This window comes from Nocardia sp. NPDC055029 (assembly GCF_053608525.1).
In genome coordinates, this window is sequence record NZ_JBSGVQ010000045.1 from 1 (window position 1) to 57,671 (window position 57,671).

Below are 57,671 nucleotides of genomic sequence, written 5' to 3' on the forward strand. Positions count from 1 at the left end.
GGGGTGGTCCGATCTGATCGGACCACCCCGTCGTCGTCGTTCAGGCCGCGAAGCCGCCGAACCCGCCCCGATAGAACAGCAGCGGCCTGCCGTCCTCGGCCGCCCGCAGGTCACCGATCCGGGCCAGCACCACCGTGTGATCGCCCGCGTCGTGCTCGAGCTCCACGCTCACCTCGATATGGGCCAGCGCCCCGGCGAGCGCGGGCGCGCCGTTGCCCGCGCGATCCCACTCGACACCGGCGAACTTGTCGGCGCCGCTCACCGCGAACTGACGGCACAGCGCGCTCTGCTCCTCGGCCAGGATGTTGATGCACAGGGCGCCCGCCTCGCGCAGCAGCGGCCAGCTGGTGGAACTCTTGGCCGGGCAGAACGACACATACGGCGGGTCCAGCGACACCGACACCACCGACTGACAGGTGAAACCGAGCGGTCGCGTCCCGTCGTGGGCGGCGATCACCGCGACGCCGGTCGCGAAGTGACCGAGCACTCTGCGCAGCTCTGCGGGTGCTGGGATACCTGCGTCGAGGGCGACGTTGTCTGCATTCATAGGGGTCCTCCCGAACGGAACTCGATGCCCCCACGATCCGGGGTCAGCGGTGCGCGGCTCAAGACGTTCTCCCGGTCAGCGGTTGTCGGCGGGTAAATGGTGGTACGCGCGGTTGCTAACATTCAGCGATGGCTACCCCCGACCCCGATCCCGGCGTGCCCAATCTGCCGCCGACCAGCTGGGCGGTGCTCGCCATGCTCTCCTACGAGGAGGAAGTCTCCGGCTACGACCTGAAGAAGTGGGCCGACTGGAGTCTGCGCTACTTCTACTGGACCCCGTCCTACAGCCAGATCTACGCCGAACTGAAGAAGCTCGAGAACCACGGGTTCGCGAGCTCGCGGCTCGACCACGACAACGCCATGCGGGGCAAACGGCTGTACCAGATCACCGATTCCGGGCGCGCGGCCGTCACCGCGTGGTGGAACAAGGCGCCGGTCGACGCCTCGGTGCTCAAACACCATGTGCTGCTGCGCGTCATGTTCGGCCATCTCGGCTCCCCGGACCGGATCAAGCAGATCCTGCGCGACCACATCGCCGACGTCGAGGAACTCGAGCAGCGGGCCGCGATCGACGCCGAGGCGGCGAAGTCCGAACCGGGCTGGGCCTATTCGCAGCTCGTGCTGCAGTGGGCGCAGCGCCACTACACGGCCGAACGTGAACTCGCCCAGCAGTTGATCGACGACATCGACAACGCGGCCACCGTCCTGGCAGGCGCCGAACACGACGACCGCGCCGACTACCCCCATCCGACGCCGGGGCGCTGGCGCGAGATCGAACAGCGCGTGCGCGAAGAAGAGGGCATGCAGCACGACCCGGCCGACCACTGAGCCGGCCGGGCCGTCGCGGCGATCACGCCATGACGCGCCCGCTGACGCCCATGCCTCCGTCCGGGCGGCGTAGCGGGTCGCGACCATAGCCCTCGGCTACGCGAAGTTGTCGTTCGAGGAACGTCCGCTACGCCGGACCGAGCACGTCGCGCACCATCGCCCAGACCTCGGTGCGGGCGGTCTGGGTGGCGGCCAGGGACGGAATGGTGAGGAAGCCGTGGAACAGCCCGTTGTAGCGGCGATGTCGCACCGCGACGCCGTCACCGGCCAGCCGTTGCGCGTAGGCGTCCCCGGCCGAGCAGGGCGGGTCGAGTTCGGCGGTGACCACCACCGCGGGCGGTAGGCCGGCCAGCGAGGATGCCTTGGTCGGCACGAGGCGCACGTCGTCGGTGCCGTGCGGTGCGTAGTTCTGCCAGTACCACCGCATGGCGCTGGTCGTGTTGTAGTGCCCGGTGCCGAACCGCTGATAGGACTCGGTCTCGAAATCGTCGTCGATCACCGGATAGATCAGAATCTGCGCCGCGATCTCGGGACCACCACCGTCCCTGATCGCGATGGCCACGGTGGCCGCGAGATTGCCGCCCGCACTGTCGCCGGCCAGCGCGATCCTGGCCGGATCACCGCCGTACGCGCCCGCGTTCTCAGCGGCCCAGCGCAGCGCGGCAAGCATGTCGTCGTGAGCGGCAGGGGCAGGATGCTCCGGTGCGAGCCGGTAATCGACCGAGATCACCACCGCACCGACTCCCACCGCCATCGAACGGCAGAACTCGTCATGACTGTCGAGATCACAGAACACGAATCCGCCACCATGCGCGAACACGATCACCGGCAGCGCGGCGCCCTCGTGATGCGGCCGGAACACGCGCAGCGGCAAGGGCCCGCCGGGCCCGTCGATGGTGAGGTCGCGCGCCTCCCGCATATCGGGAAGACGTTGCAGCGGAGCACGTCTGGCGCGGATCGCGGCCCGCACCTCGGCGGCCTCCATCGTGGCGACATCAGGGAACCCGGCGTCGAGCGCGGCAAGCATCGCCGCAACTTCCGGATCGCGAACGGCGCCGGGGCCTGTGGTCGGGAAAACTCGTGCAGTCATGCAGGTCACGGTAAGTTCGGGCCGCGTGGCCGGAACCGCGTTCTCCCGCTGGGCGGAAACACCTGGCTGGTGTCAACCGCAGCAACTCGCGCCGGAGGCGACGGCTTTCTGCTTGGCGTCGGTGCCGCAGCAGGCGCCCTCGGCCTCGGCTTCGGCACTGGTGCCGCAGCACACGTCGACCGCTTCGGCGTCGGTGGGGCCGAGTTCGGCTGCGGTGCCGAAGGTTTCGCTGTCGGCCAGCACCGTGTAGACCTCCCACCGTTCGGCGCCGGGGCCGGTCACCCACACCTTGTCCTGGGTGGCGAAGCAACACGTGGTCGCGATCTGCTCCTCGGTGAACAGGCCCGCTTCGGAGAGCCGGGCGATCTCGCCGTGGACCTGTTCGGAGGTTTCGACCTCGACGCCGAGGTGGTTGATGGATCCGCCCTGGCCCGCGTTCTCGATCAGGACGAGCTTGAGCGGGGGCTCGGTGATCGCGAAGTTGGCGTAGCCGGGCTTGCGCTTGGCGGGTTCGGCGTTGAACAGGGTCGAGTAGAACCGCACGGCGGTGTCGAGGTCGTCGACGTTGAGGGCGAGCTGGATGCGAGACATGATCGAACCTCCACTTGTGTGACATATATCGAAGAACTTCTGATGCTGAGTCTGCTCACCTTTTCGACATATGTCAATACCGCGGGTAGTCTCGATTTCATGCCCAAGGCGCTACCTGTGATCGATATGTCCGCCCCGGTCTGTTGCGCGCCCGTCGCGGCGGGACCGGTCGACGACGCCGCTGCCCTCGAGGTGGCGTTGCGGCTCAAGGCGATCGCCGACCCGGTCCGGGTCAAGCTGCTGTCGCTGCTGCTGACCACCCCGCTCGGCGAACGCAACGGCGGCGACCTGGCCGCCGCGGTAGGCCTCGGCGAGTCCACGGTGTCGCATCACCTCGGCCAGCTCCGCAAGGCCGGGCTCGTCGAGTCCGAGCGGCGCGGGATGAACACCTTCCACCGCGCCCGCCGCGACGCTCTGTCCGCGTTGTGCACTGTCCTCGATCCCAACTGCTGCAGCTGACCATGATTTCCCCAGCTCAGGGCGATTGGGTGCCGGACGCGTGCACCCTGCCGACCGTGGAACAACCGATCCGGGTCGCCGAGTTCGACCGATTCTTCGCCGAGTCGGTGCACGGGATGGGCCGGGCGGGCTGATGGCCGAACTGGCACATCGGGTCGTGGGCACCCCACCCAGAACCGCGTTCTCCCGCTAGGCGGAAATACCAGGTCGAGACCCGTCGATGGGTGCCTACCGTCGGCGCATGAACACTGCGAAGGTCTTTGTGATCGATACCGTGGTGACGAAACCTGGTCGGGCCAGGGATTTCGTCGACGCCTATCTGCGGGAGTACGCGCCGGGGGCGCGTGAGCGGGGGATGACACTCGAGCGGATTGTGGTGAGTCCGCCGGTGTGGTTTCCCGACGAGTCGAACACCGTCATCGCGACGTGGGTGCTCGACGGGGCCGCGGGGTGGTGGGAGATGACGTGGCGGGGGCGGTCGGATCCGGCGGTGCGGCAGTGGTGGGCTGGGGTGGACGAGCTGGTCGTTCATCGCACGCGGTCGACCGGGGCCGAGGCCACCGATATCGAGAGGCTCGGCAATGTTTGATGTTGTTCGGCTGGTGCATCTTTCAGCTGCGGGCGGTTCGGACACCGAGCAGCTGATGATCGAACTGCGCGCGGCGGCGGCCGGGGTGGCGCGGCGGGTGCTGGTCCAGCCCACTCTGCCGGGGGTGCGCAATGGCGGAGACGTGTTGGTGCACCTGCGATTCGACGAGGCGGCCGACTGGTCCGGCTGTGCGCCGCGGGTGGACGCGGTGCTCGCGGACCCGCTCGTGACCCACGTCGACGGTGCCGAATATGAGGGCGGTGTCGGTGGTTTCGCCGAGCCGCGCGCACCGGGATCGGTGTATCGGGTCCTGCTGCTGAGGGTCGCGCCGGGGACCGCGCCCGCGACGGTCGACCGCTTCGAGGCCGACCTGTTGCGGATGCCCGGCTACATCCCGACGATGCGGTCCTGGCAGCTGAGCCGGGTGATCCGCGGGATCGGGTCCGCGCCGTGGACGCATGTCTGGGAGCAGGAGTTCACCGATCTCGACGGGCTCGACGGGCCCTATCTGATGCACCCGGTGCACTGGGCGCACGTCGACCGGTGGTTCGATCCCGAATGCCCGGACGTGATCGTGCACGACCGCATCTGCCACAGCTTCTGCGCGAACAAGCTCGCCTGATGCCGGTCGCCGCCCGCTTCCCGCCGGGCGGCGTACCGAGGTCACGCGTAGCGGGGCGCGCGGTGGTCGGTGGCGACCCGGGGGCCGACGCCCAGCGGGCGCGGATGCTGCTGCAGGGTCGGGCGGACCCGCACCCGGCCGTCGTCGACGTGGCGCCAGATATTGAGCGCTGTCGTGCGGATCGGTGCCGAGAGGCGGTGGTCGAACACCATGCGATCCACCGGCCCGCACACCGACACCGCGGCCACGGCGGACTCGCCGAGATCGCCGATCGGGGCGGCGATGCAGCCGAAGCCGGCCAGCGATTCCTCCCGCTCGACCGCGATGCCGTGCGCTCGCACCTTGTTCAGCTCGGCGTCGAGCTGGGCCCGGCTGGTCAGCGAGTACTTGGTGCGGGCAGCGGCCTGGCCGGTGACGACCTCGGCGAGGCGGCGCTCGTCGGAGTAGGCCAGGATCGCCTTGCCGACCGCCGTACAGTGCGCGGGCCGCCTGCCGCCGACCCGGGTCGGGACCGCGGCGGACAGATCGCCGCCGACCTTGTCCAGGTACACGACGTCGGGACCGTCGAGGACGGCCAGGTGCACGACGAACCCGGTCACCCGGTGCAGCTCGTGCAGGAACGGCATCGCCGCGCGATGCAGCCGGTCCTGGTGCACGGCCAGCGACCCGAGCTCCATCAGCCGGATGCCCAGCTCGTAGTCGCGGCCCTCGCGGCGCAGCCAGCGCAGCTGCACGAGCCGCTCCAGCATGCGATGCGCCGAGGACCGGGGTAGGCCGGTCCGGCGCACGATCTGGGCGAGGGTGAGCCTGCCCGGGCCGTCGAAGGCGTCGAGCAGCAGGGACGCGCGATCGAGGATCGCGCTGGGGGTGGTGGCTTCGGTCTGGATGACCATGGAGCGCTCCATTTCGGATCTACGAGCTGATGCCCACTCGCATATTTCGATTAGGCATATACCTATTGATACCATCCCGTGTGTTGGTTGTCACATGAATCTTGAATATGCGTGCAACGACGACGGCCCCCGTGCCGAGCGGAGTGCTCGGCACGGGGGCCGTCGAAGGGCTGTGCGCGGTTACATGGCAGCCAGCGGCTCGCTGCCGGACCAGTCGTGGCCCCAGTAGCTGTCGGCGGTGATTTCCTCAGCGGTGTAGTAGGTCTCGTCGACCTTCATGCCTTCGGTGCCGAACTCGATGTCCCAGCCGCCGGGCGCGCGGACGTAGAACGACACCATCTTGTCGTTGGTGTGCCTGCCCAGCGTCGAGGACACCGAGAAACCGTCCTTGGTGACGCGGTCCAGCGCCTGGCCGACGGCGTCGAGGGTGTCGACCTCCACCATGATGTGCACCAGACCCGGCGCGCCACCGTGCGGCGCGGGGCACAGCGCGAGGCTGTGGTGGCGCTCGTTGACGCCGAGGAATCGCACCCGCATCGGCCCGAACTCCGGCGGCGCCGGGATACGGAACGCGCCACGCGGCAGGAACCCGAGCACGTCGGTGTAGAAGCCGAACGCGCCGTTGGGGTCCATGGTCGGCAGGACCACATGGCCGAGGCCCTGGGCGCCGGTGACGAACTTCGCGCCGAACGGCGTCACGACCGGGCTGTGGTCGAGCACCGCGCCGTGGAAGATCTCGAGCGTCGCGCCGGTCGGGTCCTGGAAGGTGATGACCTCCTCGACCCGGCGCGCGTCGGCCTCCTCGACCGAGAGCGGCTTGACGGCGATGCCGGCGGCCGTCACGGCCTCCTGCACGCGGACCAGGGCCGCGTGGTCGCGCACCTCCCAGCCGATGGTCACGACGGCGTCGGTGTCACCGGGCACGACCGTGATGCGTGCCGCGCGCTCGTCCATCCGCAGGTACAGCGCGTTCTCGTCCGGCCCGCTGCCCTCGGCGAAGCCGAGCACGTCGAACGCGAAGGTGCGCCACCGGTCCATGTCGGCGGTCTGGATCTTGACGTAGCCGAGGCCTTTGATGTCTGTCATTTCCGTTGTCCTTCTTGGTATTCGGGTCAGATCATCGAGCGGAGGTTGTCCGCGGGCTCGAGACCGAGGGAGCTGATGGCCGAGGCGTGGTAGACCGTGCTCGGCACGTGGATGGCGTGGGCGAGGCCGACGTGCGCGTCGCGCCAGTAGCGCTGCAGCGGCTTGTCGGTCCGCATGGCATTGCCGCCGGAGCGGGCGAAGATCTGGTCGACGGCCGACACCGCGCGCCAGGCCGCGCGGACCTGGGTGCGCCGGACCGCGGCCCGCTCGGCGAAGGTGATCTCCTTGCCCGCGTCGACCGCGTCGAAGATCTTGTCGGCGTTGGCCAGCAGTTCCTGGCGGGCGGCATTGATGTCGGCGGCGGCCTCGCCGATGGCGAACAGCACGTACGGGTCGTCCTTGACCGCGGTGCCCTGGGCGCCGACCCGGTCGCGCTGGTAGTCCAGGTGCGCGGCCAGCGCGCCCTCGGCGATGCCGACCACCGCGGAGCTGATGCCCAGCGGGAACATCGTCGACCACGGCATCTTGTAGAGCGTCTCGGTGACGCCGTACTCCTTCTGCGCGGTGCCGTCGATGACGTGGTCGCCGTTCATCACCCGGTAGTCGGGCACGAAGGCGTCCTTGACGATGATGTCCTTGGACCCGGTGCCCTTGAGGCCCACCACATTCCAGGAGTCCTCGACGATGGTGTAGTCCTGGCGCGGCAGGATCATGTGCAGCATGGTCGGCGGCAGCGCCATCGAGCCGTCGGGGTTGCCGAGCATGGCGCCGAGGAAGATCCAGTCGCAGTGGTCGGTGCCGGAGCTGAACTGCCAGCGGCCGTTGAAGATGTAGCCGCCGTCGACCGGGCGGGCGATGCCGGTCGGCGCGTAGGGCGAGGCCATCCAGGTGTCGTGGTCGTCGGCCCACACCTCGTCCTGCACCTTCGGATCGGCGAAGGCCAGCTGCCACGGGTGCACGCCGACGATGCCGGCGATCCAGCCACTGGCCGGATCCAGCGCCGCGGTGGCCATCACCGTCTCGGCGAACTCGCGCGGATGCGCCTCGTACCCGCTGTACTTCTTGGGCTGCAGCAGGCGGATCGGGCCCGCCGACTTCAGCAGCTGCGCCGTGGCGTCGGGCAGCTGCCCGAGCCGCTCGGCCTCCGGGGCCTGATCGCGCAGCTGGTCCGCGATCGCGGCGATGTTGTCGAGAACCTTGGTCATCGCAGGTGGTGCTTTCTGTTCGGGGTGGTGTCGGTCAGGACATGGTGTTGATGACGGCGCCGCGGGCGATGTTGTCGGCCACCTCGGCCTCCCAGCTGGTCACCGCGCGCTCGGTGTCGATCTCGAACTCGAACCGCGTGGTCATGTCGTCGGTGACGTCCTCGACGTCGACGTAGAACTGCTTGTACCAGCGTCGCAGCTGATAGACCGGTCCGTCTTCCTCCGAGAGCAGCGGGTTGTCGATCGGCGCCTTGTTCTTCCAGATCGCGACGTCCTGCTCGAAGCCGTACTCGACGCCCTGCGCGAACTGGGCGGCCATCGCGTTTGCGTCCTCGTCGGACATGCCCTGCGGCTTCTTGACCATCGCGCCGTACTGCAACACGAACGAGTTCTCGCTGACGGGGTAGTGGCAGTTGATCAGCACCGTCTCGATCGTCATGCCGTTGGCCTCGCTCCAGAGCCAGTCGATCATGTACGACGGGCCGAAATACGAGGCGTCCGACCGCAGGGTGGAGTTCGGGTCGTCGTAGCTGGTGCCGACCTCGATGTCGTGACGCGGCGTCGAGCGCATGTACTGGGTGGCGACCTGACCCTCGAAGACGTTCTTGAAGTAGCGCGGGAAGGCGTAGTGCACGTAGAAGAAGTGCGCCATGTCCACGACGTTGTCGACGATCTCGCGGCAGTGCGAGCCCTCGATCAGCATCGAGTTCCAGGTCCAGTCGGTCCACTCGTCGGTGCCGTAGCCCTCGATCTCGGGGATGGTCACCTCGTCGGTGGGCTTGCTGCCCTGCGGGTCGTGCCAGACATAGAGCTGGCCGTTGCGCTCGAGGGTCGGCCACGAGCGGGTCTTGGCCAGCGGGGGCACCCGGCGGGCGTAGGGGATGGCGGTGCACTTGCCGTTGCCACCCCAGCGCCAGTCGTGGAACGGGCAGGCGATCGAGTCGCCCTTGATGGTGCCCTGCGCCAGGTTGCCGCCCATATGGCGGCAGAATCCGTCGAGCACGTGCAACGCGCCGTCGGATTCGGACTGGAACACCACCAGGGTGGTGCCGAAGGCCTTCACCTCGTGCGGCTTGCCATCGCGGAACGACGAGAGCAGGCCGAGGCAGTGCCAGCCGCGCGCGAAGCGGGTCGGCGCGGCAGCGGCCTCGATCTGACGGTAGTCGGCGGTGGCGTCCAGTGATCGGCCGTTCGGCGAGTTCTCCGGCATCGAAACCTCCATGTATCGGACGGAGTGGGGATGAGCTGTGCTGATGGTCACGCCGCGAGGGGGTCGCCGGGCTGACGTGTTCCCGGTCAGCGGACATGTTTTCGGCGCGGGCGGCCGGTCTCCCGATCAGCGGGAGAGGAACCGATCACAGCCCGCGGGCCGCCATAGCGTGGCGGCACCTGCAGGACGAGAGGAATGATGATGGGTAACGTCGCGGTGGTTCTGGAGACCGATGCCATCCGGTTGTTCGCCGAGGCGGCGCGCTCCCACAATCCGGCCTACCGGCTCGCCGACCGGCCGGTGGTCCCGCCGACCTTCCTGCCCGCCGACGGATTCGGCGCCGCGGCCGGCGAACGGGCGGAGACCGATCACCGGTTCTTCGGCCCGCCGCCGCGGGCGGGAGACCAGCTGACCGCGATCCGCTCGATCGCGGGCGACCCGGTGGACAAGCCCGCTGTCACGGCCGCGGAGTCGCTGACCCGCTACTTCGACCGCACCGGCGGCCTGGTCGCCGAATCCTGGGCCGCCGCCGGGCCCGTGGCAGGCGAACCGGCCTCGCCGCAGGCGGCCGCGCTGCTGGCCACCTATGCCACCGACTGGCTCGGCGCGGAGAACATCCGCCGTTTTCGCACCAGGGTGGTGCGGCCGCTGCCGCCCGGCGACGTCATGACCTGCTCGGGGCATGTCACGCAAAGCTATGTGCAGGACGGTGAATCGCGCGTCGACGTCACCCTGTCCGGGGCCGACGCCGCGGGCGAGGTCGTCGTCCGGGCGTGGGCGACCTTCGCCGGCGACTGACCTACCCGCTCCTCCGGTAAATCCGCTGATTCCGCACCGCGAGCCGCCCGGCAATGGTGTGGTGTTCATAGTGCACATCGACGTTCGGAGGTAGTAGGACATGACGCGACGCTACGAGGGCAAGGTCGCCTTCATCACCGGCGCGGCCCGCGGTCAGGGCAGGGCCGAGGCGGTTCGCTTCGCGGAGGAAGGCGCCGACATCATCGCGATCGACGCCTGCGCGGACTTCGCCAGCACCAGCTACGCGGGCGCCACGGAAGCGGACCTGGCCGAGACCGTTCGCCTCGTCGAGGCGGCCGGGGGCAAGATCGCCGCGAGCAAGGTCGACGTCCGTGATTTCGCCGCGCTCTCGGCGGCGCTGGCGGCCGGGATCGAGCAGTTCGGCAGGCTCGACGTCGTCGTCGCGAACGCCGGTATCTGTTCGGCCGCGATGTCCTGGGAGATCACCGCCGAGCAGTGGCAGGAGACGATCGATGTCAATCTGACCGGCGTCTTCCACACCGCGAAAGCCGCGATTCCGCACCTGATCGAGCAGGGTGAGGGTGGCGCGATGGTGTTCATCAGCTCGGTGGCCGGGCTCAAGGGCATTCCGTTCACTGGCCACTACGTCGCCACCAAGCACGCCATCACCGGCCTGGCCAAGACGATGGCCAACGAACTCGGCGAGCACAAGATCCGGGTCAACACCCTGCACCCGGCCGGAGTGGCCACCGGCATGCAGATGGCGGAGATGGGCCCGCTGTTCGAGAAGCACGCGGCCACCCTGTCGCCGATCTTCATGAACGCGCTGCCCACCTACCTCACCGAGCCCGAGGAGATCGCCGCCGCGGTGGCGTGGCTGTGCTCGGACGAGGCCGGGCAGGTCACCGGCGCGCAGATCCCGGTGGACATGGGCAACCTGAACCGCTGACCCCGCCTGGATTGGTATTTTTATACCGGCTCAACTAGGCTGGTATGAAAATACCAACTGGAGGCGTGATGGTGGAGCTGAAGTCACCCGCGGAGATCGAGCGGATGCGGGTGACCGGCCGGTTCGTGGCCGATGTGCTGGCAGGCGTGCACGCGAATGCCGTCGTCGGCGTGAACCTGCTCGAGCTGGAAATGTATGTGCGGGAACGGATCCGCGAGCGCGGCGCGGTGTCGTGCTACTGGGACTATGCGCCCTCGTTCGGTCGCGGGCCGTTCCGCAACACCGTGTGCCTTGCGGTCAACGACGCTGTGCTGCACGGCCTTCCGCACGACTATGCCCTGCGTGACGGCGATGTGCTCACCGCCGACCTGGCTGTCACCATCGACGGCTGGGCCGCCGACTCCGCGGTGACCACCATCGTCGGCACGCCGGACCCGGCCGATGAGCGGCTGGTCCAGGCGACCGAAGAGGCGCTGGCGGCCGGGATCGCGGCCGCCCAGCCCGGCGGCCACATCGGTGACATCTCCGCCGCTATCGCGGCGGTCGCGCACGGCTACGGCTATCCGGTCAACACCGAGTTCGGTGGACACGGCATCGGCCGGACCATGCATGAGGATCCGCACGTCGCCAACGCGGGCAGGGCTGGTCGCGGCTTCCGCTTGCGTCCCGGTCTCACCGTGGCGATCGAGCCCTGGTTCGCGGCGAGCACCGCGAAGGTCGTGACCGATGCCGACGGGTGGACGATTCGCTCCGCCGACGGATCGCGGTGCGCGCACAGCGAGCACACGATCGCGATCACCGCCGACGGGCCGAGCGTTCTCACCCTCCGCGACTGAGCCGAAAACCCCTGCGGGTCAGGCGGATTCGGCGACCTGCTCGGCGCGATAGACCTCGGCGAGCTCGGTCAGCGGGAGCGACAGCGCCTCTGCGAGGCCGACGACGGTGCCGAAGGCGGGGGAGGGCAGGCGGCCGGATTCGATCTTGCGCAGCGTCTCCGGGGAGATACCCGCCGCGTGGGCGACCTCGGTGAGGTCACGCTCGCCGCGCGCGGAACGCAGGCAGCGCCCGAGGCGACGGCCTGCTTCGACCTGGGCCGGGCTGAGAGGGAGGCGCACCATGGATCCGAGCGTAGGTGGGGTATTTAAATACCGCAACCCGCGGACGGGCCGGTGATCACCGACCCGTCCATGGGGTTCAGTGCGCGGTGCCGCCGGTGGCGGGTGTGCGGCCGTGTCGCATGATCACGGCCAGGACCAGGGCCACCGCTGCCGCGGCGCCGCAGACCCAGAAGCCCAGCTCGTAGCCGCGATCGGCGAAGACGTCCGGAATCGGCGCCGGTGGTTGTGCTTGCCCGCCGACGCTGACCAGCGCGGTCATGCCGTTGGCGTGCAGGAACGCCGTGACGATAGCCAGGCCGACGGCCACACCCATCGACTGCATGACGCCGAGCATGCCCAGGCTGACGCCCTGCTGCTCCTGCGGGACGGCCTCCACCATGAGAATCGGCATGGCCGCGTAGTAGAAGCCGAAACCGATGCTGAACACGGCGTTCACGAGCAGGAACACCGTGCTGGTGTGCGGGAGCACGGCGAAGGCCACGGCCGAGCCGACGAAGATCGCCAGGGCGATGACGAGGGGGATCCTGGCGCCGACGCGGCGCGCGATCGCACCGGCGAGGGCGCCGCAGACCATGGTGACCACGGCGCCGAGCAGGGCGATGCGCAGCGCGAACTCCAGCAGGGTGTAGCCGCTGCCGTAGGTGTAGCCGGGGTCGAGGGTCACCTGGACGGCTTCGGCGGGCAGTGGCTGACCGGTCGCGGCCTGCACCTTGGCGAGAATGCCCTGTTGCGCGCCCGCGGTGACGGTCGCCTCGTCGGGAGTCTGTGACATGTAGGCGATGGCGTAGGAGACGACGCCGATCTGCAACGAGGCGAACAGCGCGCCGGCCAGCACCAGCGCGACGCGCGGGTGGAACAGCAGTTTCATGTCCATGATCGGTTGCGCGACACGGGTTTCCACCAGGACGAACAGGATCAGCAGGACGACGCCGGTGATCACCCAGGCCAGGGTCGTCGGCTCGGCCCATCCCCAATCGTGGCCCTTGTCGACGTAGATCAGGATCAGCGCGGCGCCGCCGGAGAGCAGCAGGGCACCGACGATGTCGATCCGCTCGCGCACCCGCAGCTTGGACTCCGGCACCACGAAGTACACCAGCGGCAGCATCACCAGGGTGAACGCGGCCAGGCACCAGAAGATCGCGCGCCAGCTGTAGTTGTCGACGAGGAAGCCGCCGAGCAGCGGGCCCGCGATGGCGGACACGCCGAGGCCGGTCGCGGTGACGCCGAGGCCGAGTGGGACGTACTTGCGCGGCATCAGGTCCCGGATCAGGCCGTAGGCGATGACCGCGGTCGCGATGGCCGTGGCCTGCAGGCAGCGGCCGAGCAGGAAGATGCCCCAGTTCGAGGTGGTCGCGTCGAGGACGCAGCCGATCACGAACAGCACGCCGCAGATGAGGAACATCCGCTTCTTGCCCCAGACATCGCTCATCTTGCCGATGAGTGGGGACGCGGCCGCGCCGATCAGGCCGAAAACGATGATGGCCCAGTTGATGTTCGCGCCGACGCCGGGGAAGGTCGGGGAGATCTTCTGTAGTGCCGCCGAGACGATCGTGTACTGCATCGGGGCGATCTCGGTGAACAGCACGATGACCGCCAGGACGGTGAAGATTCGGGCGCGGGATGCGCCGTCGAGTCGTCCGGTGTCGTTGGCCTTGTCGAGTTCGGGGCCCTCTGACGTGGGTGGATCTTGGGGAATGGTGGACATTGCCACGCTCCGTTGGTCGGGAACTTCGTTCGAAATGGAGTGGAATGCGTGCGCTCCGGTGTGATGTAGATCGCACACCTTCCGCCACGGAGTATGTGACCTAGCGAGCGTTAGGTTGGTGTTATTTCGCGTTTGTCCCGCTCAGTGGGTCGTCAATTCGGCGGGGTGGGTGTGGTGGCGAAACGGGGGAAGACCGATCGGTTTGCCCGGCGGTTGCGAATCCGGCTGTGCTGCAGGATGATCCAGATTCGGTCGATCTGGTGTTATGCGACATAGCCATGGCGCATCATGGGTGGGTATCGCGCTGATCCCGGGGCAGGTCGGGTCGGCAAGTCGGAGGGAAGTCCCATGAAGTTCAAGCAGTTGCTGGCTGCCGGTGTACTCACCGTGGCAGCGACCGGCATCGCAGCGGCCACCGCGCACGGCGCCCCCCTCGCAGGCCCCGGGGTGGCCGGTGTCGACGGCGCCGTCGCCTATACCGCGGCGGTCGCCCCGGACGGGTCGGCGGCGACCGTGGCACTGACGGCGGGCACGTTCGAGCTCACGCCCGACGCCGGGGTCGCCGTGCTGGCGCCCGACGGGAGCCGGGTCGGCTTCATCCCGACGACCGTGCAGACCGTGGCCGGGCCCGCGGTGCAGGTGATTCCCGAGGTCGACGCCGCGGCGACGACGCTCACCCTCACCCCGGTCGGCGCGCCCACACCGAATCCGGTGGCGCTGCAGAACATCGACCAGACCGGCAATATCGTCGCGGGCATCGCGATCGGCTGTGTCGTCGGCGCGCTGATCGGGTTGATCTTCCTGTTCGTCAGCGCCATTCCCGGCTGTGTGATCGGGGCGGTGATCGGCGGGATCATCGGCGCGAACCAGTAGTCACCGGCGTGTGACGGGTGGTGGGGATCCACCCGTCGCTCCGTCCTGACCGGCTCGAATGTTGTTGTTCCGCAGAGTCGGTCAGGACGGCTGCTGGGCCGCGAAAGCGCCGTCGACGAGGACCGCGACGGTGGGATCGGCGTCGAGTTCTGTCGCGAGGGCGACATCGTCGGCGAAGCCGATGGCGGTGAGCTCACGGCCGGACGCGCAGGTGGCGATCAGGGCGGGAACGTCCGACAGCGACGTGAAAGTGGTTGCCGCGGACAGTGCTTCAGGGGAAGGGGCGGTGGCGCCGCGGTCGAGGAGCGCAGCGGCGAGCGCGCCCGCACCGAGCCAATCCTCCAGGGCGGGCCGTGCCACCTCGCTACCCGGCCAGTGCTCGCCCGCCGCGATGATCGCGATCGGCTGGGTGGGTGTGCCCCAGTTCCTGGCGATCAGCCACTCCGCGACGGCGCGGTAGTTACGCAGGCACGCCGCGACCACGGTCGCCTCGGAGACACCGGCCGCGATGGCAGAACCGTTGGGGGAGGGCAGAACCAGGCGCTCGGTGAACGGCGCGCGGCGAATCGCGGCGGGCGACAGCGACCAGGGCTGCGCGGCACTGACCTGACGCCTCCCGACAGCAAGCGCCGCATCGTGCCGGTCGGCGAACTCCCGCGCCGACTCGTCCCGCCACCGATACGGAAACACCGCCGTGCCCGCCCCGACCGCCACCGACACCGAGGTGGTGAACGACAACACGTCGACCACCACCACACACACAGCCCCCACCCCGATCGCGGCGGCCCCCGCCCGCCCCCACTCCACTCTGATCCCGAACCCCCGCTGCTGCGACCACTCCGGCGCCGAGCGCACACGAACCTCGCTCACCGCGGGAGGGGTGGGGTCAGGTCGATGGTGGCGGGTGGGCGGAGGCGGCGGAGAGTGCCGTCGATGCTGGTGACGAAAAGGGCCCAGGTGTCACCGTCGGGGGCGATGCGGGCGGACGTGGGGCCGATCGGGGGGCGTTCCGGGACCAGGCCGCGCGGGGTGGTCCAGCCGGTGGCGATGGCGCACCAGTGGCCGGTGGTGGTGTCTACCTGGTAGACGCTGCCGGAGAAGTCGCCTGCGACGAAGGCCAGGCCGGAGGCGGTGGCGTCGAGGTCGTCGAGGCCGGGGAAGAGGCCGTCGGGCACGGTGGTCACGGTGGTGGGGGTGTGTGGTGCGTCGAGGGGTATGCGCTGGATCTGGGAGGTGGCTATGTCATCGGTGAAGATCGCTCGGCGGTCGGGGGTGAGGGCCAGGCCGTTGGGGCGGGGGACCGGGGACCAGGCGAGGGTGAATTCGCCGGTGGCGGGGCGGTATCGGCTGATGCCGACCGGTGGCCACGGGATCGACAGCTGGGAGATGAGCAGGTCGCCGTCGGGGAGCAGGAGCAGGCCGTTGGGCTGGACAAGGTCGGGCAGCAGGACGGTGACTTCGCCGGTCGGGAGGTGGAGTTGACGGAGGGTGCCGCCGCCCTGGGGTGTGGTGCCGTCGCCGGTGATGAAATAGAGGATGTCGCCGGACAATCGGAGCCCGGCGGGGGCGTCGAGGCCGGTGAGGATCGTGGTGACCTTGCCTGCGTCGTCGACGTGCAGGAGTTCGCCTTCGACGATGCCGGTGACATAGAAGCCGCCCGCGCCGTCGTATTCGAGGTTCTCCAGGCCGCCGAGATCGGCGGCGATGACGTCGGCCTGCCAGCCCTGCGCGCACCCAGCCTCGGCCTGTGCCGGGGCGATCGGGCCGAGGCTGGACAGTGCGACAGCGGCGAGAGTGGTTGCGAGACAGCGGATCACCTGCGGGCCGGAGCGTCGGTGCATGGCTGAAGCCTAACCGCCGCCCGGCTCCGGGGCGCGCTAGCCGGGAGTGGTGGCGCTGAGCCAGGTCGCGAGGACCTCGGAGGCGGCAGCGTCGGTGGATAGGTCGGCGTGCTCTTCCGTGGTGAGCTCGACGGACTCGAGTTCGGCCTTCCAGTGGGCGAGCCGATCGGGGTCCGCTGCCGCGACGGCGAGTTCGGCGAGTGCCGCGTAGGCGCGGACCCGGTCGACAGACGACGCGGTGGCACCGAAACGATGCAGACCCGCTTCCAGGGCGCGGGTCGCCGACCGATCGTCGTTCTTGAAATCGCGCAGGATGCGGGCATTGTCGAGCACCCGCGCCAGACCGTCGAGCTCGCGCGAGCCGCCGTACTCGAGCTCCATCGGCTCGTCGCGCTGAATCACGAGCAGGGTGTTGCCGACCGGATCGACCAGGGAGAACCGGGACTGGCCCGGCCGGAACCGGGTGATCCGCGGACAGCCCTTGGCCGGGATCTTCCCGTAGTGCGCGCGCAACGCCGCCGTGTACTCGGCGTGGCGGGCGGCGACGTCGTCGACCATCACCAGCGCCCCCACATGCTCGGCGGGCAGTTCGATCCCGGGCGGCGCGTCCGCGAAATGCAGCGCGCACCCGTGTCCCTCGACCGCGCCGTAGACATAGGGCCGGGTCTGCTCGTAGGTGACGGTGTAGCCGAGCGCCCGGTAGAAGTCGAGAGTGCTCGGCAGGTCGCCGCTCCACAGCATCGGCACTGCGGTGTCTGTCATCGGTAGCCCTTCCGGAGAGTGAGTCGTCCGGATCCGAGGTTAGGAAGACTTTCGCGAGAACGCCCATACCTCGTTCGGCGGCTAGGCTGCGGGCATGACGAACAGTCTCGGCGAACTGCAGACCGCGAACTTCGTGCTGCTCACCACCTTCCGCAAAGACGGCTCACCGGTCGGCACGCCCGTCTGGGCCGTCGCCAACGACGACAAACTGTTCGTCTGGACGGTCACCGACAGCTGGAAGGTGAAGCGGATCCGCCGCAATCCCGAGGTAACGCTGCAACCCTGCGACGCGCGCGGCAAGGCGCACGGTGCCATCACCGGCGGCACCGCGCGGCTGCTCGACGCCACCGAGACCGAGCAGGTGCGTTCCTGGCTGCGCCGCAAGTACTGGCTGACCGGCCCGCTGGTCATCCTCGCCAGCAACCTGCGCCGCGGGAAGGCGGGCACCATCGGCATCGAGATCACACCGGCCTGACCCCGGGTTACCCCGAACCAATATCCAGTACCGACGGTATCGGATACCGTGGGCCCAGCGGACACTTCCGAAGGGACTCACATGGCCGAGAAACGCACCCGCGCCGTCGTCGTCGGGGGCGCGCGCACCCCGTTCGTGCGCGCGTTCACCGACTTCACCCGCCTCGACAGCATCGCCCTCGCCGGTGCGGCGGTCCGGGGTCTGCTCGAGCGCACCGGTATCGCGCCCGGCGAGATCCAGTCCATCATCTGGGGTGGGGTCATCCTGCCGAGCCATGCGCCGAACATCGCGCGGGAGGTGGCGCTCGACCTGAACCTGGACTTCGGGTGCGAGGGCTACACGGTGACCAGGGCGTGCGCGTCGGGCCTGCAGGCTGTCACCTCGGCGGCGGCGGCGATCGAACGCGGCGAATACGACATCATGATCGCCGGTGGCAGCGATTCCACCAGCAATGCCGAGATCAAACTCCCGCAGCATGTCGTGCACGCGGTGGCGCCGGTGGCCCTGGGCAAACCGAAGCCCAAGGACTACCTCGACGTGGTCCGCCAACTCGCGCCGTTCACCGACATCCTGCCGCGCCAGCCGAAGATCTCCGAGCGCACCACCGGTGAGGTGATGGGCGAGTCGGCGGAGAAGATGGCCAGGATCAACGGCATCAGCCGCGCCGACCAGGACGAGTTCGCCGCCCGCTCGCACCATCGTGCCGCGGCCGCCATCGCGTCGGGCCGTTTCGACGACGAGGTCGTGCCGGTGACGACGCCGTCGGGCACGCGGATCGACACCGACGGGCTGGTCCGCGCGAACACCAGCGTCGACAAGCTCGCCACCCTGAATCCGGTGTTCGCGAAGGGCGGCACGGTCACCGCGGGCAATGCCAGCCCGCTCACCGACGGCGCCTCCGCGGTGCTGCTCATGAGCGAGGAGAAGGCGCGAGCTCTGGGGTTCACGCCGCTGGCGGCGATCCGTTCGTGGAGCTTCGTCAGCGTCGACCCGGCCGACCAGGTTCTCCTCGGCCCCGCCATCTCGATGCCGCGTGCTCTCGACAAGGCGGGCCTGACGCTGGCCGATATCGACCTCGTCGACATCCACGAGGCGTTCGCCGCGCAGACCCTGTCGGTGTTGCGCATGCTGGAGAGCCCGGAATGGGCCAAGACCAGGCTCGACCGGGACGAGGCCGTCGGCTCGGTCGACATCGACAAGCTCAACGTGCACGGCGGGTCGATCTCGCTCGGCCACCCCTTCGGTGCGACTGGCGCCCGGATGGTGACGACCATGGCCAACGAGCTGGCGCGCACCGGAAAAGAGACCGCGCTGCTCGGCATCTGCGCCGCGGGCGGGATCGGCGCCTCGGCGGTGCTCGAGCGCGTGTGAAACGGATAGGTCCGGCCACCGTGCTCCGGTGGCCGGACCTACCTGCGCGAAACGTGACGGCTAGAGACAATCACCCGCAGTGAGTTCGGCTTCAGCTACCGCGGTGAGTTCGATGGTCTCGCCGAAACCCTCGTGCAATTCCGCGAGTGTTTCACCGCTCGCATCGGCAGCCAGGGCGCAGCCGATGAGATCCTCGGTCACTTCGATGGAGACGGCGTCGGCGGCCGGGGCTGCCGGGGCGGCCGGGGCAGCGGGAGCGCCCGGAGCAGCCGGGGCGGGAGCGGCCGGAGCGGCCGGTGCAGCCGGGGCGGCCGGAGCAGCCGGGGCGGGAGCGGCTTGTGCCATTCCCACGCCGAAAACCGATACAGCGGCAAAAGCGACAGCGAATGCACTGGTCTTCATGAATCGCATTTGTGCTCCTCAAATTTGTAGTCGTGTACTACATCTCGGAGACCTGCGTACTTGCAGCAAGTACTTTAAACACGATGCCGAATTCGGTCAACTCCCCTACACAAATTAATTTCCGGGAGTAGGCCGATATATTCACCAATCGACTGGGATTTCGGCAGGCATGATCGCCATTCGGTGTGGATGCCAGGGCACCCGCGCCATCGGCACCGTCAGCCGAATGCCGGGCAGACGGTCGAGCAGGACCCGGAACGCTATGTCGGACTGGCGGCGGACCACCTGCGCGCCGGGACAATAGTGCCGACCGTAACCGAAGCGCAGATGCGGGTTGGGTGTGCGGGCAGGGTCGAAGATCTCGGGATCGGCGAACGCGGCCGGGTCGACGTTGACCGCGTCCAGCGACAGCAACACCAGGTCGCCTTCCGCGACGGTCACCGAACCCAGCTCCGCGTCCCGGGTCACGTAGCGCGGGATCGCATTGCCGAGGACGACGCTGCACCGCAGCAACTCCTCGACGCAGTGCGGCATCGTCTCCGGGCGGGCACGCACCGCGCCGATCACCTCGGGCCGCTGGAGGAGGTTGAGTGCCGCGACGCCGAGGAAGCTCGCGAAATCCTCGTAGCCGCTGACGAACAGGACCGCGACGATGTTCGCCAGCTGATGGTCCGTCAGCCCGTGCTGCCGGGCGTTGAGATCGGCGAGGCGGTCCGCCAGGCCGCGCGGCTCGCCGGGGCGGCGGGCGGCCATGTGCTCCTGCATGTAAGTGCGGATCTCCGCCCAGTTGCGGGCGAGCTCCTCCGGGGAATACGTCACCATCGTCAGGTCGATATCGGCTCGTTCGGCGAGCAGGCGGTGGTCGGCGAAGGGCAGGCCGAGCAGGCGGCACAGGCACTGCGCGGCGACCCATTCCGCGAAGTGCCGCTGCAGATCGCCCGCAGGACCCTGCCGGACCATGGCGTCGAGGCCCTCCCCGGTGATCTCGGCGACCCAATCGGCGGGGAGATCGGGCTGGTCGCGGCCGAGGGCATGGAGCACTTCGTCGCGCAGCCCCGCCTGGTGGAGGTGGTTCATCGCGTCCAGCAGCTCGGGTGCCAGGATCGGGGCGTCCTGCGCCGGACTGTCGGCCTCGGCCAGCACGGAGCGGGCGAACGCGCGGTCGCGCAGCACGCGCTTGGTCAGCTCGTAGCCGGTGACCAGCCACGCCTCGCCGCCGGAGTTGGTGCCGACCCTGGCCACGGGGCATCGGCGCTGCAAGTCGGTGAGTTCGGGGGCGAGGCGATCGCCCTTGGTGCTGAACGGATAGCGGTAATCGACGGTCACGGCGTGCGGACCTCTCTCTCGACGTCGTCGGTGGTTCGTTCGGATCGTCACCAGCGCACGGGAAGCTGTGCGGGGGCGCGCAGTGGGGTCGCCTCGTCCCAGGGAATCGCATCGACCGGGACCGCGAGCTCGATGCCGGGCAGCCGTTCCAGCAGCACCTGGATCGCGGTGGCGAGCTGCAGCCGCGTCAGGTGTCCGCCGGTGCACGCGTGCGGGCCGTGCCCGAACGCGACGTGTGCGTTGGGTGACCGGGTCAGGTCGAGGCGGTCGGGGTCGGCGAACGCCGCGGGATCGCGGTTGGCCGACGCCGGTACCGGGACAACCGCGTCACCGGCGCGAATGTGCTTGCCGTGCAGCGTGAAGTCCTCCTTCGCGACGAGGATGTTGATGGCGTTCATCAGCGGCACGTACCGCAGCAATTCCTCTACCGCCGTGCCGATCCCGGACGGCTCGTCGCGCAGCCGCCGCAGCGCGCCGGGGTGGGTGAGCAGGGCGAGCAGGGCATTGCCCGTGTGCTGGATGGTGGTCTTGTAACCGGCCATCAGCATCGTGACGACGAAGCTGACGACATCGTCGCGGGTCAGATCGCTACCGGGCGAACGGCTCTGGGTGAGGAGTAGCCGGATGTAGTCCTCGCCCGCATCCTCCCGCTCCTTGCGGTCGATGAGCGCGGTCGCGTAGTCCTGCAGCGCGGACAGGGCCGCCAGCACCTCCGTCATCGGCACTCCCGACGCGCCGAGGAGGGTGAGCGTGTGCGGTAGATAGATGTCGCGGTCCTCGTGCGGCAGGCCGGTCGTCTCGCACAGCACTCGCAGCGGCAGCGGGTCGACGTAGGAGGCGACGAGATCCGCTGTGCCGTCCACCGACCCCGCCACCATGGTGTCGATCAGGTCCTCCGCCATCGCCCGGATCCGCGGCCCCATGGGCTCCAGCCGCCGTCGGCCGAACAGCGGCAGGACCGCGCGCCGCACGCGCTCGTGGTGCTCGCCGGTCATTTCCAGAAACGTCGGAAGGCACGGCGGCGGCGCGGTATCACCTTCGCGCAGCGGCCAGGCGGACAGCAGCGGACGCTCGAGCCGGGGATCGGCGAACGCGGCACGCACATCGGCGTACCGGCTGAGCAGCCAGCCCGGCTCACCGTTGGGCAATTGCGTTCGGACAACCGGCTTTTCGCTGCGCAGCCGGGCGTAGGCGCACGGCGGTCCCGCGGTGCCCGGCTCGACGGCAGGGACTCCGGCGAGCGTGTCGACGTCGCTCATCGGCTGGTCACCGACGACTCGGCGGCGGGGCGGGCAAGGTAACCGGAGGTGACCAGGTATTCCAGGTAGCGGTCCAGCAGGACGGAATCGACCGGCGGACAGTGCAGTCCGCTGCCGGACAGCGCCGTCTCGGTGTTGACCCGTCCCAGCACCGGGAACGTGTCCTCGAGGTACATCTCCTTGACGGACATGTCGGCGGTGCGGCTGCGGTCGACGCACAGGGACACGAAAGGGGCTGTCGCGCTGGTCGGATGCTCGGCGACATGGCGTACCAGCTCGTCGACCCACTGCGCGTACGGCAGGGTCCGCAGGACGAAGCCGGCGGCACGCATCCGGGCCAGCACGTCCGACAGCATGGCCGGGCGCGGGTTGGTGAGATGGTGGACGCGGCCCTCGGCCGGGTGGTGGGTGGCGATGTAGACAACGGACTCCGCGAGGTGGTCCACCGGCACGAAGTCCATGGGCAGCTCGATATCGGGGGCGAGCCCGGTCTCGGCGATCGTCTTGAACAGCGAGCAGATGGCTGTGTCGGTGTTGCACACACCGTCCGTCCGGTCGCCCATCACCTCGTACGGCCGGTACACCGCGACCGGCAGACCCTGCTGCGCAGCCTGTCGCAGGACGCCCTCGGCGACCCACTTGCTTTCCGCGTAGCCCATGGTGAGCCCGTCCGCGTGCGCGAGTGGGAGATCTTCGGCGACCGCGCGGACCCCGGCCGCGCCGAACCCGGCGACCACGGCGACCGTCGAGAGGAAATGCACCGGCACCCGCCGCGGTGCCGCGATCCGGACTATCTCCCTGGTACCGCCCACGTTCGCTGCGCGCAACTGCTCATACGGATAGAGGAAGTTGACGTGAGCGCCGTTGTGCACCACCAGATCCAGGGTGCGAGCCAGCCCGTCCGCGTGCGCCTGCGACAGGCCGAGCCGGGGTTCGGTCAGGTCGCCGGGGAAGCACTCCACCCGGCGCCACGCGGCCTCGTCCGGTTGCAGTCCGTAGCGGGCGAGCGCCGTGCGGACCCGCTGTTCGGCGCGCGGCCGGTCGGCCGCCCGCACCGGGCAGTGCACGCGCGCCGTCGTCGAGCGCAGCAGCCGGTCCAGCAGGAAGGCGCCGACGAACCCCGAGGCGCCCGTGAGCAGCACCTCCCGCGGGGCGTGCGGGCGTGGGGGCGGGCTCTGCGCGGGCGGGAGGTCGAAGCCGAGCTCGGTCTCCTTCGCGAAGTCGACGACCTGCTGCGTCGCGGCCATGGCGCCCGCGCGCGCCGCGTCGACGGCAGCCGCGAAGCCCACCAGGGTGGGTGTGGCCAGCAGCGCCCTGATCAGGCCGGAGCCGCAGGCGGCATCGAGGTTCAGGACGGCGAGGGTGCGGATGACCGTCTCGGAGGCGAGCAGGGAGTCGCCGCCGAGCAGGAAGAAGTCGTCACGCGGCGCTGGCCGCACGCGCAGCACTCGGTGCCACACCTGGGTGAGGACGCCGAGCAGGCCGTCGGCCGCGGCCTGGTCCGCCGTCCCCGCACCGGCGACAGCCTGCAGGCTCGCGCGATCCACCTTGCCGCCGCTCGTCACCGGCACCTGGTCGAGGGGCACCAGCACCGGGACCGCCTGCGGCGGAAGCCATTGAGCGCAGTACGAGCGCAGCTCCGGCAGGGGCAGCGGGTGGCCCGCTCTGGTGGCGGTGACGTAGGCGGTCAGCGCCCCGTCCGCGGCGTCGACGATGGCCTCGCCGACCGCCGGGTGCGCTCGCAGCCGGGCCTCCACCTCGTCGAGTTCGATGCGCGCGCCGCGCAGCTTCACCTGGCGATCCAGCCGCCCACGAAACTCCAGGAGCCCGCGGTTCCACACGGCCCGATCGCCGGTCCGGTACAGCAGTCCGCCCGGTTCCACTGCGGGCAGCCGCACGAACCGCTCGGCGGTCAGGTGCGGGTCGCCGAGGTAGCCCAGGGCCAGCCCGTCCCCGCCGACGTAGAGTTCGCCCTCTTCGCCGGGAGCCGCGACCGAGCCGTCGGCCCGCACGACGTGGCAGGTGGATGCGCCGAAGGGAAGGCCGAGGGGGACGTGCGTGGCCTCCGCGGGCAGCGGGCTCAGGACGTGGGCGGTGGAGACCACCGAATTCTCGGTCGGACCATAGAAGTTGACCACGGTGGTGCCGGGACAGGCCGCCAGTACGGCATTGGCCAGGAGCGGGTCCATCGCCTCGCCGCCGGCCGAGACGAGCCGCAGCCCGGCCGGCGCTTCAGGGTGGGTGCGGGCGAGGAGATGGAAGACACTCGTTGTCAGGTAGGCGATCGTCACGTCCTGCGCGCGGAACAGCGCCGCCAGGGCGGTGGGCGAGAGCAGTTCCTCCCGGTCCGCGATGACCAGGCACGCGCCGGTGAGCAGTGCGCCCCAGATCTCGATCGTCGAGGCGTCGGAGGACAAGCCGTAGGCGTGCAGGACCCGGTCGCCCGGTCCGGGCGCGGGCAGCCGGTCATCGGACAGGACGAGCCGGACCACTCCCCGGTGCGGGATAGCCACCGGCTTGGGGCGACCGGTCGTGCCGGAGGTGAACACGACGTAGGCGCAGTCGGTGGCGCAGGCGTGGCGCGGCTGCGGGGAGTCCGTCGTGTCGCCGGTCAATCCGATGCGCACGCGCAGCCCACGCACCTGGCGAGTGCTGCCGGGGAGGATGACGGCGGCCCGGAGCCCGGTGTCCTCGGCCATGGCCCGCAACCGCGCCGGCGGCAGGTCCTCGTCGAGCGGTACGTACGCGCAGCCCGCCTCGAGGATGCCGAGCAGCGCGACCAGCGCGTCCAGCGAGCGTCGCCCGCACACGCCGACCAGCTCGCCCGGCTCGACGCCCCTGGCGCGCAACCGTGCCGCCAGGGCCTTGGCCTGGGTGGCGAGCTGCCCGTAGGTCAGGCTGCGCTCGCCGTGCCGGGCAGCGGGCGCGTCCGGCCGGGCGGCGGCCTGCGCCTCGAACAACTCCGGTATGAGTGCGTCGCGGGGATAGACCGTCAGGGCAGGCGCCGTGGATGCGGTGCGCGGGCGTGCCGAACCGTCGAGGTAGGTCACCAAGTCCTTCTCCGTTCCTACGGCTTCGGTTGCTCGGTGCGTGCGGTGTGCGGTGTCAGACGGTGTGGGCGTCGCGACCCACGTCGGCGCCGACTTCGGCGAATCCGGCCGCGAAGGCGGCGAAGTCGGCGGTGCGCCAGCGCTGGGGGCGCATGCGGACGGTGATGTCGTGCGCGAGCTGGTCCGCGGTGGCCGCCAGATACGCGCGCGCCTCGTCGGGGTCCAGGTAGCGCTCGGCCAAACTCGCCCGGACAGCCGGATCGATCGGGTCCTCGACGGCGGTGACGGGTCCCTCGACGCTGACGTACCGGTACGGCCGCCGTTCGTCCTGCACGCACAGGCTGAATCGCCCGGCAGCACGCAGCAACTGGGCCTTGATCGTCTCCCGCCCCGTCTCGACGACGATCTCACCCCCGGGCTCGTAGCCGTACCAGACCGGGACGACCAGTGGGCCACGGTCGCCATTTCTGGGATCGGAGACACTCAGAACGCCGACTCGGGGGGCGGCGAGGAATTGTTCGCGATCGTCACGGGACATTGCGAGCAGCATTCGGCCACGCTCCTGTGATGAGGTGTTCCGGGGCATCATCTGCAATTCCGACACGAAAACGCCGAATTCCTGAACCCGCCAGAATGGTCACATTGCTGAAACTACTGAATTCGCTTCATGTGGCGACGATTACAGTACCAGCGTGGCCGGTCGCATCCAATACATTCCGACCAATCGGGCGAAACCCGAATCAGGATAAATGACCTAGGTAGCGGCCGAGGTGGGCGGCCGCGTCGAGCATGGCGAGGCCCCGGGTGGTGAGGCGTTCGCGCCAGTCGTCCAGTGCTCGGGTCACCGCATCGGTGCCACCCGCGTCGCGGATCTGGGTGACGACGAGGGCGATGCGGTGCAGGGGATAGCCGCCGCGGCGGAGCAGGTGGGCGAGTTCGGCGTCGCGGATGTCGTCGGGGCCGTAGCGGCGGTATCCGGTGGCGGGATCGCGTGGGGGCGTGAGGATTCGAGCGGCTTCCCACTTGCGCAGGGTCGCTGGGGTGACCTCGAGGAGGTGGGCGAGTTCGCCGATGGTTCGGGACTCGCTCGCCTGGGGAGTGATGGTGGTCAGATGGGTGATCGCCTTGCGGACCGTGTCGAGGGTGGCGCGGTCGCGCAGTAGCTGGTGGTGACCGGCGTCGATGACGGCCAGCGCGTCGTCGAGTTCGCCGTGATGGACGGCCTGCATGATGCGGCCGCTCGCGGCATGGCCGTAGGCGGGGATCAGGGCGAGATAGGCGCGCAGTGCCGCCGCGTGTACCTCGGTGTAGATCCGGTAGCCGCTCGGTGTGCGCTCGGCGCCGGGGAGGTACCCCGCCTGCTCGTAGTTGCGGACCGCTTGCGTCGAGAGCCCGTGTTCGCGTGCCAGGTCCGAAGGTCGCATCTCTCCCACGGCTTGGAGACTTTACGCCCCTGATCGACTGGTGACCTGGCAGAAGCCTCAACCGAATGTTCAACGATACGATTGAGACACATGAGCCAGGACATTCGAGACTTCGTTCCGCCCACGTGTGAGCTCCTCGCGTTCGGTGAGCCGACGCATCAGGAACCCGCCTTCCCCCTTCTCCGCAATGCGCTGTTCGCCCGACTCGTCGAGCTCGGCTTCCGGTCCTTCGCCCTCGAATCCGATCGGGTCGCCGCTCTCACCGTCGACGACTACGTCCGGCACGGCATCGGCAGCCTCGACGAGGTGATGCGCACCGGCTTCTCGCACTTCGGCGACCTGGCCGCGAACCGGGAACTGGTCGCCTGGATGCGTGACTACAACGCGAGCAGGCCACCGGCCGAGCGTGTCGCCTTCTACGGCTTCGACGCGCCGCTCGACAACACCAGCGCCCCCAGCCCCCGCCGCTATCTCGAATTCGCCCGCGACTACCTGCGGCTCGAGACGGATATCGCCGATCTGGCAGGCGAGGACGAACGCTGGCATCGCGACGAAGCGATCCTCGACCCGGCGATGTCGCCCGGCGACACCGAGGAAGCGCGGCGATTGCAGGCGCTCGCCGACGACCTGCTCAACACGCTCCATGCCCGCGCACCCGAGCTGATCGCCGCGACCTCGGCGGCCGAATGGCGCAGGGCGGCAGTCCATCTCACCGCAGCACTCGGCCTGCTGCGCTACCACCGCCAGTCCGCGCGCCGCGTCGACGAGACCACCCGGATCTCCGGCCTGCTCGCCACCCGCGACGTCCTGATGACCGAGAACATCCGCGACATCCGTGACATCGAAGCCCAGCGCGGCCCCACCCTGCTCTACGGACACAATGTGCACCTGCAGCGCAACCTCAGCACCATGCCGATGGCAGGCATGATCCTGCGGTGGTACGGCGCCGGCGCCATCCTCAGCGCACTGTTCGGCAACCGCTTCACCTTCCTCGCAGGCAGCCTCGGGGCCGGCCCATCCGGTCTTGCCGGCAACGAGCCGACCGGGGCCGGACTCCAGCACGACTCCATCACGTGGGGCCTGTTCCCTGCCGCCGGCCTGACCGCCACTCCTACCGGACCGACCTCGGACCGGAGCTATTTCCCGCTCGAGCAGGAGACCATCGACGGCGCCGACGCGGTCCTGCACATCGCGCAGAGTGGCGCACTCGTCGTTGGGGACGCGTAAGCGCTGAGCCAAGACCCGAGCGGGCACGTCAGCGGCGTGCCCGCTCGAGCACCTCGTCCTCGGTGAGCGCGCTGTTCGGATGGTGGCTCAGGCACATCGGCACCTGGATCTTCCCGAACCCGGTGCCCTCGGTGGCGGCGTAGAACCGCCCGGCGGGCAGGCGCGAGATATCCTCCACGCGACCACCTTTCGCGCGGGCGAGCTCGGTGGCCGCCTGGATCTGGATCGACGCGTTGAGCAGCCCGATCAGCTGCGTCGCGGCATTGCCGGTGACCAGGTTGTGCAAGGCCTTGGGCGCCTGCGTCGCGTACACCATGCCGAGCCCGTACTTGCGCGCCTGGGTGGCCAGTTTCAGCGTGCTCTCCGACGACGCGGTCGTGCCGCGGGACGGGACGAAGGTCTGCGCTTCGTCGAGGACGAGCAGCCCGCCCAGCGGGCGGTCCCCGGCCGGATTGCGCTTGATCCACGCGAACAGGGCCAGCTGCAGCTGGTTGACGAAAGTCTGGCGCTGCGCGTCGGTGGGCAGGCCGATGCAGCTGATCACCGACACCCTGGCACGTTGTCCGTTCGCCGGGGTGAACAGCAGGCTCGGATCGAGATGTTCACCGGCGCCGCCGAACAGGGGGTCGTTGATCATCGCCGCTTTGAGTTCTTCGGCCATGCTCTGGGCCAGTGTCAGGGCGTTCCTGATGGTGCTCACCCCGTCGGGCAGTGTCGCCAGCAGGGTGACGAATTCGCCGAGGTCGTTGCCGCCGCCGCGGGCGAAGTGGGTCATCGCCTCGGTCAGCACCGCCCGGCCGGTCGCCTCCTTGCGCGGGGTGAGCCCGGTGCGTGGGACGAGACCGGCGACCGAGGCGTCGATGGAGGTACGGAATTCGTCCGGATCCTCGCGCACCACGCTGAAGTCGGGGAGCGGGTTCAAGGCGAGGGGCCTGCCCGCTTCGCGGCGTGGCGTCCAGATCACGACATCGGTGTCGTCGAGGTAGCGCTGTGCCCGGTCGCGATCGCCTGTGCCCCAGGTGCCCGGCGGCGACGGCCAGGCGTCGCCGAGGCGGGCCAGGTCGTTGTTGGTGTCGACCAGGATGGAGGAGACACCGTGCAGGGCGGCTTCCTCGACGAGGCGGCGCAGCAGCACCGTCTTTCCCGACCCGGAGCCGGCGAAGACCGCGGTGTGCTTGCGCAGGAGCAGCAGGGGGACCCGGAAGTCCTTGCCGCTGAGCGTGTCTCGACCCAGATACACCGCGGGAGCCTGGTCGTCCGGGAGTTCGGCCCGATCGCCCGATCCTGACGACTCGTCGCTGTCCGCCGGATCGGCGGGCACCAGGTCGTCGGGGCCTCGATTGCCCGGCGTCAGCTCGCCGGGGGCTGGATCGCCCGGCGTCGGGTCCCCCGCACGGGGATCGCGTGGCACCGGATCGCCTGGGAACGGGCTGCTGGGTGGCCCATCGATAGTGGTGGTCTGCCCGCCGTCGGCAGGGGTCGGCAACACCCGGGTGAGCAGTGGCGAATTGCTCGCCGGCTGTCGGTGCTCCAGCCACGACAGGAATCCCGGACGCCCATCGGCGAACATCGATTCCAGCGCGGAGAAGGTGCGCAGATCGTCCTCGGAGATCGGCACCGCCATTCCGTGTGCCGCCTCGAGTTCCGCCAGCTGCGCGACAGTCACCGGACCACGGGAAAACGGAGTGTTGCGCAACACCACCAGGCGTCGCCGGGAACTGCCCGGGGTGATCCCGGCCTCCAGTACGGCAGAGCGCAGCCGGGTCTGCACCGCGCGCGGGTGGGGATGGGCGATCGCGCGAAAACTCCAGTGTTCCTCGTCCTCGGTGGCCTCGTCGATGGTCCGGCGCAGGCGCGCGTGCAGTGCCGACGTGACGCCGGACGGGGTGTCGACATTCAGGGCGGCGCCCTTGCCGTTCTGCTCGAGCACATAGCTGCGCAGCGCGGCGTACAGCAGCGGGTACATCAGGGTGTCTTCGCGGTCCGGGTCCAGCGGCGCTGCCACATCGGCGTCGGCTCTGGCCCTGGCGAAGCGTTCGTCGAAGGCGGCGAGCTCACTCGATGTGGGAACGACCGGCCGTGCGACCGGATCGGCTGTGGCCGTCACGAACTCGGCCATTTCCGTTGCCGTGTTGGCGTCGAGGCACAGGCGCACATGCTCTTCCACCCGCTGCAACAGCCGACGCGGGGTGAAGCCGGTGACCTCGGCCCGGTCGAAGGCGCTCGGCAGTACGGGCCAGGTGGGATAGGGCGGTGCGAAACCGATCTCGCCATACACTCCACCGAGGTGTCGTTCGACGATCGCTGTGGCAACGGCTGCGCCGGGCATGGCGGTAGACAGTTCGAGCACGGTGAACCGGTCGGCGGTCGAGTTCACCGAGCGGGTCGCCAGCAACTCCCAGGAACGCGGAATGCAGGCCACCACGATCAGGGTGCGGGTGGTCTCCTCACGCATCCGGACCAGCGCGTCGGCGAGCCGGTTGGCCAGCAGATCCGCGTCGGTGTCGGCGGATTGGGCGATCACGGTGTCGATCTGGTCGATCGCCAGCACAACCGGACCGGTGAGGGCGAACAGCCGGGTCAGATCGCCGAACTTCAACTGTGGGTCGCGGTGGCCGCGCCCGAATCCCCACGCGTCCACCTCGGCCGGATCGATGCCATCGTCCAGGACGAGGAACGCGTGCCCGACATCCCGCGATCGGCCGCGACCGCGATAGAGCACCAACGCACGCAGGGTGTCCGCGCAGTCGACCGCGACCTGTTCGTCGATGGCCGCGATCCGCTCGAGGAACGTGTCGAGATCGGCGCGGCTGACCTCGAGCATGCCGCAGAGGCGCATGCGCAACTCCGGGCCGCAACCGGCCCGGTCGGCCAGCGCGCCCAGCATGGGACGCAGCTGTCCACTTTCGGACCCGAGCAGCCGGGTCACGATGCCGTGCACCGCGCCCGCCCAGAACGACATGCCGTCGACCAGCTTCGGCATGAAGAACCAGCCGTCGCGCTCGTGCACGTGCTGACGCAACCAGCCCAGCATGTGCGTCTTGCCGACCCCCTTCTCGCCGCTGAGAACCAGACCGGTCGGTGATCCGGTCGGCCGGCGCACAGCGTTGTCGACCGCCCTGGTGATCGCCTGGATCGCCCGCGGGTGCAGACCGTCGACGTGATGGTTCAGCGGGCCCCAGATCTGGTCGGGGCTCAGGACGCTGCTGAACTGGATCGACGTGAGAGCGTGGTGGCGCTCGTCGTTCACCGAGGCACCTCGATCATGAGCAGATGTCGGGCTGTGCCTGCGAGCACGACAGCGGCGTCCGCGTCTTCGGCGGTGAGTGTCTTCTGGTCGGCTTCGGACCGGACATGCACGCCTTCACGGCGCGCGAGAATCCCCAGCGCTCGGTCGAACTCGTCCGCGGGCACACCATCGAGCCGGTCACGCAGGATCGCCAGCCGGATCGGAGTGCCCTTGCCACGCGACAGCTCGGTGTACGCCGACTCCACCTGCCCGGCGACATTCGGGCGGAAGACATCGGCGAGCGTGTGCCCGGACTCGTCGAGATGGCGGCGGAGGCCCGCGAGCACGGCATAGAGGGTGCCACCCGCTCCACCCGAGCGCGCCGGGCGATCTGCGGCGAGTTCCTCGGTGCACCACACCGCGCCACGATCGGTCAACTCGTGCACGTAGGCCCGGCCGATGCGTGTGCTGTCGACCAGACCGAGGTCGTTGAGCTGCTGGCGCGGCTTGCCGTCGAGCTTGATTCCCGCGACGGCGGAGAGTTCGGCGTTGGTGAGTTCGCGCGCCTCGGCCATCAGCACGAGCAGGACGAAGCGCTGGGTCGCGGTCAATCGGTCGTCGGTCATCGGTGTGCGGCTTCCTTCACAGGGGGTTCGGTGGTTGGTCGAGCACGGTGAATCCCCGTGCCGCGACGGTGATTTCGCGAGTGCGGCCGGTGTCGACGACGACGCCCTCCGCGCGGACATGCTTTCCGCCCCGGTGCGCGGCTAAGGCGACGTGGTACTCCCGTGCGTCGGCCAGACGCACGGTGATCGCTCGAGTGCGGCCGGTCGCGACGCCGTCGACCCGCAGGATGCCGCGGATCCGGACAACCCAGCGGTCGCCGTGCTCGTCGTCGGACAGGCCGATCACGGTGCCTTCGACGGCGCCGACTTCAGTGGGTGGTGGCGCCGCGACCAGTGGGAGCGGGTCGAGCGGGGCGGTGGGAATCGGTTCGCGCTCGGCCGTGTGAGGGCTGTCCCGGAGGGCCGGGCCGATTCCGGTGGGAAAGGTCACCGACTCGTCGAGGCGGGGCGCCGATCGTGACCAGCGAAAGTCCAAGGCGAAGGCTGTGTCGTCGCCGTCGCCCGCCAGGTCCGCGAGTGCGCCGACGGTGGCTTGGCCGAGGTCGTGCCGGAGTGGGCCGGCGACGGCGGAACTGTCCGCAGAGCGTGCCGCGGCCCGGACGACCGTGGCGGTGTCCAACAGGCGGGCCGCGGTGCGGCGGCCGAGGGACTGTTCGTGATCGGCGGGGATCGCGACCTCGAATCCGAACGGGCCGGTGCACGCTGTGAGGCGGGTGTCCCGCAGCAGCCAGCGCACACGCGTCGGAATCGAATCCGGTGTGCGCCACGGTGAGTTGGTCACCTCCGCGTAGGCGCTGTGGGTGACGAGATCACGCAGTGCGGTCAGCGCCCGCGCGCCGTCGGCCAGCAGCACGGTCGGATCGGTGTCGTCGGCCCGGCGGTAGGTGACGATGTCGAGGTCGGGTTCGGTGATGTCACGCCAGATCGTGCGCTCCGGGAGTCCCTCGGCGTCGGCGATGCAGCGGATCAGCTCGCGCAGCCGGATCGCGGTGTCGGCCAGGGTGTCCGACGGTGGGACCAGCACGTCGTACTCGTCGCGGCTCCAGACATCGGCGGCCCGCCACCGGCCGGTGACGGTCCAGCCGTGGTCGCGCAGGTAGTCGACGACGTCGGCGATGACGGGTGTGGGCAGGGCCATCGGGTCACCTGCCGGTCAGAACGGGGGTGTCGAGGACGAGCGCGCGCAGGCTCGCCACCGTGAGGACATTGCTGACCGGGACCTTCACCCGGATTCGACCCCGCGGATCGTCTGCCGACAACGGGGCATGGTCGCGCAGCGACAGGTAGTACCCGATGTGGCGCAGCAGCAGGCCCGCTGTGCTGAGGTCGGTGTAACCCTCGGCGCGGGCAGGCACATGGACGACGAACAGGTAGCGCGGCACCTGGAATTCGGGGCCGGCCAGCTTGTCGTATTTCCTGCGATCGAGACCGTCGTAGTTGAGGATTCCGTGGCGGACAACCGGTTTGGCGATCGTCTTGACCTGGACCTCGATCCGCGGCGAGAAGCCGACGGGAGTCCGGCCGGGCATCTTCAGGCTCAGGTCCACACCGTCCAGATCGGCATTGTCCTGCGACCACATCAGCCCCGCGGCCGAGGCGAGCACGCGCACATAGTCTTCACCGAAGTTGCCCTGGTGATTCCCCGTGTCCAACCCGTATCCCCTCGCCGCGACCCCCGGCATCCGCCGTCGACGACGACACTCTAGCCGTTTGCTGGGTGGCCGTTCAGGCTTTCCGCGGGACCCGAGGAAGACTCGAGAGTTGTTGACCGACAGCCGGATCGGCGGACGGTCAACGACGCATGATCAGGTCGCCTGGCTCACCGAGGACATGTGGAAATCCGGGATGCGCAACGGTGGCATGGCGGTGCGGGTGAACCAGTCCTTCCATTCACGGGGGAGGGTGATCTCGGTGGCGCCTGCCTCGGCAACACGGCGCAGGAGGTCCAGGGGGCTCTCGTTGAAGCGGAAGTTGTTGACCGCCGCGGTGACCCGGCCGTCCTCGACGAGGTAGACGCCGTCGCGGGTCAGTCCGGTCAGCAGGAGGGTGGCTGGGTCGACCTCGCGGATGTACCAGAGGCAGGTCAGCAGGAGGCCGCGTTCGGTGCGGGCGATCATGTCGTCCAGCGAGGCGTCGGAGCCGCCGGTGAGGAGCAGGTTCTCGCCGGGAAGAGTGGCGGGAGCGGCGAATTCGGCGGCGGTGGCGCGAGGGTAGACCAGGGACTCGATCACGCCGGAACCGATCCAGTCGACACGTTGCGCGGACAGGCCGTTGTCGAAGACCGACAGCGATTCCGACGACGACGGGGTCGCCACGAAGGGCCGGTATTCCAGGCCGCTCGCATTCGGATCGGAGGAGAGGGTGAGCGGAATGTCGCTGAGCCGCTCACCGATCCGGGTGCCGCCCGCGCGGGAGAAGGCGGTGTGGCCTTCGTGCGCGCCGCGGCCTTCCATGGTCCAGGCCAGGTAGATCATCAGATCGGCCACGGCCGACGGGGGCAGCAGCGTCTCGTAGCGGCCGGCGGGCAGGTCGACGCGGGTGGCCGACCAGTCCAGTCGCCGGGACAGCTCGGCGAGCAGACCGGGGGTGTCGACATCGGTGAAGTCGGCGGTGCCGACACCCACCCAGGCGCTCGCGAGATCGCTGCCCTCGCCGCGCTTCCCGTTGATCTCCACCGACCCGGTGGGCTGGCTGTACCGGCGGCGGATGCCGGTGGAGGTGCCAAGCCAGGTGGTGTGCAGCTGGTGGTGGGCGAAACCGTAGAGGCGGTCGGTGCCGTCGAACCCGGTCGACAGGTCGCGGGCCAGACCGGCGAACACGTCGATCTCGGTGGCGCCGGGCGCGTGGTCCCAGGTGGCGGTGTCGTCGTGCGTCGGCTCGAGCAGCGGCATCGCGTCACGGGCCTGGGTCGCCGTGCGGGCGGCCTCCTCGCTCGCGCGCACCACCGCCTCGATATCGGCCGGATCGACGCTGGTGGAGCTGATGCTGCCGACCCGTGCCGCGTTCGGGCCGTCACGGAACACCGAGATCACCGCCCAGTCCCGCGACACCGAGGAACCGTTGGTGGTCATCGAATTGCCTGCCCACCGCAGCGACGCCTCGTGCGCGTCGGTGACGATGACGATCGCCTCGTCGGCCTTCGAGGCCGCCAGCGCGCGCTCGACCACCGCGCCCGCGGGAAACACACCGGTTTCGCTCAGCTCGCTCACTGCCCGCCCTCCGTCCGGGTGTTGAGAATAGTGACCCCGCGCACCAGCACCGACGGGCAGCCGTGACTCACCGCCGCCACCTGACCGGGCTGCGCTTTACCGCAGTTGAACGCCCCGCCGAGCTGCCAGGTGCTCGGCCCGCCGAGCGCTTCCATCGCACCCCAGAAGTCGGTGGTCGTCGCCTGGTAGGCGACATCGCGCAGCTGACCGTCCAGCTCCCCGTTGCGGATACGGAAGAACCGCTGGCCGGTGAACTGGAAATTGTAGCGCTGCATATCGATCGACCACGACTTGTCACCGACGATGTAGATGCCGTTCTCGACCCGCGAGATCAGCTCGGCGGTCGTGGTGTCGCGCTCCGGATCCGGTTGCAGCGACACATTCGCCATCCGCTGGATCGGCACATGATGCGGGGAATCGGCATACGAGCAGCCGTTGGAACGGTCGAGCCCGAGCCGCGGGGCGAACACGCGGTCGAGCTGGTAGCCGACCAGGATGCCGTCGCGCACCAGATCCCACTGCTGGCCCGCCACCCCCTCGTCGTCGTAGCCGACGGTGGCCAGGCCGTTGACCTGGGTGCGGTCACCGGTGACATGCATGATCGGCGTGCCGTAGCGCAGCGTGCCCAGCTTGTCGGGAGTGGCGAACGAGGTACCCGCGTAGGCCGATTCGTAGCCGATCGCCCGGTCGTATTCGGTGGCGTGACCGATGGATTCGTGAATGGTCAGCCACAGGTTGGTCGGGTCGATCACCAGATCGGCCGGACCGGCGACGACGGTGGGCGCCTTCACCTTCTCGGCCAGCCAGCTGGGGATCTGCGCGAGTTCGCCTGCCCAGTCCCAGGTTCCGTCGGCGCCGGTGACGTATTCCCAGCCGCGGCCCGCCGGAGCGGCCAGGGTGCGCATGGTCTCGAACACGCCCGACGCGGAGTCGACGGTGATCGCCTCCAGCTGCGGATGCAACCGCACCCGCTGCTGGGTGATCGAGGACCCCGCCGTGTCGGCGTAGAAGACCTGCTCCTTGACCTGCAGGACCGACGCGGTGACATGGTCGACACCGTCGGCCGCCGAGAGCCGTTCCGAATAGTCCTGCAGCAGTGCCACTTTGTCGGTGGTCGGCACCGCGAACGGGTCGAGGTCGTAGGCCGACACCCACGACACATCCTCGTAGCGCGGCTCGTCTGCCAGCTCCACCCGCTCGCGGTTGAGCGCGCGCAAGGTCGTCGCGACGGTGACCGCGCGCCGCGCCACCTCGGCGGCGATGTCGGGGGTGAGCGCGGCATGGGAGGCGAAACCCCAGGTGCCGTCGACGATCACGCGCACGGCCAGACCCAGTTCGGTCGAGTCGGTGACGGCCTCCACGCGCCCGTCGCGCAGGCGGATCGACTGCGTCACCAACCGCTGCACCCGCAGATCGGCATGCTCGGCACCAGCCGCACGGGCCGCCGACAGCGCGGCCTCGGCCAGCGCGCGCAACCCGAGCGCAAGGAACTCCTCGTCCACTTCTCTGGAAGTCGCGGTAGTCACCCCGCCTACGCTAGCCGGTGGCACCGACACGCGGGACCCGTGCACAGGATTGCCCGCGCGAAATCCCGGTTCCGGCAGCGACAACCGTGACGCGCTGATCCCGGTCCTCCCGCGGCGCACAGCCCGGATGCCGTAGGGTGCCCGCCGTGCCGCCATCCGCCCTCCGCGATCGAAAAAGGGAACGAACCCGTCGTGCGATTCTCGTGGCCGCCGTCGAATTGTTCGAGGCCAGAGGTTATGAGGAAACGACAGTGGCCGATATCGCGGCCGAGGCCGAGGTCGGCACCCGGACCTTCTTCAACTACTTCGCCAGCAAGGAAGAACTGCTCTTCCCCGAACCCGACGAACGGGTGCGCGCCGCCGTCGCCGCCATCGCGACCAGGCGGCCGGGGGAGCGTCCGGTGGAGGTGCTGTTGCGGGCGCTGCGCGCCGCGGGCGACAACCCCGGCGAGCATCTGGTGGACGATCTGAACTCCCGCGTCGCCGCGTTGCGCGCGCGGGTCTCGCGGACCGTGCCCGCGGTGAGCGGGCGCGCCGCGCACGCCCAGCTCGTAGCCCAGCGCGAGATCGCCAGGCAACTGCACATCGCGTTCCCGCACGAACTCGACGAGGTCGGCGCCGCGGCACTGGTCGGCGCGGTCGTCGGCGCGGTGTCGGGTGCGCTGACGGTGCTGTTCCAGCAGCCACAGCACAGCATCGACGACGGTGAACGGCTGCACCGCAAGATCCACGAGACCACCTCGCGGGTGCTGCAGCCCTGGCTCGCCGCCTCGGCACCGGCCGAACCGGCGCGCTAACCGAACTGCTGCCAGCCCAACCGGATCACCATCACCACCACGACAACGAGCAACACGATCCGCACGAACCCCGCGCCCTTGGCCAGCGCCATCCGCGAGCCGACCAGCGCGCCCGCCACATTCGCGACCGCCATGCCTGCGCCGAGTCCCCACAGGATGTGCCCGGTCGCGCCGAGGAACAGCAGTGCGCCCACATTCGACCCGCAGTTGATCACCTTCGCCATGGCGGCCGCGCGCACGAACTCCGTGCCGAGCAGCGTCGCGAACGTGATGATCAGGAACGTGCCGGTGCCGGGACCGAGCAAGCCGTCGTAGAGGCCGATCAGGCCGGCGGCCAGCGCCACCACCAGGATCACCTTGCGCCGGGTCGGCGGATGGGTGGCCATCGTCATGCCGACCGACGGGCGCACCGTCACGAACACCGCCACCGCGACCAGCACGACCATCACCAGCGGGATGAACAGGTCGCGGTCGATCAGCGACACCGCCGCGGCGCCACACGCCGAGGTCACCGCCGCGATCATCGCGCCGGGGATCAGCACCGTCCACTGCATCGGCACCCGGCGCGCGAAGGTCACCACCGCCGTCGCGGTGCCCGACAGCGCGGCCAGCTTGTTCGTGCCGAGCGCCGTCTGCGGGGCGATGCCCGGCGCCACCAGGAACAGGGTCGGCAGGATGATCAATCCGCCACCGCCGACCACCGCGTCGACCCAGCCCGCCGCGGTAGCGGCCACCAACAGGACCGCCCAGTCTCCTAGTTGCACGCGTCCAGGCAATCAAGATCGCGCGCGGAAAGCCAACCCGGCCCACGTCCGGGCACGGTTTCACCACCCGCGACGACTAGGCTTGCCCGGTGCGCCGGTTCAGCTTGTGGCTCCGCGGCCGACCCATCGTCGCCGATTCCCTCCTCGCGGCCTGCCTGATGGTGCTGGACGCGCTCGGTGTCGGCAACGAACACCACAAGGCCTCCTACCTGTTGTTTTCGGTACTGCTGCCGTTGCCGCTGATCCTGCGCCGGATCTATCCGCGGGCGATGGCCGCGGCGATGTTCGGGCTCTCGGTGCTCTGCACGCTGGTGGGGTATCTGGTCGGGGACGACACCTCGGGGCACGTCGCGCTGATCGGGCTCGGGGTGATGCTCTACACCCTGGTCGCCTACGTCGGCAGGCGGGACGGGCTGATCTACCTCGTCTGTCTGGCCGTTGATCTGGGGCTCTCGCTGGCGATCCTGAGTGAACCCGTCGGTGGTGACATCGCGCTCGTCTTCGTGATCTACGCGCTGTGCTGGACACTGGCCGAGTTCAACGGCGCCCGCCACGCCTACGACGCCGAGGTCGCCGCGCGGCTGGCCGTCGCCGACTACGACAAGGAACGCCGTGCCCACGAGGCCGTCGCCGCCGAACGCACCCGCATCGCCCGGGAGCTGCACGACGTGGTCGCGCACGCGGTGAGCGTCATCATCGTGCAGGCCGACGGCGCGAAATACGCCCTGCGCCAAGACCCGGACACCGCCGAGCGCGCCATGGCGACCATCGCGGGCACCGGCCGCGAGGCGCTGCGCGAACTGCGCCGCACCGTCGCGCTGCTGCGCACCGAACACGCACCGGAACTGCTCCCGCAGCACGGCAGCGCCGGGATCGCGCGGCTGGCCGAGATGATGCGCGACGCGGGCCTGGCCGTCGACCTCGAACTGACCGGGGAACTCGACGACATCACGCCCGAGGTGAGCCTGGGCGTGCACCGCATCGTGCAGGAGTCGCTGACCAACACGCTGCGGCACGCGGGGTCGAGCCCGAAGGCGACGGTCCGGGTGCACCGCCGCGAGGACGACATCCTGATCGAGGTCACCGACAGCGGCGGTGTCCCCGTGCAGGAACCCGATATCCCCGGCACCGGTATGGGCCTGGTCGGCATGCGCGAACGGGTCGCCGTGCTCGGCGGAACACTGTCCGCCGGCCGGACCGAGGACGCTCGCTGGCGGGTGCGGGCCACCCTCCCGCTGCGCGCCGAAACCGATTGATTCGCCCGCTAAGGTTGGGAAATGCCGATCAGCGTGCTCGTGGTGGACGATCAGGAACTCATGCGGATGGGCCTGAAGATGGTGCTCGGGGCGCACCCCGACATCGAGGTCGTCGGTGAGGCGGGCAACGGGGACGAGGCGGTGCGGCGCGCGACCGAACTGCGGCCCGACGTGGTGCTGATGGACGTGCGCATGCCGGTCGTCGACGGCGTCACCGCCACCGGCCGGATCGTCGCCGCGGGCGACGGCATCCGCGTGCTCGTGATGACCACCTTCGACCTCGACGAACACGCCCTCGGCGCGCTGCGCGCCGGCGCGAGCGGATTCCTGCTCAAGGACACTCCGCCCGAGGACCTCGTCTCCGCCATCCGCAGCGTCGCCGCGGGTGACGCCGTGGTCTCCCCGAAGGTCACCAAGCGCCTGCTCGACCGGCTCGTCGCCGAGGACCCGGCCGGTCTGCGCGATCCGGGCGTGCTCGACGTACTCACCGCCCGCGAACGCGAGGTACTCGAGCAGATCGCCGCGGGCCGCTCCAACGCCGAGATCGCCGCTGCCCTGTTCCTGTCGGAGGCGACGGTGAAGACGCATGTCGGCCGGGTGCTCACCAAACTCGGGCTGCGCGACCGGGTGCAGGCGGTGGTGCTGGCCTACGAGACCGGGCTGGTGCGCCCGGGTGGCTGAGGCGGTCGGGAGAAAAATCGGCCGCTCGCGCGTTGGACAGGTAGATCGTCCGAAAGGATCGCCCATGACCGCCCTGCTGTTCGTGCTGTACCTCGTCGTCGAGATCGCCGCCTTCGTCGGCCTCGCCCAGCTGATCGGTGCCGGCTGGGCGCTGCTCGCGTTGATTGCCGTGTCCGGCGTCGGCTTGCTGCTGCTCGGCGCGCAGGGCAGGCGGGTGTTCGACCGGTTCCGCCGGGCCGCGCGCGGTGAGGTCACCGCCGAGAGCGCGGTCGCGGACGGGCTGCTCGTCGCCACCGGCTCGGTGCTGCTGTTCGTGCCGGGTCTGGTCACCGGTGTGATCGGGCTGCTTGCCCTGTTCCCGCCGACCAGGGCGCTGCTGCGGCCGGTGCTGGAGAAGCTCGGCACCCGGCGCTTCGGCCCGCTGCCGTCGTTCGCGCCCTCGCCGTATCGCGGGATGGTGGTCGACGCCGACAGCGGTGACGTGGTCGACGGCGTCGTCGTCGGGCAGTGGTACGACGACGGACACGCTACCGGACCGCGCGCGCTCGGGACCGCGCGCGCCGATGACGCCACCCCGTGGCGGTGAACGGTCTACAGTGTGCCGATGGCCACCGAGCAGATCACCGTCACGGTGAGCGCGGAACTGGCCGACGCGGTGCGTAGGGCGAGTACCGCTGCCGGACAGTCCATGTCGGATTTCACCGTCGCCGCGTGGCGACTCGAGCTGATCGCCGTCGACACCGGCGGGCACACTCCCGCCGGGCTACGCGACGCCGATGTCCGCGCCGTCCTGTCCCTCCCGACCTGACGATCCGCCGATACGGCAGACTGGGTGACCGTGAGTACCCAGTTGCTGATCGGCGGTCGTTTCTACAGTTCCAGCTCCCCGGACGCGACCGCGATGGCGGTTACCGACGGCACCGTGGTGTGGCTCGGGGCCGAAGCACCCGGCCGGGCGATGCACCCCGGCGCGGAGATCGTCGACCTCGACGGCGCTTTCGTCGCGCCCGCGTTCGTCGACCCGCACGTGCACGTCACCGCCCTTGGCCTGCAACTGACCGGACTCGACGTCAGCGGCACCGCGTCGCTGGCCGACCTGCTCGCCGCGCTGCGTGCGCACGCGGGCGCGCAGCCCGACGGGGTCATCATCGGCGAGGGCTGGGACGACACCGCGTGGCCCGAACAGCGGCCGCCGAGCGTCGCCGAACTCGACGAGGCGGCCGGTCCGGGCAGGCTCGTCTACCTCGCGCGCATCGACGCGCACTCGGCCGTCGCCTCCTCGGCGCTGCTCGACGCGGCCGGGGAACTCGGCGACGGCTATCGCCGCGGCGAACCGCTGCGCGCCGACGCCCACCACCGGGTGCGGTCCGTCGCGCTCGCGAAACTCGGTCGCGCAGACCGTGATCGGGCCCGCGCCGCCGCCCTCGACGCGGCCGCCGCGCACGGCATTGTCGCCGTCCACGAATGCGCGGGCCCCGACATCTCCGGCCGCGACGACATCCGCGAACTCCTCGCCTTCGAGCACGGTGTCGAGGTGCGCGCCTACTGGGGCGAAGCCGTGCGCACCGCCGGCGAAGCCCGCGCGCTGATCGACGAACTCGGCGTGGCCGCCCTCGGCGGTGACCTGTTCGTCGACGGCTCGCTCGGTTCGCACACCGCGCTGCTGCGCGAGCCCTATGCCGACGCGAGCGGCTGCGGCAAGAACTTCCTCGACGCCGAGACCGTCACCGCGCATATCCGCGCCTGCACCGAAGCCGGTGTCCAGGCGGGCTTCCACGCGATCGGTGACGCCGCCATGGACATTGTGGTCGCCGGATTCGCCGCGGTCGCCGCCGAACTCGGCGGACCGGCGATCGCCGCGCGCGGGCACCGGGTCGAGCACGCCGAGATGACCGACGCCGCCGCGATCGAGCAGCTCGCCGCCCTCGGCGTGCTCCTGTCCGTGCAGCCCGGATTCGACGCCGCCTGGGGTGGACCCGGCGGCATGTACGCGACCCGCCTCGGCACCGAGCGCGCCGCGGGCTTGAACCCGTTCTCGGCCATGGCCGCCGCGGGCATCTCCCTGGCCATCGGCTCGGACGCGCCGGTCACGTCGCTGAACCCGTGGCAGCAGGTGCGGGCCGCGGTCCACCACCGGACACCCGGCCACGGCCTGTCGCCGCGCGCCGCCTTCGCGGCGGCCACCCGTGGCGCCTGGCGCGCGGGCGGCGTGCGCGACGGTGTCGCGGGCACGCTGGTGCCGGGCGCGCCCGCCTCGTATGCCGTGTGGGACGCCGGTGACCTCGTCGTCGCGGCGGCCGCCGACACGGTGCAGCGCTGGTCCACCGACCCGCGCTCGCGGGTGCCCGGCCTTCCGCGCCTCGATCCCGGCGCCGACCTGCCGACCTGCCTGCGCACCGTGCACAACGGCACCACGATCTACACCGCCTGACCACGACGTACCGGCACCGAATCACGGAACAGGACACGATGATCCACCCCGCCACCGAACCAGGACCCGACGCCGTGACCGGCGACGCGGCCGCGCCGGACCCGGCGGCCACGTCCGATCCCTCGGCGGCAGGTCGCGGGTACGGCGTGCTGCTGCGGATGCTCGCGGCCACCGCGGGCGGACTGCTGCTGTTCGGCAGCTTCCCGCCCCGGCCGTGGTGGTTCCTGGCTCCGGTCGCCATCGCTTTGCTGACTGTCGCGGTGCGTGGGCCCGGCACGCTGCGCGCCGGATTCGGCTACGGCTTTCTCGGCGGCCTGGCGTTCTTCGTGCCGCTGCTGCCTTGGACGGGCATCTATGTCGGACCACTGCCCTGGCTGGCGCTCTCGACGACCTGCGCGGTCTTCATCGGCCTCTGGGGCGTGCTCGCCCGGTGGCTGAGCGCGCTGCCCGGCTGGCCGTTCTGGCTCGCGATCGCCTGGACGGCGACCGAGTGGGTGCGGTCGAGCTTCCCCTTCGGTGGATTCCCGTGGGGCCGTATCGCTTTCGGTCAGGCCGACGGCTGGTATCTGCCGCTGGCCGCCTATGGCGGCGCCCCGCTGATCGGGTTCGCCGTCGCCCTGACCGGCACCGGCCTCGCCGCGCTCGCCCTGCGCGTTCTCGCGTGGGCGCGCATGCCGGCGCCGCGCGTGACCGGCCGGGCCACGCGGATCGGATTTGCCACGGCGGCAGTCACTGTGGCTATCATGCCCCTCGCCGGAGTGATCCTCCGGCCGACGCTGCCCGCCCCGGATGAAGGCCACCGGTCGATCACGGTTGCCGCGATCCAGGGCAGCGTGCCGCGGCTGGGCCTCGAGTTCAACGCCCAGCGCCGCGCCGTGCTGGACAACCACGTCCGGCGTACCGAGGAGCTCGCCGCCGCCGTCGATCGAGGGGAAGCGGTCCGGCCCGATGTCGTCATCTGGCCGGAGAACTCCTCCGATATCGACCCACTGCGCAACGCCGACGCCGCCGCCGAGATCACCGAGGCCTCGCAGCGGATCGGCGCGCCGATCCTGGTGGGCGCAGTCCTGGTGAACGGTGACCGCACGACCACCAACTCGGTGATGGTGTGGAACGGCGCGGCAGGACCGCAAGACCGGCACGACAAGAAAATCATCCAGCCTTTCGGCGAATACCTGCCGATGCGTAGTTTCTTCCGCTTGTTCTCGTCGTATGCCGACCAAGCCGGACATTTCGTGCCGGGCAATGGTGACGGTTCGGTCACGGCGGCCGGCGTGCGGATCGGCGTGGCGACCTGTTACGAGGTGGCCTTCGATCGCGCATTCCGGCAATCGATGGCCGCAGGCGCGGAACTGCTGGCCGTGCCGACCAACAACGCCACCTTCGGCGAGAGCGAGATGACCTACCAGCAACTCGCCATGTCCAGGGTGCGGGCAGTGGAACACGGCCGGGCGCTGGTGGTGGCGGCAACCACCGGGGTCAGCGCGATCATCACCGCGGACGGTGCGATCGCACAGCAGAGCGCGCAACTCGCACCCGCCGCGCTCGTTGCCCAGCTACCATTGCGCGACACGACGACGATCGCGACGCGAATCGGCGCGGCGCCAGAACTGGTGTCCGTTATTCTGACCGCGATCGGCGTGGCGCTGATGTTTTTCCGGCGCCGGCGCGCGAATCAGGCGCAGGCTATGCGGAACTCGCAGAATTCTGAATAAGCGGTTTGTTTTAACCCGGGGGAGGCGGCCGACTGTGACCGCTCAGGGGACCGATGCGTTCAGCTTGAAAACAAATCAAGATCGGTAGCCATCCGGCCGCCGCAGTACTCCGAATCAATGGGCGTGGATAGCCACGCCCTGGCGCCGTCGCGCGCCCGGGCGAAGCTCGGGGAGTTGTGACACAAAGGCAGAACGGAGTGCTTGATGAGTTCATTGGCCACCGACCGCGTCAGCTCAAGCGTCACAGACGACGATCCGGGCCAGCCGTTCGCTCTCTCGCCCGGTCAGACGGCCCTGTGGTATGCGCAACGGATCCGGCCCGATATTCCGCTCACCATCGCCCACTACGTCGAACTGCACGGTGATCTCGACCCGGGCAGGCTGCTGCACGCGATCGAGCGCTTCGGCGCGGAATCCCAGGTGGGACACGTGCGCCTACTCGAGATAGACGGGGTGCCGCACCAACGGGTGGACATGGCATGGCGGCCGGGCTGGGGCCGGATGGACCTGCGTGGTGAGCCCGACCCGCGGGCGGCCGCGCTGCGCTGGATGAACGAGCACGCCAGCACGCCATTCGACATGGAACGCGAACCGCTCACCACCAATGTCGTGTTGCGAATCGGTGACGAGGACTGGTTCTGGTACGAACGCGGACACCACATCGTTATCGACGGTTACGGAGCGATGAACGCGCTCTCGCGCGCGGCCGAGATCTACACCGCCATCGGCGAAGAGCGCGAACCGTCGGTCTCCCGCGCCACCGCGCTGGTCGACCTCTACGCCGACGAATCCCGCTACCGCGAGTCCAGCCGGTTCGGCGCCGACCGCGAGTACTGGATGGAACAGCTCGCCGGCGTCGGCGAGCCGATGACACTGTCGTCGGTCACCGCCACCGGAGATACCCACGACCCGGGCCGTCACCGCGCCGCCGCGTTCCTCGACCCCGAGGTCGACGACCTGCTCACCGAGGCGATCGCCGCGCACGGTTCGGCCAACTCCGCGCTCATCGTCGCGGCGCTGGCGGCCTATGTCCGCACGGTCACCGGCGACTCGGATGTTGTGTTGAGCCTCCCGGTTTCGGCCCGCACCACGGTCGCGCTGCGCCGCTCGGCGGGTGTCGTGTCGAATGTGGTGCCGCTGCGCGTGCGGTTCGACGAGCACACCACCGTCGCCGACGTCGTGCGCCAGACCGAACTGCAGATCACCGGCGCCCTGCGCCACCAGCGCTACCGTTCCGACGACATCCGGCGCGACTGCGGCTACTCCCGCGACGCCCGCGGCTTCTTCGGCCCGATGGTCAACATCATGCTGTTCCACGACGAGCTGAAGTTCGGCGACATCACGGGCAGGCTGAACGTGCTGGCGACAGGCCCCGTCGAGGACCTCTCGATCAACATCTACAACGGTGACAGCGGCCGCATCCATCTCGACTTCGAAGCCAACCCGAAGCTCTACGGCGAAGCCGAAGTCGCCGCCCACCACGGCCGCTACCTCGACTTCCTCGCCCGCTTCCTGGCCGCGGAGCCGACCACGCCCACCCGCGAACTGACGGCGATCACCGATGCCGAGCAGGACAGGGTGCTGCGGGAATGGAACGCCACCGAGATGCCGGTGCCCGCCGGCACGCTGGTCTCGCTGTTCACCGACCAGGTGCGCCGCAGCCCGCACGCCGTCGCGCTCGAATTCGGCGACCGCGCCGTCGGGTACACCGAACTCGACGATCAGGTGAACCAGCTGGCGCGCGAACTCATCGCCCGCGGCGCCGGTCCGGAGACCACGGTCGGGTTGTGCCTGCAGCGCAGCATCGAGATGGTCGTCGGCATGTACGCGGTGCTGGCCACCGGCGCCGCGTACCTGCCGCTCGACCCCGAACACCCGGCCGACCGGATCGAAGCCGTGGTGTCGCAAGCCCGTCCGGTCTGCGTGCTCACCGCCGCGCGTGACATGGTGCGGCTGCCCGACGGCGTCGAGCGGGTCGACCTGGACACCCTCGACGTCAGCGGGCGCGATATCGCCCCGATCACCGACGCCGACCGGCTCGCGCCGCTGCGGCCCGAGCACCTCGCCTACGTCATCTTCACCTCCGGCTCGACCGGTAAGCCGAAGGGCGTCGGCGTCACGCACGCCGCGATCGTCAACCGCTTGCGGTGGATGCAGGCCGAGTATCCACTCGACCACACCGATGCGGTCCTGCAGAAGACCCCCGCGACCTTCGACGTGTCGGTGTGGGAGTTCTTCTGGCCGTTGCAGGTGGGCGCCCGCCTGGTGATCGCCGCGCCCGACGGGCACCGCGATCCGGCCTACCTGGCGCGGATCATCACCGAGAAGTCCATCACCACAGCGCATTTCGTGCCGTCGATGCTGTCGCTGTTCGTCACCGACGCACAGGTGGCCGGCGGTGCCGGGCTGCGGCGCGTGTTCTGCAGCGGTGAGGCGCTGCCCGGCGCCACCGTGGCCGATTTCCATGCGGCGCTGCACGGACCGTCCGGCGGTCCCGAGCTGCACAACCTGTACGGCCCCACCGAGGCCGCGGTCGACGTCACCTACTGGCCGTGCCCGGCCGACGCCACCACGGTGCCGATCGGCTCCCCGGTATGGAACACCCAGACCTACGTCCTGGACGCGCAGCTGCGTCCGGTCCCGCCCGGAGTCGTCGGTGAGCTGTACCTGGCCGGTGCTCAGCTGGCCCGCGGCTACCTCGGCCGTCCCGACCTGACCGCCGACCGGTTCGTCGCCAATCCGTTCACCCCGGGTGAGCGTCTGTACCGCACCGGCGACCTGGCGCGCTGGCAGCTCGACGGCGCCGTCCTGGAATACCTGGGGCGCACCGACTTCCAGGTGAAGGTCCGCGGCCTGCGGATCGAGCTCGGCGAGGTCGAGTCCGCGCTGCTGGCCCAGGGCAACGTCGCCCGCGCGGTCTGCGTGGCGCGGGCCGGTCGCACCGGTGACGGCGAACTCGTCGCGTACGTGGTCGCCGGGTCGGGCCGGTCGGCGCCCGAGCCCGCCGTGCTGCTGTCGGGGCTGCGGCGCAGTCTGCCGTCCTACATGGTGCCCTCGGCACTGGTCGTGCTCGACGAGCTGCCGTTGAGCGCCAACGGCAAGGTCGACCGCAAGGCGCTGCCCGAGCCCGCGCTCGGGGTGCGGCTCACCACCGGCGCCGCCGCACCGCAGACCCGGCTGGAATGCGCGCTCGCCGAGATCTTCACCGAGGTGCTCGCGCTCGACGGCACCGGGATCGGCGTCGAGGACAGCTTCTTCGACCTGGGCGGCAACTCGCTGGTCGCGGCCCGCGCGGTCGCCCGGATCAACACCTCTCTGGACGCGAACCTGACCATCAGGGAGCTGTTCGAGACCTCGACCATCGCGGCGCTGGCCGGCTACCTCAGCACGCACCGGTCCGAGTCGTCGACGCCGAAGCTGGTTCCGGCGGTGCGGCCCGAACGGGTGCCGCTGTCGCTGGCCCAGCAGCGGCTGTGGATCCTCAACCGGTTCGCCGAGCACGCCGCTGCCTACAACATGCCGCTCGCCCTGCGGCTCACCGGTCGACTCGACCTGGACGCGCTGCGCGCGGGCCTGCGGGACGTGCTCGATCGCCACGAGAGCCTGCGCACCAGCTTCCCCGCCGGTCCGGCCGGTGCCTACCAGCTGATCCACCCAGCTGCCGCGGTGGAACCGGCGCTGGAGCCGGTCGACGTGATCGCCGCCGATCTCGCCGGCCGGGTCGCCGAGGTGACCGGCCGCGGCTTTGATCTGCGCACCGAAACCCCGCTGCGGGTCGCGCTGTACCGGGTCGGCGCCGACGACCACGTGCTGCTGGTGGTGCTGCACCACATCTGCGGTGACGGCTGGTCGGTCGCCCCGCTGGCCAGGGACCTGATGGTCGCGGTCGCCGCGCGCGCCGAGGGCCGCGCGCCCCAGTGGACTCCGCTGCCGGTGCAGTACGCCGATTTCGCGCTGTGGCAGCGGGAACTGCTCGGCCACGAGGACGACCCGGAATCGCCGCTGGGCAAGCAGCTCAGCCACTGGGGCGAGGCACTGGCCGGCCTGCCCGATCAGCTCGACCTGCCGCTGGACCGGCCACGGCCACTGCAACGCGGTACTCGCGGCGAGACGGTGGCCTTCACCGTCGACGCCGAGACCCGCCGTGCCGCAAGCGAACTCGCGCAACGTCGCGGGGTCAGCATGTTCATGGTGCTGCACGCCGCGCTCGCGACCCTGCTGGCCCGCCTGTGCGGGAGCACCGACATCACCATCGGTACTCCCATCGCAGGCCGTTCCGACCCCGGCCTCGACGATCTCGTCGGCATGTTCGTCAACACGCTGGTGTTGCGCACCGACGTCGACCTGGCCGCCGGTTTCGACCGGATGCTCGATCTGGTCCGCGAGACCGACCTCAACGCCTTCGCCAATCCCGACGTGCCGTTCGAGCGGCTCGTCGAACTGGTGAACCCGGATCGGTCGACCTCGCGACATCCGCTGTTCCAGGTGATGCTGTCCTACGACCGCACCCCCGAACTGCGGGTCGAATTGCCCGGTGTCGCGGCCGAACTGGTGCCGGTCGAGACCGGCGTCGCCAAGTTCGACCTGCAGCTCGAGGTCCGCGACCATCACGTCGACGGTCCGCTGCACGCCGAATTCGGTTTCGCCACCGACGTTTTCGACCGTGTCACGGTGGAAGCGATCGCCCGCAGGTTCACCACGCTGCTGGCCGCCATGGTGGCCGACCCGGCGAAGCCCACCGGTGACCTCGCACTGCTCGACCGCCGTGAGACCGCACGGCTGGTACCCGTCGCCGGCGCACCGGCCGAACCCGCGGGGACGCTGGCCCGTCTGCTCGGTGAGACCGCGCAGCGGCTGCCCGACGCCGTCGCCGTGCGCTACCTCGGCTTCGACACCACCTATCGCGAGCTCGACGAGCGCTCGAACCGGCTGGCGCGCAGCCTGATCGCGCACGGCGCCGGTCCGGAAGCGGTGGTCGCGGTCGCGCTGCCGCGCAGCCTGGAATCGATCGTCGCCATCTGGGCGGTGGCCAAGTCCGGCGCGGCATACGTGCCCGTCGACCCGGCCTACCCGGCGGAGCGCATCGCGCACATGATCGGCGATTCCGGTGCGGTGCTCGGGCTCACGCTGCCCGAACATCTCGCCGCGCTGCCCACCACGACCGGCAAGCACCGCAAGGCGCCGGAATGGCTGGTCTTCGGCACCGCCGAGTTCGAGGCCGACTGCGCGAGCCGCTCGGCCACCCCGCTGACCGATACCGACCGCAGGCACCCGATGCGGGCCGGTCAACCCGCGTACCTGATCTACACCTCCGGCTCCACCGGTACGCCGAAGGCCGTCGTGGTCACCCACGCGGGTATCGCCTCGCTCGCCAGCGAGCAGACGCAGCTGTACAAGGTGACCGATGCGGCCAGGACCATGCACTTCTCGTCGCCGAGCTTCGACGCCTCGGTACTGGAACTGCTGCTCGGTTTCGCCGCGGGCGCGACCATCGTCGTCGCCCCCGCCGACCTGTACGGCGGCACGGAACTCGCCGGTTTCCTCCGGTCGGAGCGGATCACCCACGCGTTCATCACGCCGGCCGCGCTGGCCACCGTGCCCGCCGGTAACTTCCCCGATCTGGGCACGGTCATCGTCGGTGGCGAGGCCTGCTCCGACGGGCTCGTCGACACGTGGGCGTCGAAGTACCGGATGCACAACATGTACGGCCCGTCCGAGGCGACCGTCGCCGTCACCGCGAGTGCCGCCATGCAGGCGGGGGAGCCGGCTCCGCTGGGTGCGCCCGTGCGTGGCATGCGGCTGTTCGTGCTCGACGGCCGCCTGCACCCGGTGCCGCCGGGCACACCGGGCGAGTTGTATGTCTCGGGACCCGGCGTGGCCCGCGGCTACCTCGGCAAGCTCGCGCTCACCGCGCAGCGGTTCGTGGCCAATCCGCACGGCCGGGTCGGCGAACGCATGTACCGCACCGGCGATCTCGTCGTCGCCGATCCCACTGGCCGGTTGCGATTCCTCGGCCGCGCCGACGACCAGATCAAGATCCGCGGCTTCCGCGTCGAACTGCGCGAGATCGACCACGTCCTGCGCGAGCACCCGGGGGTGCAGTCGGCGCTGACCGTCGTGCACGTCGACGAGCACGGCCAGCAGCGGCTCGCGTCCTATGTGGTTCCCCACCGTCCGGTCGATCCGGCGGCCGTCCTGGCCACCGCGCGCGGCAGGCTGCCCGGGTACATGGTGCCCGCGGCCGTCACCGTGATCGAGCGGATGCCGGTGACCCCGGCGGGCAAGCTGGACCGAAAGGCTCTGCCCGCACCGGAATTCGCTGTCACCACGGGCACCCGCGCGCCGCGTACCCATCTGGAGATGCGGGTCGCGGCGGTGTTCACCCAGATCCTCGGTAGCTCGGTGCCCGGTGCGGAAGACAGCTTCTTCGAGATCGGCGGCAACTCGCTGCTGGCCACTAGGCTCGCGGCCGCGCTGCACGCGGACTTCAGTGTCGACCTGCCGGTGCGGCAGATCTTCGAGGCGCCGACCGTGGCCGGTATCGCCCAGCTGATCACGGAAGCGCCCCGGACGCAGCGGGTGGCGCTGGCGGTACACACCCCACGCCCGGGACGCATACCACTGTCGCTGCCGCAGCAGCGGCTGTGGTTCCTCAACAGATTGTCCCCCGAATCGAGCGCCTACAACATCGCATTCGTCTTGCGAATCAGCGGAGATCTGAGAATCGGCGCGCTGCGCGCTGCCCTCACCGATCTGGTGGAGCGACACGAGGTGCTCCGCACGGTTTTCCCCGAGGACCTGTCCGGCGCCCAGCAGGTGGTCCTGCCGATCACCCAGACGGTTCCCGCGATCGAGGTCGTCGACAGCGATCCCGAGCAGGCACACGCCATGCTGACCGAGCTGGCGCGCAAGGGCTTCGACCTGACCAGGGAGACGCCGCTGCGCATCCAGCTGCTGCGGGTCGCGCCGGGGGAGTACCGCCTCGGTGTGATCGTGCACCACATCGCCGCCGACGGCTGGTCGCTGGGCCCGCTGACCAGGGACCTGGCGCTGTCGTACGTGGCCAGGTGCGGTGGCACCGCGCCGGTGCGCGCGCCGCTGCCGGTGCAGTACGCCGACTTCAGCCTGTGGCAGCGCGCGGTGCTCGGCGTGGAGGAAGATCCGGACAGCATCGCCGCCACCCAGCTCGCGCATTGGCGCGAAGCCCTGGCGGAACTGCCCGACGAGCTGCCGTTGCCGTTCGACCGGCCGCGCCCGCTCGACCCGACCGGCGTGGCGGGCAGTGTGGGATGCGAGGTTTCGGCGCCGCTGCAGCAGGCCATGCACGAGTTGGCGGCGCACACCGGCGTGAGTCTGTTCATGGTGGTGCGCTCGGCGCTGGCGGTGCTGCTGCGCAGCGTCACCGGCGGCCGCGACATCCCCCTCGGCACCCCGGTGGCCGGACGCACCGACATCCAGCTCGACGACCTGGTCGGCATGTTCGTCAACACCCTCGTGCTGCGCTCGGACGTCGACCCCGGCCGCAGCTTCGTCGACCTGCTGCACGCCGACCGCGACGACGAACTGGCCGCGATCGCCAACGCCGACCTGCCGTTCGAACGGGTCGTCGACGCGCTCGGCCGCGACAGCAGGGCGAGCAACCGGCACCCGCTGTTCCAGGTCGCGCTGAGCATGCAGGACGCCCCGGCGCCGGAGCTGGAACTGCCGGGTCTGCGGCTCGCCGCCGACGAACTCGACATCGCCCGCGCCAAATTCGATCTCGAACTGCGGGTGGCGCCCGCCGAGGGCGGCGGTCTCCGGTTCGACTTCGTGTACGCCGCCGAGATGTTCGATGCCGCCACCATCGAGACCCTCGCGGAACGCTTCGCGCTGATCCTCACCCAGGCGACCGCCGACCCGGAGCAGCTGGTGTGCGAGATCGAGGCGCTCACCGTCGCCGAACATCGTGCCCTGGTGCCCGCGCAGGGGCCTGCCCCGGTGACGCCGGTCGTGCTGGCCGACATTGTCGAACGCGCGGCCACCAAGTTCGCGCATCGGCCTGCCCTGCGCTGGTTCGCCGGCGGCAGCGTCGACGGTGCGGTGGGGGAGCTCGACTACGACGAGGTCGGCTTCCGGGCACACCGGCTCGGCCGGGCGCTGATCGCGCGTGGCATCGGCACCGGTGACCGGGTCGTCGTCGGCTTGACCCGTGGATTGGACTGCGCGCTGGCCATTTTCGGCGTCGCCTCCAGCGGCGCGGCGTTCGTGCCGGTCGACCCGCGGTACCCCGCCGACCGGGTCCGGCACATGCTCACCGACTCGGATGCCCGCGCGGTCCTCACCACCACAGCGGATGTCGACGCACTGCGCGAGGCGGCCGGTCCGCTCGACACCCAGTGGCTGCTGGTCGACGACGCCGACCTGCAGGCCGAACTCGCGACCTACGACAGCGTTCCGATCACCGATGCCGAGCGGGTCCGCCCGGTGCGCCCCGCCGACACGGCCTATCAGATCTACACCTCGGGCTCGACCGGTCTCCCGAAGGGCGTGGCCGTCACCCACAGCGGTCTGGTCAGCCTCGCGGTCGACCTGCAGGAACGGACGGGCCTCGACCGCTTCGCCCGTACGTTCTTCTTCTCGACTCCCAGCTTCGACGTCTCCGTCCTGGACATGCTGCTGGCGGTCTGGTCGGGCGCCGAGATGGTGATCGGACCGATCGACATCTACGGCGGCGACGAGCTCGGCGCGCTGCTCGACCGGGAGGACATCACCCACACCTTCCTGACGCCTGCCGTGCTTGCCTCGATCGATGCCACCCGCTGGCCCCTGCCGCGTTTGCGCGCGCTCATGGCCGGTGGCGAGGCGGTGCCGCCCGATCTGGTGGCGAGCTGGGCGCCGGGCAGGCGTTTCGTCAACGCCTACGGTCCCACCGAAGCCACCGTCATCGCCGCGATGTCGGAGATGCGGGTGGGTGTGCCGGTGGCGATCGGCACGCCGGTGCGTGGCGCGCGGGCCCTGGTCCTGGACGAGCGGCTGCGGCCGGTCGTCACCGGGGTGCCGGGTGAGCTCTACCTCGGCGGGCCCGGCATCGCCCAGGGCTACCACGAGCGCTTCGGCCTCACCGCTGGCCGTTTCATCGCCGACCCGTGCGGGCCCGCGGGTACCCGGATGTACCGCACCGGTGACGTCGTGCGGTGGACCGCCGACGGCGAACTGGAATACCTCGGCCGCAGCGACCACCAGGTCAAGGTGCGTGGTTTCCGGATCGAACTCGGCGAGATCAGCGCGGTGCTCGGCAGCCACCCGGATGTCCGGTTCGCGCACACCGAGGTCCGGCGGATCTCCGGCGACGACCGGATCGTCGCCTGGGTGCAGCTCGCCGACGGGACCGAGCCGACGCAACTGGCCGCCGTCCGCGACCACGCGGCGGCCCGGCTGGCCGGGCACATGGTGCCCGCGTCGCTGACCCTGCTCGATCGCGTGCCGCTCACGCCGATCGGCAAGCTCGACCGCGGCGCGCTGCCGGAACCGGAATTCACCGTCGCCGCGGGCCGGGCGCCGCAGACCGCCTCCGAACGGCTGGTCGCCCAGGTCTTCACCGACCTGGTCGGCACCCCGTCGATCTCCGCCACCGACAGCTTCTTCGACATCGGCGGCAACTCGCTGCTCGCGACCCAGCTGGTGGCACGTCTGGCCGCGGCCAGCAATGTGCGGCTCGAGGTGCGGACCGTGTTCGCCGCGCCGACCGTCGAAGAACTCGCCGCGCTCATCGAGTCGGGGCCGTCCGGTGACGAAGGCCGCCCCGACCTGGTGAAGCAGCAACGCCCGGAACGGATCCCGCTGTCCGCGGCACAGCGCAGGCTGTGGTTCCTCAACCGGTTCAACGCGGGCACCCAGGGCGAGAGCCAGTCGGCGGGCGCCTACAACATCCCGGTGGTGCTGCGCCTGCACGGCCCGATCGACCTGGATGCACTCATCGCCTCTTTGCACAGAGTGCAACGTCGGCACGAGACGCTGCGCACGGTGTTCCCGGAGAGCTCGGGCGAGCCCGAACAGCTCGTGCTCGACCCGGCGATCGCCGCCGTCACCCTGTTCCACGCGACGGCGCGACCGGACGAGGTCGAGGCCGCGGTGACCCGGTTCGTCACCCCCGGTTTCGATCTGTCGGCCGCGGTCCCCATGCGGGCGGCGCTGATCACGGTCGACCACACGGGTCTGCCCGTGCCGGCGCAGGCCAAGCTGGCCGTCGCGGGGTCGAAGGAGCACGTGCTCGTCCTCGTCGTGCACCACATCGCGATGGACGGCTGGTCGCTGGAACCGCTGGCCGGCGAGGTCGCCGCCGCCTACCGCAGCATCCGGGCCGGCGAACAGTTCGGCGACCTGATCCCGGAGATCCAGTACACCGATTACACGCTGTGGCAGCAGGAACTCCTCGGCACCGAGGACGACCCGGACTCGCTGATCAGCAAGCAGCTGGCCCACTGGCGCGAGGTGCTCGACGGCCTGCCGGAACTGCTCACCGTCCCGGCCGACCGCCCGCGCCCGCCGGTGCCCTCCTACCGGGGCGGCACCGTCGACTGCCAGCTCGACGCGGCTACCCACCGCGCGCTGCGCAGCATCGCCACCGTCAACAACGTCAGCATGTTCATGGTGCTGCACGCGGCACTGGCCGTGCTGCTGCACCGCGTCACCGGTGACGACGACATCGCCGTCGGCACCGCCACCGCGGGCCGTGGTCATCCGGCGCTCGACTCGATGATCGGCATGTTCGTCAACACCCTGGTGCTGCGCACCGAGGTGGCCGACGAGCGTGCCTTCGTCGACTTGTTGCGCACCGTCCGCGACCGCGACCTCGACGCGTTCGCCAATGCCGACATGCCCTTCGAACGGCTCGTCGAGGTGCTCAATCCGGCGCGCTCCCAGGCTCATCACCCGCTGTTCCAGGTGATGCTGTCGGTGCGCAACACCCCGGTGCGGATGCTGGAACTGCCCGGTCTGCGGATCGAGGCCGTCGACGCCGACGCGGGCATCGCCAAGTTCGACCTGCAGTTCACCTTCACCGAGACCCAGACCGCCGAACGCGTCGCCGACGGCATCACCCTCGCGGTGAACTACGCGGCCGACCTGTTCGACGAGGGCACCGCGCGCAGGCTGGGCGAACGGCTGGTCCGGTTGCTCACCGCGGTCGCTGCCGACCCGAACACGGCGGTCGGCGATCTCGCGCTGCTCGACGCGGCCGAGTGGACCGCGCTCGCGCCGGTGCACGGCACCCGCGCCGATCGCCCGGTCACCTTCCCCGCGGTGTTCGGCGCCGCGGTGGCACGGTCAAGGAACGGGGTGGCGTTGTGCGCGGGCGATACCGTGGTCACCTACGACGCCCTCGACCGCTGGACCAACCGGCTCGCCCGGGTCCTCATCGGTCAGGGCATCGGTCCGGAAAGCCTGGTGGCGCTGGGCGTTCCGCGATCGGTCGAATCGGTGGCGACGATGCTCGCCGTCGCCAAGGCCGGTGCGGCGTTCGTCCCGGTCGACCCGAACTACCCGGCCCAGCGGATCAGCCACATGCTCACCGACTCCGGTGTCGTCGTCGGCCTGACCCTGCTCGCGCATCGTGATCGGCTGCCCGGTGACTGCCGCTGGCTGGTCCTCGACGATCCGCAGACCCGCGCCACCGTGCTCGGCACCGACGATTCGCCGGTCACCGACTCCGACCGGATCCGGCCGCTGCGCCTGGCCAACCCGGCGTACGTGGTCTACACCTCCGGTTCCACCGGTACCCCGAAGGGCGTGGTGGTCACCCACGGCGGCATCTCGAACTTCGCTGCCGAGACCGCCGACCGCTACGACGTGCGTCCGGGCAGCCGGGTACTGCACTTCGCCACCCCGAGTTTCGACGGCTCCATGCTCGACATCCTGTTCGCGCTCGGCGGGGCGGCGACCCTGGTGATCGCGCCGCCGGGAATCGTCGGCGGTGAGGACCTGCGGCAGCTGTTCATCCGCGAGCGGATCACGCACGCCTTCATCACCACCGCCGCGATCGGCACCGTCGACCCGGCGGGCGTGCACTCGCTCGCGCACGTTCTCGTCGGCGGCGAGGCGCTGCCGCCGGACCTGCTGGCCCGCTGGGCGCCGGGGCGCAACTTCTACAACGTCTACGGCCCCACCGAGACGACGATCGTGACGCTGATGCCGCAGCCGATGAGCCCACAGGGCCCGATCAGCATCGGCGGCCCGATCCGGGGCGTCAGTGCCACCGTCCTGGATCGGCGGCTGCACCCGACCCCGATCGGCGTCACCGGCGAGTTGCAGCTGGCCGGTTCGGCGCTGGCCCGCGGTTACCACAACCGTCCCGGTTTGACCGCGCAGCGCTTCGTCGCCAATCCCTATGGCGCACCGGGCGAACGGATGTACCGCACAGGCGACCTGGTGCGCTGGCGCGACGGCGCGAAGCCGACGCTGGACGTGGAGTACGTCGGCCGTACCGATCACCAGGTGAAGGTGCGCGGATTCCGCATCGAACTCGGCGAGATCGACGTCGCGTTCGGCAGGCACACCGACGTCGAGTTCGCCCTCACCATCGGGCACACCACGCAGGCGGGTGTCACCGCGCTGGTCTCGTACGTGAAGGCACGCGCAGGCGCCGTGCCGACGGTGCGCGAACTGCTCGACCATGTCGGCGCGCACGTGCCGAACTACATGGTCCCGCAGTCGGTGATGCTGCTCGACGAGGTACCGCTGACGCCCGTCGGCAAGCTCGACCGGGCCCGGCTGCCAGAGCCGGTGTTCGTCGCGACCGAGGGCTACCGCGCGCCGGTGACCCCCGCCGAGGTGGCGCTGTGCACGGTGTTCGCCGAGGTGCTCGGCATCGAGCGAGTCGGTGCCGACGACGGGTTCTTCGAACTCGGCGGCAACTCCCTGCTGGCCACCAAAGTCGTTGCCGCACTGCGTGAGCAGGGCTACGACATGCCGGTGCAGCTGATGTTCGGCGACGCAACCCCGGCCGGCATCGCCGCCAGGCTCGACGGCGCCGACGCCGGCGCGGCCATGGCGGCGGCGACGGGACCGGTGCTCGCCATCCGCCCGTCCACCGGCCCGCACGACACCCCGCTGTTCTGCGTGCATCCCGCGATCGGCCTGGCTTGGTGCTACGCGGGTCTGCTCGCGCACCTCGCGCCGCAGCGCCCGGTGTACGGCCTGCAGGCGCCGCACGTGTCCGGGGAGGACGGGTTCACCACGATCCCCGAGGCCGCCGGCCACTATGTGGCCAACATCAGGTCGATCCAGCCACACGGTCCGTACCATCTGCTCGGCTGGTCGCTCGGCGGCCTGATCGCGCAGGAGGTGGCGGTCCAGCTGCAGGACGCGGGGGAGGACGTCGCGCTGCTGGCCATGATGGACAGCTACCAGCTCGGCGACCGCTGGCTCGACACCGCGATGCCGAGCGTCGCCGACATCCTCGGTGAGTTCGGTGCCGACCTCGTCGGCGGGGCACCGCTGCCCGCCGATCTCGACCTGCACGAAGCGGCCGAGCTGCTGCGGGCACAGCCGGGCCCGTTCGCCGCGCTCTCGGTCGAGAATCTCGAACGGCTCTACACCGGGTACGCCGACGGCACGGTGATGGCCAACCGGTTCCGGCCGCGCACCTTCGACGGCGACCTGGTGTTCTTCACCGCCGCGGCGGACGAGATCAACGCCGCCGACCCGGGCAGGCGCGCCGAAGCCTGGCAGCCGTTCGTCACCGGCAACATCCACAACCACGACCTGCCCTGCAGGCATGCGGCGATGACAACGCCGGAAT

Annotated in this window: 45 protein-coding genes (1 of these 45 running past the window's edge); 20 read left to right on the top strand and 25 right to left on the bottom strand. The window is 70.0% G+C overall.

Annotated features, from left to right (window positions below):
- Positions 1 to 40: 40 nt before the first annotated feature.
- A complete protein-coding gene (locus tag ACWF9G_RS29350) occupies positions 41 to 547 on the bottom strand; it encodes a flavin reductase family protein (RefSeq protein WP_452519272.1) in 507 nt (168 codons plus the stop codon).
- 128 nt (positions 548 to 675) lie between these two features.
- On the opposite strand from ACWF9G_RS29350, the gene ACWF9G_RS29355 reads away from it, so the two are divergent.
- Positions 676 to 1,374 carry a PadR family transcriptional regulator gene (locus tag ACWF9G_RS29355; RefSeq protein ID WP_379311452.1) on the top strand — a complete coding sequence of 233 codons (699 nt, stop codon included), beginning with the start codon at positions 676 to 678 and terminating at the stop codon, positions 1,372 to 1,374.
- A 127-nt stretch (positions 1,375 to 1,501) separates the two neighbouring features.
- Here ACWF9G_RS29355 and ACWF9G_RS29360 read toward each other — a convergent pair whose 3' ends face one another.
- Both ACWF9G_RS29360 and ACWF9G_RS29365 read right to left on the bottom strand, forming a co-directional pair.
- Positions 1,502 to 2,464, bottom strand: coding sequence for an alpha/beta hydrolase (locus ACWF9G_RS29360; RefSeq protein ID WP_452519274.1), 963 nt, complete (start codon positions 2,462 to 2,464; stop codon positions 1,502 to 1,504).
- 72 nt (positions 2,465 to 2,536) lie between these two features.
- Entirely contained in the window at positions 2,537 to 3,055 is a 519-nt protein-coding gene (locus ACWF9G_RS29365; RefSeq protein WP_452519276.1) for an ArsI/CadI family heavy metal resistance metalloenzyme, read from the bottom strand.
- Between the two features lie 99 nt (positions 3,056 to 3,154).
- On the opposite strand from ACWF9G_RS29365, the gene ACWF9G_RS29370 reads away from it, so the two are divergent.
- The 4 genes from ACWF9G_RS29370 (at position 3,155) to ACWF9G_RS29385 (ending at position 4,725) form a co-directional block, all read left to right on the top strand.
- Positions 3,155 to 3,514 (top strand): Rv2640c family ArsR-like transcriptional regulator, encoded by a 360-nt coding sequence (locus tag ACWF9G_RS29370; protein ID WP_189022831.1) that lies wholly within the window; start codon positions 3,155 to 3,157, stop codon positions 3,512 to 3,514.
- Between the two features lie 2 nt (positions 3,515 to 3,516).
- A complete protein-coding gene (locus tag ACWF9G_RS29375; RefSeq protein WP_452519278.1) occupies positions 3,517 to 3,648 on the top strand; it encodes a hypothetical protein in 132 nt (43 codons plus the stop codon).
- A 107-nt stretch (positions 3,649 to 3,755) separates the two neighbouring features.
- Positions 3,756 to 4,103 carry a hypothetical protein gene (locus ACWF9G_RS29380; RefSeq protein WP_379311456.1) on the top strand — a complete coding sequence of 116 codons (348 nt, stop codon included), beginning with the start codon at positions 3,756 to 3,758 and terminating at the stop codon, positions 4,101 to 4,103.
- Positions 4,096 to 4,725: a Dabb family protein gene (locus tag ACWF9G_RS29385; protein ID WP_452519280.1), complete on the top strand. Its 630-nt coding sequence runs from the start codon at positions 4,096 to 4,098 to the stop codon at positions 4,723 to 4,725. Before ACWF9G_RS29380 ends, ACWF9G_RS29385 begins: the two co-directional genes overlap by 8 nt.
- A gap of 41 nt (positions 4,726 to 4,766) precedes the next feature.
- On the opposite strand, the gene ACWF9G_RS29390 is transcribed toward ACWF9G_RS29385, so the two are convergent.
- From ACWF9G_RS29390 to ACWF9G_RS29405, 4 genes are all read right to left on the bottom strand, one after another.
- Positions 4,767 to 5,618 (bottom strand): IclR family transcriptional regulator, encoded by an 852-nt coding sequence (locus tag ACWF9G_RS29390; RefSeq protein ID WP_379311458.1) that lies wholly within the window; start codon positions 5,616 to 5,618, stop codon positions 4,767 to 4,769.
- Positions 5,619 to 5,798: 180 nt separating this feature from the next.
- Entirely contained in the window at positions 5,799 to 6,704 is a 906-nt protein-coding gene (bphC, locus tag ACWF9G_RS29395) for a biphenyl-2,3-diol 1,2-dioxygenase (RefSeq protein WP_379311113.1), read from the bottom strand.
- A gap of 26 nt (positions 6,705 to 6,730) precedes the next feature.
- Entirely contained in the window at positions 6,731 to 7,909 is a 1,179-nt protein-coding gene (locus ACWF9G_RS29400) for an acyl-CoA dehydrogenase family protein (RefSeq protein ID WP_379311114.1), read from the bottom strand.
- A gap of 34 nt (positions 7,910 to 7,943) precedes the next feature.
- Entirely contained in the window at positions 7,944 to 9,119 is a 1,176-nt protein-coding gene (locus ACWF9G_RS29405) for a Rieske 2Fe-2S domain-containing protein (protein WP_452519282.1), read from the bottom strand.
- 195 nt (positions 9,120 to 9,314) lie between these two features.
- Between ACWF9G_RS29405 and ACWF9G_RS29410 the strand changes: the two genes are divergently transcribed.
- The 3 genes from ACWF9G_RS29410 (at position 9,315) to map (ending at position 11,663) form a co-directional block, all read left to right on the top strand.
- Entirely contained in the window at positions 9,315 to 9,917 is a 603-nt protein-coding gene (locus ACWF9G_RS29410) for a hypothetical protein (protein WP_452519284.1), read from the top strand.
- 100 nt (positions 9,918 to 10,017) lie between these two features.
- Positions 10,018 to 10,827: a mycofactocin-coupled SDR family oxidoreductase gene (locus tag ACWF9G_RS29415; protein WP_452519286.1), complete on the top strand. Its 810-nt coding sequence runs from the start codon at positions 10,018 to 10,020 to the stop codon at positions 10,825 to 10,827.
- Positions 10,828 to 10,895: 68 nt separating this feature from the next.
- Positions 10,896 to 11,663, top strand: a complete 768-nt coding sequence (map, locus tag ACWF9G_RS29420) for a type I methionyl aminopeptidase (protein ID WP_452519288.1) — start codon at positions 10,896 to 10,898, stop codon at positions 11,661 to 11,663.
- A gap of 18 nt (positions 11,664 to 11,681) precedes the next feature.
- Here map and ACWF9G_RS29425 read toward each other — a convergent pair whose 3' ends face one another.
- Both ACWF9G_RS29425 and ACWF9G_RS29430 read right to left on the bottom strand, forming a co-directional pair.
- The gene (locus ACWF9G_RS29425; protein ID WP_379036624.1) at positions 11,682 to 11,945 is read right to left on the bottom strand and encodes a helix-turn-helix domain-containing protein; all 264 of its coding nucleotides are present in this window, start codon (positions 11,943 to 11,945) and stop codon (positions 11,682 to 11,684) included.
- Positions 11,946 to 12,021: 76 nt separating this feature from the next.
- On the bottom strand, positions 12,022 to 13,650 hold the full coding sequence (locus tag ACWF9G_RS29430) for an MFS transporter (RefSeq protein WP_452519289.1): 1,629 nt from the start codon (positions 13,648 to 13,650) through the stop codon (positions 12,022 to 12,024).
- Between the two features lie 348 nt (positions 13,651 to 13,998).
- Between ACWF9G_RS29430 and ACWF9G_RS29435 the strand changes: the two genes are divergently transcribed.
- Entirely contained in the window at positions 13,999 to 14,523 is a 525-nt protein-coding gene (locus tag ACWF9G_RS29435; protein ID WP_452519291.1) for a hypothetical protein, read from the top strand.
- Between the two features lie 81 nt (positions 14,524 to 14,604).
- Here the strand turns inward: ACWF9G_RS29435 and ACWF9G_RS29440 are convergent, their stop codons facing one another.
- The 3 genes from ACWF9G_RS29440 to ACWF9G_RS29450 are packed head-to-tail and all read right to left on the bottom strand — an operon-like array spanning position 14,605 to position 17,126.
- Entirely contained in the window at positions 14,605 to 15,393 is a 789-nt protein-coding gene (locus ACWF9G_RS29440) for a 2-phosphosulfolactate phosphatase (protein ID WP_452519293.1), read from the bottom strand.
- Positions 15,390 to 16,364, bottom strand: a complete 975-nt coding sequence (locus ACWF9G_RS29445) for an SMP-30/gluconolactonase/LRE family protein (RefSeq protein ID WP_452519295.1) — start codon at positions 16,362 to 16,364, stop codon at positions 15,390 to 15,392. Before ACWF9G_RS29445 ends, ACWF9G_RS29440 begins: the two co-directional genes overlap by 4 nt.
- A 36-nt stretch (positions 16,365 to 16,400) precedes the next feature.
- Entirely contained in the window at positions 16,401 to 17,126 is a 726-nt protein-coding gene (locus ACWF9G_RS29450) for a glyoxalase (RefSeq protein ID WP_452519297.1), read from the bottom strand.
- 94 nt (positions 17,127 to 17,220) lie between these two features.
- Here ACWF9G_RS29450 and ACWF9G_RS29455 point away from each other — a divergent pair, with 94 nt between their 5' ends.
- A complete protein-coding gene (locus tag ACWF9G_RS29455; RefSeq protein WP_452519299.1) occupies positions 17,221 to 17,601 on the top strand; it encodes a PPOX class F420-dependent oxidoreductase in 381 nt (126 codons plus the stop codon).
- Positions 17,602 to 17,682: 81 nt separating this feature from the next.
- Positions 17,683 to 18,972, top strand: coding sequence for an acetyl-CoA C-acyltransferase (locus ACWF9G_RS29460; protein ID WP_452519300.1), 1,290 nt, complete (start codon positions 17,683 to 17,685; stop codon positions 18,970 to 18,972).
- Between the two features lie 60 nt (positions 18,973 to 19,032).
- Here ACWF9G_RS29460 and ACWF9G_RS29465 read toward each other — a convergent pair whose 3' ends face one another.
- The 6 genes from ACWF9G_RS29465 to ACWF9G_RS29490 form a co-directional block, all read right to left on the bottom strand.
- The gene (locus ACWF9G_RS29465; protein ID WP_452519302.1) at positions 19,033 to 19,374 is read right to left on the bottom strand and encodes a hypothetical protein; all 342 of its coding nucleotides are present in this window, start codon (positions 19,372 to 19,374) and stop codon (positions 19,033 to 19,035) included.
- A 141-nt stretch (positions 19,375 to 19,515) separates the two neighbouring features.
- The gene (locus ACWF9G_RS29470) at positions 19,516 to 20,700 is read right to left on the bottom strand and encodes a cytochrome P450 (RefSeq protein WP_452519304.1); all 1,185 of its coding nucleotides are present in this window, start codon (positions 20,698 to 20,700) and stop codon (positions 19,516 to 19,518) included.
- Positions 20,701 to 20,747: 47 nt separating this feature from the next.
- On the bottom strand, positions 20,748 to 21,959 hold the full coding sequence (locus ACWF9G_RS29475) for a cytochrome P450 family protein (protein WP_452519306.1): 1,212 nt from the start codon (positions 21,957 to 21,959) through the stop codon (positions 20,748 to 20,750).
- Positions 21,956 to 25,009 (bottom strand): amino acid adenylation domain-containing protein, encoded by a 3,054-nt coding sequence (locus ACWF9G_RS29480; RefSeq protein ID WP_452519307.1) that lies wholly within the window; start codon positions 25,007 to 25,009, stop codon positions 21,956 to 21,958. The genes ACWF9G_RS29475 and ACWF9G_RS29480 overlap by 4 nt, the downstream gene beginning before the upstream one ends.
- 55 nt (positions 25,010 to 25,064) lie before the next feature.
- A complete protein-coding gene (locus tag ACWF9G_RS29485; protein ID WP_452519308.1) occupies positions 25,065 to 25,559 on the bottom strand; it encodes a pyridoxamine 5'-phosphate oxidase family protein in 495 nt (164 codons plus the stop codon).
- Between the two features lie 190 nt (positions 25,560 to 25,749).
- Positions 25,750 to 26,433 (bottom strand): TioE family transcriptional regulator, encoded by a 684-nt coding sequence (locus ACWF9G_RS29490; protein WP_452519310.1) that lies wholly within the window; start codon positions 26,431 to 26,433, stop codon positions 25,750 to 25,752.
- 90 nt (positions 26,434 to 26,523) lie between these two features.
- Between ACWF9G_RS29490 and ACWF9G_RS29495 the strand changes: the two genes are divergently transcribed.
- Positions 26,524 to 27,660: an erythromycin esterase family protein gene (locus ACWF9G_RS29495; RefSeq protein WP_452519312.1), complete on the top strand. Its 1,137-nt coding sequence runs from the start codon at positions 26,524 to 26,526 to the stop codon at positions 27,658 to 27,660.
- Between the two features lie 28 nt (positions 27,661 to 27,688).
- On the opposite strand, the gene ACWF9G_RS29500 is transcribed toward ACWF9G_RS29495, so the two are convergent.
- The 6 genes from ACWF9G_RS29500 to ACWF9G_RS29525 form a co-directional block, all read right to left on the bottom strand.
- Positions 27,689 to 30,910 carry an AAA family ATPase gene (locus tag ACWF9G_RS29500; RefSeq protein WP_452519314.1) on the bottom strand — a complete coding sequence of 1,074 codons (3,222 nt, stop codon included), beginning with the start codon at positions 30,908 to 30,910 and terminating at the stop codon, positions 27,689 to 27,691.
- Complete coding sequence (locus ACWF9G_RS29505) at positions 30,907 to 31,515, bottom strand: hypothetical protein (protein WP_452519315.1); 609 nt, start codon at positions 31,513 to 31,515, stop codon at positions 30,907 to 30,909. Before ACWF9G_RS29505 ends, ACWF9G_RS29500 begins: the two co-directional genes overlap by 4 nt.
- Positions 31,516 to 31,531: 16 nt before the next feature.
- Positions 31,532 to 32,653, bottom strand: coding sequence for a hypothetical protein (locus tag ACWF9G_RS29510; RefSeq protein WP_452519317.1), 1,122 nt, complete (start codon positions 32,651 to 32,653; stop codon positions 31,532 to 31,534).
- A gap of 4 nt (positions 32,654 to 32,657) precedes the next feature.
- The gene (locus ACWF9G_RS29515; RefSeq protein WP_379309380.1) at positions 32,658 to 33,167 is read right to left on the bottom strand and encodes a DUF4365 domain-containing protein; all 510 of its coding nucleotides are present in this window, start codon (positions 33,165 to 33,167) and stop codon (positions 32,658 to 32,660) included.
- Positions 33,168 to 33,320: 153 nt separating this feature from the next.
- On the bottom strand, positions 33,321 to 34,700 hold the full coding sequence (locus ACWF9G_RS29520) for a metallopeptidase TldD-related protein (protein WP_452519330.1): 1,380 nt from the start codon (positions 34,698 to 34,700) through the stop codon (positions 33,321 to 33,323).
- A 20-nt stretch (positions 34,701 to 34,720) separates the two neighbouring features.
- A complete protein-coding gene (locus ACWF9G_RS29525; protein ID WP_452519319.1) occupies positions 34,721 to 36,250 on the bottom strand; it encodes a TldD/PmbA family protein in 1,530 nt (509 codons plus the stop codon).
- 203 nt (positions 36,251 to 36,453) lie between these two features.
- Between ACWF9G_RS29525 and ACWF9G_RS29530 the strand changes: the two genes are divergently transcribed.
- On the top strand, positions 36,454 to 37,047 hold the full coding sequence (locus tag ACWF9G_RS29530; RefSeq protein WP_452519321.1) for a helix-turn-helix domain-containing protein: 594 nt from the start codon (positions 36,454 to 36,456) through the stop codon (positions 37,045 to 37,047).
- Here the strand turns inward: ACWF9G_RS29530 and ACWF9G_RS29535 are convergent.
- Positions 37,044 to 37,811: a TSUP family transporter gene (locus ACWF9G_RS29535; RefSeq protein ID WP_452519322.1), complete on the bottom strand. Its 768-nt coding sequence runs from the start codon at positions 37,809 to 37,811 to the stop codon at positions 37,044 to 37,046. The genes ACWF9G_RS29530 and ACWF9G_RS29535 overlap by 4 nt on opposite strands.
- Before the next feature lie 89 nt (positions 37,812 to 37,900).
- Between ACWF9G_RS29535 and ACWF9G_RS29540 the strand changes: the two genes are divergently transcribed.
- The 7 genes from ACWF9G_RS29540 to ACWF9G_RS29570 all read left to right on the top strand — a co-directional run.
- The gene (locus ACWF9G_RS29540) at positions 37,901 to 39,067 is read left to right on the top strand and encodes a sensor histidine kinase (protein ID WP_452519323.1); all 1,167 of its coding nucleotides are present in this window, start codon (positions 37,901 to 37,903) and stop codon (positions 39,065 to 39,067) included.
- A 21-nt stretch (positions 39,068 to 39,088) separates the two neighbouring features.
- On the top strand, positions 39,089 to 39,748 hold the full coding sequence (locus ACWF9G_RS29545) for a response regulator (RefSeq protein WP_189022763.1): 660 nt from the start codon (positions 39,089 to 39,091) through the stop codon (positions 39,746 to 39,748).
- A 64-nt stretch (positions 39,749 to 39,812) separates the two neighbouring features.
- Complete coding sequence (locus ACWF9G_RS29550; RefSeq protein ID WP_452519325.1) at positions 39,813 to 40,334, top strand: FxsA family protein; 522 nt, start codon at positions 39,813 to 39,815, stop codon at positions 40,332 to 40,334.
- Between the two features lie 18 nt (positions 40,335 to 40,352).
- Positions 40,353 to 40,556 (top strand): hypothetical protein, encoded by a 204-nt coding sequence (locus tag ACWF9G_RS29555; RefSeq protein ID WP_229739464.1) that lies wholly within the window; start codon positions 40,353 to 40,355, stop codon positions 40,554 to 40,556.
- A 30-nt stretch (positions 40,557 to 40,586) separates the two neighbouring features.
- Complete coding sequence (locus ACWF9G_RS29560) at positions 40,587 to 42,179, top strand: amidohydrolase (RefSeq protein WP_452519326.1); 1,593 nt, start codon at positions 40,587 to 40,589, stop codon at positions 42,177 to 42,179.
- A 158-nt stretch (positions 42,180 to 42,337) separates the two neighbouring features.
- A complete protein-coding gene (gene lnt / locus ACWF9G_RS29565; RefSeq protein ID WP_452519331.1) occupies positions 42,338 to 43,894 on the top strand; it encodes an apolipoprotein N-acyltransferase in 1,557 nt (518 codons plus the stop codon).
- Between the two features lie 204 nt (positions 43,895 to 44,098).
- Positions 44,099 to 57,671, top strand: partial view of an amino acid adenylation domain-containing protein gene (locus ACWF9G_RS29570; protein WP_452519328.1) — the 5' portion only. 95 nt of this gene lie beyond the right edge of the window; only the first 13,573 of its 13,668 coding nucleotides appear in the window; the start codon lies at positions 44,099 to 44,101; the stop codon falls past the right edge of the window.

What these genes read in the sequence shown, in the direction of transcription:
- ACWF9G_RS29350 (WP_452519272.1), bottom strand. Translation starts at nt 547, where the DNA reads ATGAATGCAGACAACGTCGCCCTCGACGCAGGTATCCCAGCACCCGCA.
- ACWF9G_RS29355 (WP_379311452.1), top strand. Translation starts at nt 676, where the DNA reads ATGGCTACCCCCGACCCCGATCCCGGCGTGCCCAATCTGCCGCCGACC.
- ACWF9G_RS29360 (WP_452519274.1), bottom strand. Translation starts at nt 2,464, where the DNA reads ATGACTGCACGAGTTTTCCCGACCACAGGCCCCGGCGCCGTTCGCGAT.
- ACWF9G_RS29365 (WP_452519276.1), bottom strand. Translation starts at nt 3,055, where the DNA reads ATGTCTCGCATCCAGCTCGCCCTCAACGTCGACGACCTCGACACCGCC.
- ACWF9G_RS29370 (WP_189022831.1), top strand. Translation starts at nt 3,155, where the DNA reads ATGCCCAAGGCGCTACCTGTGATCGATATGTCCGCCCCGGTCTGTTGC.
- ACWF9G_RS29375 (WP_452519278.1), top strand. Translation starts at nt 3,517, where the DNA reads ATGATTTCCCCAGCTCAGGGCGATTGGGTGCCGGACGCGTGCACCCTG.
- ACWF9G_RS29380 (WP_379311456.1), top strand. Translation starts at nt 3,756, where the DNA reads ATGAACACTGCGAAGGTCTTTGTGATCGATACCGTGGTGACGAAACCT.
- ACWF9G_RS29385 (WP_452519280.1), top strand. Translation starts at nt 4,096, where the DNA reads ATGTTTGATGTTGTTCGGCTGGTGCATCTTTCAGCTGCGGGCGGTTCG.
- ACWF9G_RS29390 (WP_379311458.1), bottom strand. Translation starts at nt 5,618, where the DNA reads ATGGTCATCCAGACCGAAGCCACCACCCCCAGCGCGATCCTCGATCGC.
- bphC (WP_379311113.1), bottom strand. Translation starts at nt 6,704, where the DNA reads ATGACAGACATCAAAGGCCTCGGCTACGTCAAGATCCAGACCGCCGAC.
- ACWF9G_RS29400 (WP_379311114.1), bottom strand. Translation starts at nt 7,909, where the DNA reads ATGACCAAGGTTCTCGACAACATCGCCGCGATCGCGGACCAGCTGCGC.
- ACWF9G_RS29405 (WP_452519282.1), bottom strand. Translation starts at nt 9,119, where the DNA reads ATGCCGGAGAACTCGCCGAACGGCCGATCACTGGACGCCACCGCCGAC.
- ACWF9G_RS29410 (WP_452519284.1), top strand. Translation starts at nt 9,315, where the DNA reads ATGATGATGGGTAACGTCGCGGTGGTTCTGGAGACCGATGCCATCCGG.
- ACWF9G_RS29415 (WP_452519286.1), top strand. Translation starts at nt 10,018, where the DNA reads ATGACGCGACGCTACGAGGGCAAGGTCGCCTTCATCACCGGCGCGGCC.
- map (WP_452519288.1), top strand. Translation starts at nt 10,896, where the DNA reads ATGGTGGAGCTGAAGTCACCCGCGGAGATCGAGCGGATGCGGGTGACC.
- ACWF9G_RS29425 (WP_379036624.1), bottom strand. Translation starts at nt 11,945, where the DNA reads ATGGTGCGCCTCCCTCTCAGCCCGGCCCAGGTCGAAGCAGGCCGTCGC.
- ACWF9G_RS29430 (WP_452519289.1), bottom strand. Translation starts at nt 13,650, where the DNA reads ATGTCCACCATTCCCCAAGATCCACCCACGTCAGAGGGCCCCGAACTC.
- ACWF9G_RS29435 (WP_452519291.1), top strand. Translation starts at nt 13,999, where the DNA reads ATGAAGTTCAAGCAGTTGCTGGCTGCCGGTGTACTCACCGTGGCAGCG.
- ACWF9G_RS29445 (WP_452519295.1), bottom strand. Translation starts at nt 16,364, where the DNA reads ATGCACCGACGCTCCGGCCCGCAGGTGATCCGCTGTCTCGCAACCACT.
- ACWF9G_RS29450 (WP_452519297.1), bottom strand. Translation starts at nt 17,126, where the DNA reads ATGACAGACACCGCAGTGCCGATGCTGTGGAGCGGCGACCTGCCGAGC.
- ACWF9G_RS29455 (WP_452519299.1), top strand. Translation starts at nt 17,221, where the DNA reads ATGACGAACAGTCTCGGCGAACTGCAGACCGCGAACTTCGTGCTGCTC.
- ACWF9G_RS29460 (WP_452519300.1), top strand. Translation starts at nt 17,683, where the DNA reads ATGGCCGAGAAACGCACCCGCGCCGTCGTCGTCGGGGGCGCGCGCACC.
- ACWF9G_RS29465 (WP_452519302.1), bottom strand. Translation starts at nt 19,374, where the DNA reads ATGAAGACCAGTGCATTCGCTGTCGCTTTTGCCGCTGTATCGGTTTTC.
- ACWF9G_RS29475 (WP_452519306.1), bottom strand. Translation starts at nt 21,959, where the DNA reads ATGAGCGACGTCGACACGCTCGCCGGAGTCCCTGCCGTCGAGCCGGGC.
- ACWF9G_RS29485 (WP_452519308.1), bottom strand. Translation starts at nt 25,559, where the DNA reads ATGCTGCTCGCAATGTCCCGTGACGATCGCGAACAATTCCTCGCCGCC.
- ACWF9G_RS29490 (WP_452519310.1), bottom strand. Translation starts at nt 26,433, where the DNA reads ATGCGACCTTCGGACCTGGCACGCGAACACGGGCTCTCGACGCAAGCG.
- ACWF9G_RS29495 (WP_452519312.1), top strand. Translation starts at nt 26,524, where the DNA reads ATGAGCCAGGACATTCGAGACTTCGTTCCGCCCACGTGTGAGCTCCTC.
- ACWF9G_RS29505 (WP_452519315.1), bottom strand. Translation starts at nt 31,515, where the DNA reads ATGACCGACGACCGATTGACCGCGACCCAGCGCTTCGTCCTGCTCGTG.
- ACWF9G_RS29510 (WP_452519317.1), bottom strand. Translation starts at nt 32,653, where the DNA reads ATGGCCCTGCCCACACCCGTCATCGCCGACGTCGTCGACTACCTGCGC.
- ACWF9G_RS29545 (WP_189022763.1), top strand. Translation starts at nt 39,089, where the DNA reads ATGCCGATCAGCGTGCTCGTGGTGGACGATCAGGAACTCATGCGGATG.
- ACWF9G_RS29550 (WP_452519325.1), top strand. Translation starts at nt 39,813, where the DNA reads ATGACCGCCCTGCTGTTCGTGCTGTACCTCGTCGTCGAGATCGCCGCC.
- ACWF9G_RS29555 (WP_229739464.1), top strand. Translation starts at nt 40,353, where the DNA reads ATGGCCACCGAGCAGATCACCGTCACGGTGAGCGCGGAACTGGCCGAC.
- lnt (WP_452519331.1), top strand. Translation starts at nt 42,338, where the DNA reads ATGCTCGCGGCCACCGCGGGCGGACTGCTGCTGTTCGGCAGCTTCCCG.